Here is a 55,466-nt window from a genome sequence, read left to right on the forward strand (position 1 = left end):
GTCGAGGATCTGCTGCCCGGCGATGAACTCCTGACCCGCGACGGCGGCAGCCAGCCGCTGCTGTGGATCGGCCGCACCAGCGTGCTGCCCGGCCGCTCCGGCAGCCGCAGCTGCACCCTGACCAGCTTCATGGCCGACAGCCTGGGCCTGCAGAAACCCTCTGCCAGCCTGGTGGCAGGCCCCGCGGCGCGCCTGCTGCGCACGCCGCCGCACATGCAAGGATCAGGCGACGGCCAGCTCTTGACCCTGGCCTCGGAATTCCAGGACGGCATGAGCATCTTTGAAACCGCGCCGCCGGCGCCGGTCGACCTTTACCACCTGTGCCTGCCCCGCCATGCGGTGATCACCGTCGGCGGCCTCGCATTTGAAAGCTACCACCCGGGCCCCGACGCGCTGAAACTGGCAAGCTATGCAATCAAGACGCTGTTCTTGAACCTGTTTGCCCATGCCGACAGCATCCAGGGATTCGGCCCGCTGGCGCACCCAAGGGCTGACAGCATCAGCCAGCCGGGGCCTGCCATTCTATGAACCGGGAGCGGCGGGCGGGCTCGCCCGGCATTGCCGCCCTCACCTGAAGAACTGCCTCAGGCCTCGCGTGCCAGACGTTCTTCCAGCACCTCAAACGGCACGCCCGGCTCATCCTTGGCGCCGCGGATCACCAGCGAGGTCTTGACGCTGGCCACATTCGGGGTGGTCAACAGATCGCCGGTCAGGAAGCTTTGAAAGGTGCTGAGGTCCGGCGACACGCATTTCAGGATGAAATCCACCTCGCCGTTCAGCATGTGGCACTCGCGCACCAACGGCCAGCTGCGGCATTTCTCTTCAAAGGCGCTCAGCTCCGCCTCGGCCTGGCTCTCCAGCCCCACCATGGCAAACACCTGCACCTCGAACCCCAGCTCGCGGGAGTTCACATCTGCGTGGTAGCCGTGAATCAGCCCGGCCTCCTCCAGCGCCCGCACCCGGCGCAGACACGGCGGCGCCGAAATCCCGACCCGCTTGGCCAGTTCCACGTTGGTCATCCGCCCATCGGCCTGAAGCTCCGACAAAATCTTGCGATCAATCGGATCAAGACGGGTTGTGACCATGCTGGAAACTCCTGTGAGATTTGCGTTTCTTATAGCACCGCCGCCGCAGCGCGCAATATTGTTTCAGCGTCGCGCAATATTCTTTGCAGCTCGGGCGCGCAAGCCGCAATGCGCAACCCTGCGGCAAATTTGTATCCCGCGGCATGCAGCCCCTTGGGGGTTTAAGCCTGCCCGCCCTGCCGCTATATGCATTGCCTGACGGCGGCACACCCGCCAGGCTGCATTAGTTGGGGACACAACACATGAGCGAGACGCGCCACACCAAGGTTCTGATCATCGGCTCCGGGCCTGCCGGCTATACTGCGGGGGTCTATGCTGCCCGCGCCATGCTGGAACCGGTCCTGGTCCAGGGGATTGAACCCGGCGGCCAGCTGACCACCACTACCGAGGTCGAGAACTACCCCGGCTTCACCGAGGTGCAGGGCCCCGACCTGATGATCAAGATGCAGGAGCACGCCCAGGCGATGGGATGCGAAGTGATCGGCGACTACATCACCTCGCTCGACACCACCAAGCGCCCGTTTGTGGCCAAGGCTGACAGCGGCACCACCTTCACCGCCGACGCGGTGATCCTGGCGACCGGCGCCCGCGCCAAATGGCTCGGCCTGGAAAGCGAAGAGAAGTTCAAGGGCTTCGGCGTTTCCGCTTGCGCCACCTGCGACGGCTTCTTCTACCGCGGCCAGGAGATCGTGGTGATCGGCGGCGGCAACACCGCCGTGGAAGAGGCGCTGTTCCTCACCAACTTCGCCTCCAAGGTGACCCTGATCCACCGCCGCGACGAGCTGCGTGCCGAAAAGATCCTGCAGGACCGCCTGTTCAAGAACGAAAAGATCGAGACTCTGTGGTTCCACACCCTCGAAGAGGTTGTCGGCACCGACAATCCGCTGGGGGTTGAGGGCGTCGTGGTCAAGAACGTGCAGACCGGCGAAGTCAAGGAAATCCCCTGCAAGGGCGTCTTTGTCGCCATCGGCCACGCGCCGGCCAACGAGCTGGTTAAGGAAGTGCTGGAGCTGCACAACGGCGGCTATGTAAAGGTGAAGCCCGGCTCCACCGAGACCTCGATCCCCGGTATCTACGCCGCCGGCGACCTGACCGACCACAAGTACCGCCAGGCGGTCACTTCGGCCGGCATGGGCTGCATGGCGGCGCTCGACGCTGAGCGCTTCCTGGCCGAGCAGGAGTAACAGGGATGCCGCATGATTTCGCCGCGCAACGGGCTGAAACCGTTGCGGCATTCAACGATCTGCAGGCCGAACACGGCCTGCCGGAGGTGGCGGACGTGGATTATTTCTTCGTCCCCGCCCGCACCGGCGCCGACTGGCGCCCGCTGGCCGAGGAACTGAGCCGCGAAGGCTATGCTTGCGAGTTCTTCGAGGCTGACGGCGAGGATCCCGCCTATCTGTCCGCCACCCTGCAGGACCAGATCATCTCTGCCACCGGCATCTGGATCGGCGAGGAACTGGCCACCCGCGCGGCCCTCTCCCACGGCTTTGCACCGGACGGCTGGGGGCTGGAGGGCTGACCCCGGCAGCTGGTCTTCTCAACTTCTCCGGCACCGTCTGGCGCATTCTTTTCCGCTCTCAGGCGGATCGGCCCTTGGCTCCGGCCCGCGCTCCTGAGGGCCGTTTTCACCACAGCGGCCAGTTGGCGCTTTATACTTCGCTCAGCGCAGAGGGAGCGGGCATTGCCATCCGCCGCTATGTCTCTTCCGATGACCCGCCGCGCATCATCCTGCCCCTGCAGGTGAAAGACATCCGACTGGCGGATCTGCGCGGCCGGCCAGAGGTCTCCGCGGTCTGGCAGGACATCCGTGCCAGGGGCACTCCTTCACCGACCTGGGTCTTTTCTGATACCGCCCGGGCGGAGGGGGCGCAGGGGCTGCTCTACTCATCCCGCTCTCGCCCGGACTTAACCCATTTGGTCTTGTTCGGCAGCGGCCTGCCCGTGCTTTCCCTTGCCGGTCCGCCCGCCCCGTGGCTCTCACCGCCTGCAACCGGGCATTGACCCCGCCCCCGCGCGCCCGCAGTCTGCACCCGGAAACCGCGAACAGGAGGACCCGGGTGGCAAGCGCGCTCTGGCAAGGCAACTGGATCACCCGCACCCGGATCACTACCGGGCTGGTGCTGCTCATCTTTGCCTTTTTTCACTTCCTCAACATCGGCCTCGGCCTGATCTCACCCGAATGGATGGACGAGTTTCAGGACGCCCGCCAAGTGATCACCCGCAGCCTGATTGGCAGCCTGATCCTCGGCACCTCACTGATCCTGCACGCAGGGCTGGCGCTGTGGAACCTGGCCCGCCGCCGCACCCTGCGGATGCGCTGGGGCGAGGCGCTGCAGACTGTGCTTGGCCTCCTGATCCCGCTGCAGCTCATCGCCCACATCGTCTTTACCCGCTACTCGCACGAGGTCTACGGCACCAATGACGAGATGCCCTATCAGATCATCCTGATGTGGGCCTCGCCCGAGATCTGGCAGCAAAGCCTGCTGCTGCTGGCAGTCTGGATCCACGGCTGCATGGGATTGCACTACTGGCTGCGCCTCACCCGCTGGTGGCGCCCGCTGATCCCCTGGATGGCAGGCGTGGCCGTGTTCATCCCCGCCTTCGCCTTTGCCGGCCTGCTGACAGAGGGCCGCCGCATCTATGATCTGTTTGTTGAAGGCACTGAGCGCGCCGCGCTGATGGCGGATTTCAACTGGCCCAGCCAGCAGGCCTTTGCACAGATGTTCGAGACAGAGACGCTCTGGCTTTCGATCTTCTTTGCACTGCTTGGCGTCACCGCCGCCGCCTTTCTCCTGCGCAAGCTGCTGCGCCGCCGCCGGGCGGTCACCATTCGCTACGCCTTCGGGCCGGAAATCCGCGCCGAGCGCGGCATGACCCTGCTGGAAATGTCACGCGCGGGCGGCGTCCAGCACACATCCCTTTGCGGCGGCAAGGGGCGCTGCACCACCTGCCGCGTGGTGGTGGACGAGGGCGGCGAGCATCTGCCGCCCCCGGAACCGCCCGAGGCCCGTAGCCTCGAACGGGTCAAAGCGCCTGCCAACATGCGGCTGGCCTGCCAGATCCGCCCGCAGACGCCGCTGACGGTCACCCGCTTGTTCCGCCCTGACGGCCGCAAGGGCCGCGCCCATGCCAGCCAGGGCAGCGAGCAGCAGCTTGCGGTGCTGTTCCTCGACATGCGCGGCTTCACCGCCCGCACAGCGGGACAGCTGCCCTATGACGTGGTGTTCCTGCTGAACCGCTTCTTCGACGCCATCGTCCCCGCCATTACCAATGCCGGCGGCACGGTGGACAAATACCTCGGTGACGGGCTGCTGGCGCTGTTCGAGGAACGCTCCCCTGCCCGCTCGGCCCGCGCCGCGCTGGAGGCCGCCGCCGCCATCGGCACCGCGCTGCAGGACTTCAACGCCCAGCTGGCCGCCGACGGCGAACCGGAAGTCCGCATCGGGATCGGCATTCACTTGGGCGAGCTGGTGCTGGGTGAGATCGGCAGCGCCGCCCATGCCCCGCGCACCATCATCGGCGGCAGCGTCAACACTGCCAGCCGGCTCGAGGCCAAGACCAAGGAACTCGGTGTCGAACTGCTGATCTCCGCCCGGGTGCTGGAGGCCGCAGGCTATGATTCGGACCATCTGCCGCTGGAAACCTACCAGCTGCGCGGCGTTTCCAGGCCGCTGGACGCCCTGCCGGTCGAACATGCCGCCGCTCTGCCCCGCACCCTGGCCGGAGAACAGCGTTAGGCCCAGCGTCCAAACCGCAAAACGGGTGTTTGCCCTGCCGGTCCAGCCCGCGCCAGCTATCCATCCCAGCACGCCGGGGGAGAACAAGCAGACCTGCTACCCGCGCCCGTTGCAGCCCTGCAACGCAGCAGATTTTCGCCAGCTGCGGCCAATTCCCCCTTTGCTTCCGCAGCAAACCATGTAATGCGTTCACGCGTGAACACACTTTTAACCCGTTGACCGTACTGCTGCCGCTCGTGACCGAAACCGCATCCATATCCACACCGGAAGGCGAAGACCTGCTGTTCCGCCTCCTGCGCCAGCTCGATACGGCGCCGGACGCCTCGCAGCGCGCCACCGCCGCGGCGGTGGGGATCTCGCTGGGGCGGCTCAACACCCTGCTGCGCGCTGCGGCCGAAAGTGGCCTGATCACCATCAGCGCCCGCCCCGGTCCCGACAAGCGGCAGCGGTTTGCCTATTCGCTGACCACCCGGGGTGCTGCGGAAAAAGTGCGGCTCACCGATCAATTCCTTGCCCGCAAGCTCGCAGAATACAACGCGCTGCATGCGGAACTCACCGGCTCCGCTAGCGGCCTCCCCCCTCTCAAACACAGGACCCATCCGATGCAAAGCAATCTGGCTCCCATCCCTGAGCTTTATGTCTCCTACGAAAGCGCCCAGAAACTGAAAGTCGAAGCAGCCGACCTGGTCAGCTGGGATCTGACCCCGCGCCAGATCTGCGACCTGGAACTGCTGATGAACGGCGGCTTCAATCCGCTCAAGGGCTTCCTGTCTGAGGCTGACTACAACAGCGTCGTCGACACCATGCGCCTGACCGACGGCTCGCTGTGGCCGATGCCGATCACCCTGGATGTGTCCGAAGATTTCGCGGCCAAGCTGGAAGCGGGCCAGGACATTGCCCTGCGCGACCAGGAAGGCGTGATCCTCGCCACCATGACCGTCACCGACAACTGGGTGCCGAACAAGGCAAAAGAGGCCGAGAAGGTCTTTGGCGCCGATGACGACGCGCATCCGGCGGTGAACTACCTGCACAACCAGGCCGGCAAGGTCTACCTGGGCGGTCCGGTCACCGGCATCCAGCAGCCCGTGCACTATGACTTCCGCGGCCGCCGCGACACCCCGAACGAGCTGCGCGCCTACTTCCGCAAGCTGGGCTGGACCAAGGTTGTTGCCTTCCAGACCCGCAACCCGCTGCACCGCGCCCACCAGGAGCTGACCTTCCGCGCCGCGCGCGAAGCCCAGGCCAACCTGCTGATCCACCCGGTTGTCGGCATGACCAAACCGGGCGACGTCGACCACTTCACCCGCGTGCGCTGCTACGAAGCCGTGCTGGACAAATACCCGGCCGCCACCACCTCCATGTCGCTCTTGAACCTGGCGATGCGCATGGCCGGCCCGCGCGAAGCGGTCTGGCACGGCCTGATCCGCAAGAACCACGGCTGCACCCACTTCATCGTCGGCCGCGACCACGCAGGCCCCGGCAAGAACTCCGCCGGCGAAGATTTCTATGGCCCCTATGACGCGCAGGACCTGTTCCGCGAGTTCCAGGGCGAAATGGGCATCGAAATGGTCGATTTCAAACACATGGTCTATGTGCAGGAGCGCGCCCAGTACGAGCCGAACGACGAGATCGCCGACCGCGACAACGTCACCATCCTGAACATCTCCGGCACCGAACTGCGCCGCCGCCTGGCTGAGGGCCTGGAAATCCCCGAGTGGTTCTCCTTCCCCGAGGTGGTCAAGGAACTGCGCAAGACCAAGCCGCCGCGCTCCAAGCAGGGCTTCACCGTGTTCTTCACCGGCTTCTCCGGCTCCGGCAAATCCACCATTGCCAACGCTCTGATGGTCAAGCTGATGGAAATGGGCGGCCGCCCGGTGACCCTGCTCGATGGCGACATCGTGCGTAAGAACCTGTCGAGCGAACTGGGCTTCTCGAAAGAGCACCGCGACCTCAACATCCGCCGCATCGGCTATGTGGCGTCTGAGATCACCAAGAACGGCGGCATCGCCATCTGCGCCCCGATCGCACCCTACGCCACCACCCGCCGCGCCGTGCGCGAGGACGTGGAACAGTTCGGCGCCTTTGTCGAAGTGCACGTTGCCACCTCGATCGAGGAATGCGAGCGCCGCGACCGCAAGGGCCTCTACAAACTGGCCCGTGAAGGCAAGATCAAGGAATTCACCGGCATCTCCGACCCCTATGACGTGCCGGCCAACCCGGAACTGTCGGTTGAGACCGAAAACGTCGACGTCGACAACTGTGCCCACCAGGTTCTGCTGAAGCTGGAAAGCATGGGCCTGATCAAGGCCTGAGCCTGACGGCACAGAGAGACATGAGAGCGGCCCGCCAATTGGCGGGCCGCTTCCGTTTCCCGGCGCAGGAAACGGCCCGGAACACACGTGTTTACTGGGGCGGCGGCAGCGCCCGCAGGGAACCTTTCCGCCCGCCGGGGCGTTGTTCTTCCGTCCCCGCACCCCCGCTCCGCGCAGTCAGGAAGCCCCGCATGCCGCAACACCCCGCCCCGCCTGAGTCCCGCCGCGACGATCCGGCAGAAAATTCTGCCCGCGGTTTCGCTTGGGCGGTTCCGCTGATGCGCGCAGGCTACGCCGGGCGCGGTCTGGTCTACCTGCTGGTGGGCGGCGCTTCGCTGTGGTCGATCTGGCACGGCGGCAGCGCCGAAGGCACAGGCGAGGCGATGGGCCGCCTGCAGGGCGCGCTTGGCACCGCCATTCTGCTGCTGATTGCCCTTGGCATGGCCGCCTACGCCATCTGGCGCGCGGTGGACAGCATTTGGGATCTCGAAGACTACGGAAACAGCCCCAAGGGCTTGATCGCCCGCGCCGGGATGATCACTACCGGCCTGGTGCATCTGGGCCTCAGCGGGCTCGCCATCACGGTGCTTCTGGGACGCTCCGAAGGCCTCGGAAAGACAGAGCTGGTGAACCGCCTCCTCGCCTCCCCCGGCGGGCAGGCCGCCGCAGGCATCGCCGGGGCGCTCACCCTCGGCGCCGGCGGCTATTACCTGCACAAGGCCTGGAGCGAAGGCTACCGCGACCACATGCAGGGCAATCCGGCGACCCTGCATCTGAACCTGGTGCTTAAGGCTGGCATGGCCGCCCATGGCGTTGTCATTGCCATCATCGGGTTTCTGATGATGCAGGCAGCCGCCTATGCCTCCAGCCACGAAGCCGGCGGGATTGGCACCGCCTTCAACTGGCTGCAGGACAAGACCTACGGCCAGATCCTAGTGACCTTCCTGTGCATCGGCCTCCTGGGATTTTCCCTGGTTTGTTTCGTCAACGCCGCCTGGCGCATCGTGCCCAAGGCCGATGACCGCGGCCTCCAAACTCTGAAAGACATGCTGAACAGCTAGGGGCGGCCTGCCCGAAAGCGGCCTATCCCGCTTCCGGCAAATCCACCGTGCCGCGCATCAGCACAAAGCCCTCGCCGGCCACCCGCACGCCTTCGATCGCATCCGGCGCGCCGATCCGCGCCACCCGGGCCTGGCCGGGGCGGCCCAGCCCGTGGCCCTGCTCTGCGGTGAATTCCGCCTTTTCCATCAGTCCGTGCTTCCACAAATAAGATGCCATCGCCCCGGTGGCCGACCCGGTGAACGGGTCCTCCGGCGGGCTTGGCGGCGCCATCAGGAGGCGCGAGAAGGTGTCGCCGGCCGCGGTCGCGCCTTCCAGCGTCACCAGAAACGGCTCCATCATGTCGATGCCATCAGCGCCCAGCGATTTGCCCAAAACGGCCAGCGCCTCCAGGTTCAGCTCCGCCGCCTCCAGCGCCGCGCGGTCGCGTAAAACGGTGACACAGAACGGCAACCCGGTAGAGACCTTCTGCGGCTGCCCCACGATGGCCTCCACCGGCAGCGACACCGCCGCCGCCACCAGTTCCGGATCGGCAAAGGGGCCGAATTCCGGCGCCACCTGGGTCATCTCAATCAGATCACCGTCCAGCCGCACCGGCACGATCCCGGCGCCGGTCTCCAGGGTGATGCTGTCCCCCTGAAACAGCCCCCGGTCGCGCATCGCCGCAACTGTCGCAATGGTCGGATGACCGGCAAAAGGGATCTCGCGGCTGGCCAGGAAATAGCGCACCTTAACGTCCGCTACCTCCGACGGACCGGTAAAGGTGCACTCCACCAATGAGGTCTCCCGCACGTAAGCGGTGCAGACCTCCACCGGCAGATGCGCGCCGCCATGTACCACCGCACAACCATTGCCGCCGAACGCCCGGTCCGAGAACGCATCCACCCAGTCGAAATTCAAAAGACTCATTGTTTCTTGTCCTTTCCGGCCTCTTTGCCGCGCCCTAACCCGAGCGGTGCCTGCAAGCGGCGCTCCACCTTAGCTTCAAATGTCTCAACCGGCATTGCGAAGCTGCTGGCAAAGGCCTGCCGCCAGCCCATACCCTGCCCGAGCTTGTGCCAGTAATCAAATACCGCTGCCTTGCCGTGTTCCTCCGCCAGCAGCCGTACGGCAAAATGTGCCAGCGGGTAGTTGTCTGAATCGAAGGCCACCTCTGACAGGCGCATTTCCTGCAAACTGCGGGAGGATCCCTTTGCTTCCCGGCGCAGCTCCCCGAGAGACGCCCTGGGTTCATCCAGCATCTCGAAGGCAAACTCCTCCTGTACCATCTCTGCGGCGCCTTCGATCAGCCACAGGGGATGGGCCAGGGACCAATTCGCCTGGTTCGGTTTCAGCATGCCGAACTCGCCCGAGACTTCCGCCTGCCAAAGATGCATGTACTCATGCGCAATTACCGGGCCAAGCCAGCGGTACGATGCCTCCAGCCATTCCGCATCGTATTTTTCGACCTTCTCCCAGCAGATGATGAAAAGGCCGGGGAAGGCCCGTCCCGCATAGCCGCCATCAATGGAACAGGCCTCCTCTATAACTGCAGAAAAATCAATTGGCGGCAGCCCCAGGTCCTCCAGCATATAGCGGGTCTGCAGCATCAGGCTGCTGCGGTCTTCCCCCACAGCGATGCCAGGCCGCGACGCCATAGGCATCTTCAGGCTATTGTTGAAAAAGTTCCGCACCTTTCGGTAGTTCACCATCAATGCGGTGCGCGCCATGCCTTGCTGCGCATGAATGACCGGCCGCTGATCGTTCGGCATGTGCCGCGCCAGCTTCGGACGCAAAGTGGCCAGTTCCCGGCACCAGTGCACGGCACTGCGTTGCGAAAGCCCCGGCAAGCGGCCCAGACGCCCGGGTGGCCGGTCCCCCTGGTTGCCGGTCATCTTGTTCCAGGCCTGCCAGTGCTGGTAGGTGACCCGGTTGTTCTCCGCTCCCGGATCAAACCCCAGCTCCGCCAACTGCCCCTGAACACAGGCGACAAACGGGTCTGCCGCAGCCGGGACGGCCGCCAGGGCCAGCCCCGCCGCCAGCACAAGCCGCCGCAGCCTTCCGCCAGCTCTCAAGACTGCTTCCGCCGCATCTTGGAAATATAGGCCCGCGCGGTGCCGGGCCGCTTGCGCAGCTCCATTACCTGCGTCTCAAACTCGGCCAGAGCGACGCCAAAGGCGCCCTTGAAAGCCTGCTCCCAGTTCTGACCCGCGTTCAGGCGGCGCCAAAAGGTGAACAGCGCCTCCTCGCCGCTGATCCGGGTCAGGATATGCACCGCATAATGGGCGAAATCATAGTCGCCACTGGTGCTGACCGTCTTATGCGCCCGCATGCCGCGCAGGCTCTTTTTTGACTTCAATGACCATTCGTGCAGCTCCGCAAGCCCCGGCGCGCGCAGCCGCAGGGCTCTCTTGCCGAACCGTGCCGCAACCACTTCGGCGCTGCCTTCCACCAGCCAGGCCGGCCCCATGCGGGCGCGCAGCGAATTGCTGTGGAACCCTTCTGAGCGGGCGCCGCCCAGTTCCGCCTGCACCAGGTGCATGTATTCATGCGCCATCATCATGCCCAGCCACTTGCGCGACCGCTTGAGCCAGGCATTGTCGGCCTCATGCGGGTTGTCCCAGCAGATATACATGAACTTGAGATAGGCCGCGCCAGCAACACCAAAGGGCTTGTTGCAATGGGCGGCGATGGAGGCATCCGGGTTGAACCGCGCGCTCGACATATCGCGCAGCAGGCGGCGCACATAGGTTTGCACGTCCTTTGTATTGCCTGCCGCACCGATGCCGATATGCCCGGCCAGCACGATGCCGTATTCCCGGTCCATGAAGCGCAGCACCTTGTCATAGGCCTGCCGGATACCCTTTTCCACGTTGGGCGTATCCGCCAGGATCCGCACCGGCGCCGCCGACGGCATATGCCGCTCCAGGCCGGTCTTCAGAGCCGGCAGCTCGCGGCACCAGTGGATCGCGGTCTTTTGGCTCAGCGGCGGCAGCGCGGCCAGCAGCGCGGTGCCCGCCTTTGCCTGGCGCAGTGCCTGCCAGGCGCCCTTGGTCTGCTGCGTCAGCCGCCCGTCCGGCTGGCCCGCGGCATAGCCCAGATCCGTCAGCTGCTGCTGCACGCATTTCACAAAGGGGTCAGCACCTGCAGGCGCAGCCAGGGCGGACAGCCCGAACGCCAGCCCCAGCGCCTGCACCAGCGGACGGAAATTCCGGATCATTATTTGCCTCACTTGAAATATCAGCCGTTGAAAACAATTCAGGCCCCCAAAATGGGAGCCTGCCTCTCAGAAATGCAAGTGTTTTCCGGCGGATGCCGGGACGTCAGTGCACCGCAACCGGCGTCATGTCGTTCTGCCGGGCCAGCACAAAGGCCAGCTGCCGGTCGGCCACCAGCGCCAGCTGGCCGCCTGTCGCATCATGCACGGCGTAAAGCAGCTCGCGCCCGCCGGCATTCTCCTGCACGTCCTTGGGAAGATCTGCCACCGCAACCGCCTTCACATAGACGGTCCGGTCTCCGGCATCCTTGAAGTCAAACGGTGTATGCATTGCTCTTACCCCTTTCTGATACTGATTGTCTGGACCACGGTTTCAGGCCGCGCACGGGTCAGATCCACATGCAGCAGCCCGTTTTCCATCACCGCCTCGCCCACTTCGACGCCATCGGCCAGCACGAACATGCGCTGGAACTGGCGTGCCGCGATGCCGCGGTGCAGGAACACCCGCCCCTCGCTGTCGTCGCGCTGGCGGCCGCGGATCACCAGCTGGCGGTCCTCGACGGTGATCGCCAGATCCTCTTCGGCGAAACCGGCCACGGCCAGGGTGATGCGGTAGGAATGGTCTGATGTCTGTTCGATATTATAGGGGGGATAGCCTTCGTTGCCCGATTTTGCCGAGCGTTCCAGGAGGCGTTCCAGCTGCTCGAACCCCAGCATATGCGGGTAAGAGCCCAAGGTTAGTTTCGACACGTTGTTCGTCCTTTATGCCAAAGCGACGTATGCGCGCGGCCCCGGTCCCGGCAGCCGCTTCCCCAAGAATATGGGAAGTTCTTTATGGATTCACAAGACCATGTGCCCATAGGTCTAGCGGAAAAGCCCTTAACGAAGTATCTTCACTCTCACTTCATTCATAAGCCCGATTGAGTCCCCCATGAATGCACCCACAGATGTGTCGATGAAGACGGACGAAGTCCTGAAGGTCGAGCTCGAGGTTTTCCGCAGGCAGCACCGTGATCTGGACGAGGCCATCGCCGCGCTGGAAGAGCGCGGCACCGCCGATCAGCTGACCATCCGGCGGCTGAAAAAGCAGAAGCTGGTCCTGAAGGACAAGATTGCCCTGATCGAAGACCGGCTGACCCCGGACATCATCGCCTGACCCCGCGCCGGTTGTCCGGCGCGTCTGCCCGTGCCTGAGCTGCACGGGGAAAAGCTGCAGAACGCAGCAGTTTCACTTAGTTCAAACAGGGCCTCCCGCCCCCTCTTCCGCGCAGGCAAGCTGCGACGGGAGGTGCTGGGCATGGCAGCGCGCCTGACGGCGCGCTGCGGCTGCGCTGTGCGGCAGGTGTCACAGATCCTTGCACAGCCGCAGCGTATCATAGACCGCCGCATGGATATTGCGCCCCGCCACCGCATCGCCTGCACGGGCCAGCCAGTACGCCCCTGACGGGTTCACCTCCGCAAAGGGGCTGCGGCCCGCAATCATCTCCTGATGATCGAGCTGCCCCAGATTGCGCGAGCCCGGCTTCAGTGCGTGGTACAGATCCTCCGCCGGGGTGATCCCGTGCTCCGAGACTACATGATCCACCACCCGCTCCTGCAGCTCACCGCTCAGCACATGGCGCAGGGTGATGCGCTTGCGGTTGCCCTCAGCAGCCACAGACACAGGTTCCAGCAGGCTCTCGAACACCACCCCCTGCAGCGCCAGATCGCGCAGGACCACGGCTGAGTTGGTCGGCCCCAGGTCATGCCCCGCCATCCGGTCCGGCGTTGCCAGCGTGACCGCGCAGCCCATTCGCGCCATCACATCGGCGCAAACCAGCGCCGCGTGATCGCCGACCTCGTCCAGCAGCAGAACCTCGCCAGCCACCCGCGCCTCGCCGGACAGCACTTCCCAGCTGGACGTCACCAGATGCCCGCCCGGAATATCCAGCGGCTCCGGCCAGCCGCCGGTCGCCACAATCACTGCATCCGGGCTTTCCGCCAGCACATCCTCCGCCTCGGCATACGCATTGAGACGCACATAGGCGCCCAGCCGCTCCACCTCCGAGATCAGCCAGTCCGCTACGCCCCAGATCTGGCGCCGGGTCATGCCCTTGGCCGCCAAGCCGATTTGCCCGCCCAAGCGGCTGCCAGCCTCAAACAACACCACCTCATGGCCGCGCTCTGCCGCCACCCGCGCGGCTTCCAGCCCCGCCGGGCCGCCGCCGGCCACCACCACCTTGCGCCGCACCTCCGCGGGTGCAATCACATGCGGCATCACCATCTCGCGCCCCGTCGCGGCGTTATGGCCGCAAACCGCGGGCTTGCCCTGATTGACCCGGTCGACGCAATAGCCCAGCGCCACGCAGGGCCGGATACGTTCTTCCTCGCCCTGGCGCAGCTTCTGCACCAGATAAGGGTCGGCCATATGCGCCCGGGTCATGCCGATCATGTCCGCCTGGCCTTCGCGGATGGCATGACGCGCAGTGGCAATATCGGCCACCCCGCCCGCATGAAACACCGGCAGATCCACCGCCGCGCGGATTGCGCCCGCCACGTTCAGATCCGGCGCCGCGGGCATCCCCATCGGCGCCACCCAGCCGGCAAGGCCAAGGTCATCATAGGGCGCCCCTGCCAGCACGTTCAGGAAGTCCACAGAACCGGTGGCGGCAATCTTCTGCGCTGCCTCAATACAGTCTGCCGCGCCGAGTCCGCCCTCGGTCAGCTCATCGCCGGTGACCCGCATGCCGAGGATCAGGTCCGGCCCCACCGCCTCACGCACCGCTTCCAGGACCTGCAATGTCAGCCGCAGCCGGTTGTCCAAGGAGCCGCCGTAGTCATCCTCCCGGCAGTTCACCAAGGGCGACAGGAACTGCCCCAAGAGATGCGAATGCATCAGCAGTTCAATTCCGTCAAACCCACCCGCCCGGCAGCGTTCAGCAGCGGCGGCGAAACCCTTGATAACGCGGGAGATATCTTCCATCTCCATCACCTTGGGAAACGCGCGGTGCGCCCGCTCCCGCCGCCCGGACGGCCCCAGCACCGGCAGCCAGTGGCCGTCGTCCCAGGCGGTGCGCCGGCCCATATGGGTGATCTGGCACATCACCGCCGCGCCATGCTTGCGCACCCCGTCCGTAAGCCGCTGGAACCACGGGATGATGCTGTCATCACCCGCATACAGCTGCCCGAACACCGACGGGCTGTCCGGCGCGATATTGGTCGAGCCGCCGATCATCGTCAGCGCAATGCCGCCCTTCGCCTTTTCCTCATGGTACAGCCGGTAGCGGTCCCGCGGATAGCCGCCCTCCTGGAACGAGGGCGCATGGGCCGTGCTCATGATCCGGTTGCGCAAAGTCAGGTGGCGCAGTTGCAGGGGCTGGAGGAGCGGGTCGGTCTGCTGGGTCATCAGGGAATTTTCCGGGCAAAATCTCCCCAGCACAAGAGCGGCCCTGCCAGCCCCCTGGCTTGCAGAAAACCGGCATCCGCCCGCCTCTGTTGCGACACCCTGTCCGCAGGCCGCAAAAACACCCTCTGACCGGATGGTCAAAGCCGGATTTTCCCTTTAGGAGCACTGCAATTTTGCCCGCACCCCAGCAACACCCCGGTCCGGGCCTGCGTAAACACCTGAGATAAGAGCGAGACCATGACCGCCACCAGCGACCCCGCCGACGCGCCCTCCGCCCCCGGAACCGATTACAAATTCACCCCGAAACAAGCCCTTGTCGGCGCCCAGATGCTGTTTGTCGCCTTCGGCGCGCTGGTGCTGGTGCCGCTGCTCACGGGCCTTGACCCCAGCGTCGCGCTGTTCACCGCAGGCCTTGGCACGCTGATCTTCCAGATCGTCACCCGCGGCCAGGTGCCGGTGTTCCTAGCGTCCTCCTTCGCCTTCATCGCGCCGATCATCTATGGCGTGCAGACCTGGGGCATGGCCGCCACCACCGGCGGCCTCGCCGCTGCGGGCCTCTTGTATGTGGCGCTCTCCTTCGCCATCCGCGCCTTTGGCGCCGGCTTCCTGCACCGGCTGCTGCCGCCTGTCGTGGTCGGCCCCGTGATCATGGTGATCGGCCTGTCGCTGGCGCCGGTGGCGGTCAACATGGCCACCGGCCTCGCAGGCGACACCCAGGTGATGCCGCGCAATACCGCACTGCTGCTTGCCGCCATCTCGCTGGGCGCTACCATGCTGACGGCGATCCTCGGCCGCGGCATCATGCGGGTGGTGCCGATCCTTGCAGGCGTCGCCGCGGGCTACATCGCGGCGCTGGTGCTGGGCGCTGTCACCGGCGAAACCCTGGTCAACACCGCCCCGCTGGCGGATGCCCCCTGGTTCAAAGTACCGGGCTTTGTCGCGCCGGAATTCAACCTCGCCGCCATCCTGTTCATCCTGCCGGTCGCCATTGCCCCCGCGATTGAGCACTTCGGCGACATCATGGCGATCTCCAGCGTGACCAAGCGCGACTACATGGAGAAACCCGGCATCCAGAACACGATGCTGGGCGACGGCCTTGCCACTGCCGCCGCGGGCCTGCTGGGCGGCCCGCCCAACACCACCTATTCCGAGGTGACCGGCGCCGTCACCCTGACCCGTGCCTTCAACCCGGCAATCATGACCTGGGCCGCGGTCTTTGCCATTGCGCTGTCCTTCGCGGGCAAGCTCTCCGGTGCGCTGTCGACCATCCCGATGCCGGTGATGGGCGGCATCATGATCCTTCTGTTCGGCATGGTCACCGTGGTTGGCTTGTCGGTGCTCGCGAAACTGGGCGAGGCGCTGTCGGAGGCCCGCAACATGGTGATCATCTCCACCGTGCTGATCATCGGCCTCGGCGGGCTGACACTGCAGTTCGGCGAAGGTTTCACCCTTGCGGGCATCGGCCTGTCGGGTGTTGCCGGCCTGCTCCTCAACCTGATCCTGCCGCAGCAGCGGGATTGATTCCACCGCCTGCGCAGCCCCGGCGGCTGCGCAGGCAACACCTTGTCATGGCAGGTTGCACGACTCTCAGGACACCACTGCCTTTCGGCTCATGAAGCCCGGCAGCACCTCTGCGATGGCCACAAACTCGGGCCGGAACTTATCCAGAAGCTGCTTCATCGCAGCGCTGATTTCCTCAGCATCATGCACATCCCGGATCTCCAGCGTGTTGTTCTTCAGGAATTTTGAGTATCTCTTGCCCTCTCCGGCAGCCCCTTTCTGGAACCGGATCCGGCTCAAACCTTCAGAAGCGGCCACACCCTCAATCTCTTCGATCAAAGCCTTGCGTGCGGCATGGTCGGACAACGGCCCGACTTCCGCAAACAGCCGTAACTGACCCTTGCTTCCGTCATTGCCCGGCACCAGCGCCAGCCAGCTGGTCAACGGAAACCCCATCCACCAGTTTTCGCAGCCCGGCCAGCTGCCGCCCCGACCCAATGCGGCGACCCACTCCTGCGGCAGAAAGCTCACCCCGTCGCGGTGCAGGGCCCCAAAGCAAAAGACGCCTTTGCCGATTTTCTTTTCTTCCAGCGGCCCTGGACTGTCTCCGAACTGCTCATGCGCCGCCATTGCGAACTCCGATGCCGCACCATGCTCAATGACAAAATCCAGCACCTTCTTGTGGCTGCGGTACAATTCCCGCGCCAGTTTCACCATTTCATCGCGTTCCTTGCTCATGCCGGTCGCTTCCTGCAAAATTTCTATGTAGTGGGTCAAAAACGTGCTGATCTCGGGCCGCAAAAGATAGGCCTCCTGCTCCAGAAAACGCGATAGGAAAGTGCAGATCTCGCCATAGCCAATCGGCACATAGTCGTGGTTGTCAAAGGCCTCATCGCGCAGCGTCAGGAACACGCCCTGGATCTGCAAGTCCTCCTGCGTTTTGTAGACACCGCGGACTTTCCTCATGTAATTCGCAAGCTGGTCCCCGTGCAATTTGCTGTCGAACTTGTTTTCAATGACAAAAGCCCAGCGGTTGCGCTCGCTCAGAATGAAAATATCGATGTTCAGCCATTCACAGCGCACTTCGGCATCGCGCATATCTGCCTGCGAAATCTCCAGCGCAGTCGGCCCTGCCGGCAGGCTGCTGCCGCGGTAGGCCTCCGCGAGAAAGACCTTCAGGAACCGGTCGCCCAGACCATGCGTTTCGCTTGGATCCAACAGCCAGGCAAGTATGGCAGAATGGCGGATTTCCATCCGTTCCATCTTCATGACCCGGATCGGGTTGAACCGGTTCAGATAGGCTTCGATCCGTTCCAGGTGCTCATTGTTCACGAACAGCGCTTCCAGCGCGCCATGCGATGGCATCTGGTCTTTGGTTTGCATTGGTCAAATTACCCTCAATTAAAATCGGTCTGCCCAGAGAAATGATCAATCGGAGCCAGGCACATTTGGCTCCCCTTACCTCTCCTCCGGCTTCAAATGCCGGATGCGCGCCACATGCGCCGCAATATCCTCGCGGCTGAACTTCGAGTGCCGCCGCTTCACTGACGCCGGATGGTTCCCCAGCCCCAGCTTCAGCGCCTCCCGCCAGGCCCGTTTGGGCCGGACCGGGCGCGGCGCAAAGCCGCCGCCGCAGGTCGGGCAAACATTGTGCAGCTCCCGCTCCACGCATTCCGCACAGTAGGTGCACTCATAGCTGCAGATCCGCGCGTCCGCAGCCTCCGGCGGCAGATCCTTGTCGCACAGCTCGCAATTGGGGCGCAGTTCCAGCATTTTGCTCTCCTCATTCAGCCGCCACCGTGCCCCGCTTGCCGGTGGCCCGCAAGCCCCGCCACAGCCACACGCGCCGCGCCTGGGCGCGGCGCCACGCCCAACCGCGGGGGCGGTGCAGCTTGCCTGCATTCCCGCGCGGGCGGGAGCTGCCGCCGCCCATCCCCCTGCGGCATAGCGCCGGCCCTCGCAAAACAAGGCAAATCCCGCCGTTTACCCATCCAACCCGCATTGCGAAAACCGCAACTTTCCCTATAGTGCGCGCTCCACAAGCCGCGACAGGAGCCACCATCCATGGGTGACATCAAAGTGGGCATCATCATGGGCAGCCAATCCGACTGGCCCACCATGAAGGAAGCCGCCAATATCCTCGATGAACTGGGCGTCGAATACGAGGCCAAGATCGTCTCTGCCCACCGCACCCCGGACCGGCTGTGGAGCTACGGCAAATCCGCCGCCGACCGCGGCTTGCAGGTGATCATCGCGGGCGCCGGCGGCGCCGCCCATCTGCCCGGCATGGTCGCTTCCAAGACCCGCGTGCCGGTGGTTGGCGTGCCGGTCCAGACCCGCGCCCTCTCCGGCGTCGACTCGCTTTACTCCATCGTGCAGATGCCCAAGGGCTTCCCGGTTGCCACCATGGCGATCGGCGCCGCCGGTGCCGCCAACGCGGGCCTGATGGCCGCTGGCATCCTGGCGCTGCAGGACGCGGCCCTCGCCCAGCGCCTGGACAACTGGCGCGACGCGCTCTCCGCCTCCATCCCCGAGGAACCTTCTGATGACTGACGTTCTTGCTCCCGGCGCCACCATCGGCATCCTCGGTGGCGGCCAATTGGGCCGGATGCTCTCGGTTGCAGCCTCCCGCCTCGGCTTCAAGACCCATATCTTCGAGCCCGGCGCCAACCCGCCCGCAGGCCATGTCGCTGACCGCGTGACCACCGCAGGCTACGAGGATGCCGAGGCGCTGGCCGCCTTTGCAGCCTCTGTCGATGTGATCACCTATGAGTTCGAGAACATCCCGACCTCCGCGCTGGACCTCTTGGAATCGCACAAACCAATCCGCCCGGGCCGCGAGGCGCTGCGGATCAGCCAGGACCGGCTGACGGAGAAAACCTTCCTGCAGGACCTCGGCCTGCAAACCGCGCCTTTTGCAGACATCACCGACCAGGCCAGCCTCGACGCGGCGCTGTCCGAGATCGGCGCGCCCTCCATCCTGAAAACCCGCCGCTTCGGCTACGACGGCAAGGGCCAGGCCCGCATCAAGTCCCCGGAAGACGCCGGCGAAGCGCTCGCCGCCATGGCGGGCGCGCCCTCGATCCTCGAAGGGTTCGTGAATTTCAGCCACGAGGTCTCCGTCATCGCCGCCCGCGGCGTGACCGGCGAGATCGCCTGTTTCGACCCCGGCGAAAACGTCCACCGCGACGGCATCCTGCACACCACCACCGTGCCCGCCAAGCTGACCACCGGCCAGCGCATGGATGCGGTGCTGATGGCGGGCAAGATCCTGAACGCGCTGGAGTATGTCGGCGTCCTCGGTGTCGAACTGTTCGTGACCCCCGACGGCCTGATCGTCAACGAGATCGCCCCGCGGGTGCACAACTCCGGCCACTGGACCCAGAACGGCTGCACTGTGGATCAGTTCGAACAGCACATCCGCGCGGTGGCCGGCTGGCCGCTCGGCGACGGTCAGCGCCATTCCGACGTGGTGATGGAAAACCTGATCGGCGATGACGTGGACCGTATCCCGGAGCTGGCCAAAGAGGCGGACTGCGCCATTCACCTCTATGGCAAGGCAGAGGCCAAGCCGGGCCGCAAGATGGGCCATGTGAATCGGGTGCAGAAGCCCCAAAGCTAAGGCTGGGGGCGCTGCCCCCAGACCCCCGGAATGTTTTCAGCCAGAAGAAGCAGGCGGCCTCAGGCGAGGCCGTTTTTTACAGTCTCCCCGTTCATCCAATGCACCTCTGTCTGCACGTGATCTGCCCGGACGTACTTTGCCAGCAGCGTCTGCATATCCTTCTCGGCGAATTCTCTGGCGGTGCGGATCACGAACCCTTCCTGTGTCTCCAAATCCAGCGCAGAGATGGTCTCCTGTATCACCGGTGCCGAGGGCGGTCCTCGGTACAGCGCTGGCACGCTGACGATGCCCAGATCACCGAACCGGGCCAACGTCTCCTCCCAGGGCTGGATCACGCCATCCACAATCCATGCAAACCCCAGAAAGTAACTGGGCAGTGCGGAATATGCGATAGCATGGCGGGCGAACAGATACTCACCCACAATCCGCTCGCCCTCTGCCAGGGCTGGTGAAATACCCGCAGCAAAGGCTTTCATCCAGTCCCGCGACGGATGATATCGCGCATCCAGACTGCGCGGATGGCACCCCCCGGAATGGATCGTGGTGTTTTCACCATCCATCTTTTCGGTGATGACCACCTCAGGCTCCGCCAGCAGCGCCGAGGCATCCTGCAGGATCTTGTCATCGCTGGTTGCCCCTGGTGACTGTGGCAAATGAAAAGTGCGGCCGTATTTTCGCAGCATGTCAGTAATTACCGGTTGGTCAAAATGGTTACCCGCAACCTATCCGTGCTCAGCCTCCGCAGCAAGGCGGCCCGGTGAAAGCGGCCCCGCCGGGTTCACGCGCCGCAAAGAGGGCCATCCGGCCTGATGCGCGGCGCTCCTGCTCCAAGAACCGGGCGGTAACGTTGCGGGCTAACAATCACTGCAGCAAAGCACCGGCGCGGGGTTAGTCGAACTTTGCGCTCAGCCCCTGCGACTTCCGCCACTGACGCCAGACGCAATAGATAACCGCCCAAATCACACAACAGAGGACCACTCCAAAAAACGCCATGTCGAGTGCAGTCTCAAACCAAAAACGCAGTGCGGTCGTCTCTACCCATTCAGCAGGCCTCCTCCCCACGCGTAGCAAGAGAAAGTACTGGCCTGCATCGGTTTTGGCCTCCCGCACATGACCTTCCAAAGAAAGCGCGGCTAACAGGCTGATTGCCAGATAACCATGTACAACCCAGCCCAACATATTGCGTATTTTCTTAAGAAATGAACGCATGTTGTTCTATCGTGCCAACCGATTGCCCCTGCCTTCAGGCAAGGAAACGACCCGCCACATCCCCCGACATATAGCTGACCTGCCCGCCGGACAGTGTCGCCGCAACCCGCAGGCTCTCCTTGTCCAGCACCACGATATCCGCCCGCTTGCCTGCCTCCAGCCTGCCGCGGTCCGTAAGCCCCAGCAGTTGCGCAGGCCCTTCCGAGACCAGCCGCCACGCCCCCGCCAAATCCAGCAGGCCGGAGCGTTCCAGCATCAGCGCCGCACGCCGCGGGCTGGGGTAGTGGTAGTCGGAGGCCAGCGCATCGCACAGCCCCATGGCGATCAGCTCCACGGCAGAAGCATTACCCTTGTGCGAGCCGCCCCGCACCACATTCGGGGAGCCGAGGATCACCGGATCACCCGCGCTGCGCGCAGCCTCTGCCGCCTCCAGCGTCTCGGGGAACTCGGCAATCCGGGCGCCGCGCTCGCGCCAGACGGCGCGGTCCTCTGCGGTCTGATCGTCATGGCTGCCCAGCCGCACATCCAGCGTGGCCAGTTCAGCACAAAGCGCGTCCAAGCGGCCCGGCACCTCATCCCGGCGCGCGTGCATGTCCTTCAGCATCTGCCAGTGCACCTCCGGATTGCGCCCTGCCTTCAGCGCCTGGCCGGTCAGCCGCGGCGGTTTCTTGCCCGCTGCCAGCCGCTCATGCGGCAGGTGGTCGTTGAACACCACATAAGGCACCTGCCAGTCTGCCACTTTCGCCGCCAGTCCGGCGTAATCCTCCAGCATGTGGATCTCAAACCGCAGCTGCGGCAGCAGATCAGTCACCAGCGACCCGCGCACCGCCTTGATGCCCTCAAACACCTGTCCTGCAAACTCGGGACCGCGCAAGCCGCCCTCCCAGGAGTAGAACTGCGCCAGCACCGCAGTGGTGATGCCGTTGGCGGCCAGCTCCGCCTCTGCGGCCACCACACCCTCCGCCATCTGCTTCATCGCCCCACGCCGCGGCGCCAGGTGGCGCTCGAACCCGTCACCATGCGCATCCACGATCCCCGGCAGCACCAGGTAACCTGACAGGTCCACGGCCCGCCCGGCAGGCGCATCCGTCACCAGACCACCCGCAATGGCGATCTCACCGCCACGCTCCAGCCCGCCGGGGCGCAGCACATCGCCGCCCTGCAGCGTCAGTTCCAATGTCATTGTTCCGCCTCTTCACAGCCGCCGTTCAGCTGGCACGCCTCGCCAATGATCTCTTCCACCGCCGCCAGCCAGCCCAGGCTGGGCTCAAACCGCCCCTCCTCCAGGAAATGCAGCGCCTGCGTCATCACCTGCGGGTTGTTCATCATGTAGGTATGGGTGACCGGCAGCGTCAGATGCGCCGCCATGCCGTCCACCTTGGTGCTTTCGACCGAGACCTTGCCGTCATCCGCCCCCGGGATCAGCGCCGAAAATACCGGGTTCAGCGTCTCATCCCCCGCAATCACGCCGAGCTCAAACGCCACCGGCGGCAGCTTCTTGGGCAAGCTGTCCTCACCAGTGCCCAGCTGCAGCCCGGCGGGGCCGTTCAGGAAACCAAAGACCTCCCAGTCGCCCAGTTCGTCCACCAGCTCGCTGCCCTGGTTCGGCGGCCCCATCATCACCACCCGGCCCAGGTTTTCCGGGCTATTGTCCTGCAGCCAGTACCGCAGCAGAATACCCCCCATCGAGTGGGTCACCACATGGGCCGTCTCCCCGCCGCAGGCGGCAAAGGCGGCGGGCAGGGTCTCTTCTGCCAGAACCTGGATAGTCTCCTCAGTCGAGGCATAGCCGGGCCGCACCACAGCAAGCCCGCGCGACTGCAAGACCTCCTCCATCACCGCGAATGAGGTCTCGGAGCGCGCCAGCCCATGCAGCAGGATCACGCAATCGGCCGCCGCAGGCAGCGGCAGCAGCACTGCAGCAGCGGCAAACAGGGGTTTCAGAACATCACGCATGGGGCCCAGATAAGCGCAAGCGGCACCACAGGGAAGCCCCCGCAGTTACTTGGCTGCACGAACCCTGCGCGCAGGCGCCCGCAGCACCACCAGCGCAATGCCGCCCAGCACCGCCGCGCTGCCAAAGACCAGCCGCAAACCAATCGCCTCACCCAGCAAGGCCGCCCCGGCGAGGATCGCAATCACCGGCACGCTCAGCTGCACGGTAGCGGCCACCGCGGGCAGGATCTGCGGCAGCAAGCGGTACCACAGCGCATAGCCCATGCCGGAGGTCACCGCGCCCGACACGACCGCCAGCACCGCGCCATACAGGCTCACCGTGCTGCCGCCCAGCCACAGGGCCACCGGCAGGAACATAACTGTGGACCACAGGAAATTCACCGCCGTCGCCGCCAGCGGCTGCGCAGCACCCCGCCCCAAAATGCTGTAGATCCCCCAGCCAAGCCCCGCCGCCGCCATCAGGAGCGACGCGCCAAGGGGCGCCGTGCCGCTGCCATCCGGCCAGACCACATAAGCAAGCCCCAGAAACGCCAGCACCGCGCCTGCCACCTGGCCCGCGCTGACAGGCGTGCCCCGCAGCGCGCCCCATAGGAACATCGTGACCTGTACCACCCCGAACAGCACCAGCGCGCCAAGACCGGCGTCAAGCTGCTGATAGGCCAGCGAAAACCCGGCGATATACAGCGTCAGCGCCGTCCCGCCGCGCAGGCTCGCACCCAGGTCCTGGCGCACCGCCAGCCCCTGCATCCGGCACAGCACCACCAGCATCGCAGCCCCCGAGGCCAGGCGCAGCAGGCCAAAGCTGCCCGCATCCATATGCCCGGCCCCAATTGCCAGCCGGCTGAGGATGGAATTTGCGGCAAAGGCCGCCATGGTGAGGGAGACAAGAAGAAACAGGCGCATGTGCAAGGGGTAGCGTGCCAAGGCACGCAGGACCACTGATTTTTTCGTGTCACATCTCCGAGAAAGCCCGCGGGTAGATCAGCTCCGCCTCCGGCACGTCATCGCCATGGCGCAGGATCAAAGTGTACTTCAGCGGATAGGGGCTCCTCAGCTTCTGAGCCCGTTCCTGACTGAACCCCCAACGGCCATAGAAGGAGGGCTTTCCCAAAACAACAATGGTCTTGGGCGCACTGGCAGGCAGTCTCTCCAGAGGTATTTCAACAAGGGCTTGCAGCTCCTGCAGCATCCGGGTGCCGAACCGCCACGGACTGCGGTACAGTTCGTCCTTAGGTCCCCCAACTTCCATATTCGGGTTGTTCTCGGCCAGCTTTCCGCCCTGCCACTCAGGCCGCACTGCCATGGGCGCCAGGCAGGCCCAGCCTTCGGGCGCCTGCATCCGGCTCAGAGCGAAATAGCCACCAATCTTACCGTCCCAGGGTTTGCGACACTCATACAGCATGTCCCCGTCCGCCCGTAACTGCCGCACAAGCCGCGCCTCGGCATCGGTTGGGAAAGCCGCCTTCAGCAGCTTTTCGACTTCATCGAAGTGTTCTTCCTTAACGCTATTCGAAGTATCCGGCCCAACAACCATCCCAAACCTCCCGCGTTCACCTTTGCACAAATACTCCCGCCGGAGACAGGCCCGCAAGGCGGGCCTTCTTGACCCTGCCCAAAACGAAAAGGGGCCGCCCGAAGGCAGCCCCAAATTCGCATCTCTGAGCGGTGCGGCTTCCGGCAGATTGGCCTTGCAGCCAATCGCCTGTCGCCGCCCGGCAGGTTTTCCTGACGGAAAACCGCGCCGTTTACATCATGCCGCCCATGCCGCCCATGCCGCCCATGTCGGGCATGCCGCCGCCTGCCGCGCCTTCTTTGGCGGGCTTGTCGGCAACCATGGCTTCGGTGGTGATCAGCAGGCCGGCAACCGAGGACGCGTCTTCCAGCGCGGTGCGGGTCACCTTGGCCGGGTCGATCACGCCGAAGGAGAACATGTCGCCATATTCACCGGTCTGCGCGTTGTAGCCGAATGCGCTGTCCGAGGATTCGCGGATCTTGCCGGCAACCACGGCACCGTCGACGCCTGCGTTCTCGGCGATCTGGCGCAGCGGCGCTTCGATGGCCTTGCGGACGATGTTGATGCCTGCGTTCTGGTCGGCGTTGGCGCCTTCCAGGCCTTCCAGGCCTTTGCCGGCCTGCACCAGGGCAACACCGCCGCCGACGATCACGCCTTCCTGCACGGCTGCGCGGGTGGCGTTCAGCGCATCGTCCACACGGTCCTTGCGCTCTTTCACTTCCACTTCGGTCATGCCGCCGACGCGGATCACGGCCACGCCGCCTGCCAGTTTGGCAACGCGTTCCTGCAGCTTCTCGCGGTCGTAGTCAGAGGTGGTCTCTTCGATCTGGGTGCGGATCTGGGCAACACGTGCTTCGATCTCGGCCTTCTCGCCAGCGCCGTCGACGATGGTGGTTTCGTCTTTGGTGATGGAGACCTTCTTGGCGGTGCCCAGCATGTCCATGGTGACGGACTCGAGCTTCATGCCCAGATCCTCGGAGATCACCTGGCCGCCGGTCAGGATCGCGATGTCCTGCAGCATGGCCTTGCGGCGGTCGCCGAAGCCCGGTGCTTTGACGGCTGCGATTTTCAGGCCGCCGCGCAGCTTGTTGACAACCAGGGTTGCCAGCGCTTCGCCTTCGACGTCCTCAGCAATGATCAGCAGCGGCTTCTGCGACTGGATCACCTGCTCCAGCAGCGGCACCATCGGCTGCAGCGAAGACAGTTTCTTCTCGTGCAGCAGGATCATGCAGTCTTCCAGATCCGCGACCATTTTGTCGGGGTTGGTGACGAAGTAGGGCGACAGGTAGCCGCGGTCGAACTGCATGCCCTCGACCACGTCGGTCTCGGTTTCCATGCCTTTGTTCTCTTCGACGGTGATGACGCCTTCGTTGCCGACCTTCTGCATCGCGTCGGCGATCTGGCGGCCGATTTCAGCTTCGCCGTTGGCGGAGATGGTGCCAACCTGCGCAACCTCGTCGGAGTCTTTCACTTCGCGGGCCATGTCCTTGATGCCCTGCACGACTTTGGCGGTTGCCAGGTCGATGCCGCGCTTCAGGTCCATCGGGTTCAGGCCGGCTGCAACCTGCTTCAGGCCTTCTTTGACGATCGCCTGGGCCAGAACGGTTGCGGTGGTGGTCCCGTCGCCGGCTTCGTCGTTGGTGCGGGAAGCAACTTCCTTCACCATCTGGGCGCCCATGTTCTCGAACTTGTCTTCCAGTTCGATTTCCTTCGCCACGGACACGCCGTCCTTGGTGATGCGCGGTGCGCCGAAGGATTTGTCCAGAACCACGTTGCGGCCTTTGGGGCCCAGGGTCACTTTCACGGCGTCAGCCAGAATGTTGACGCCTTTCAGCATGCGGTTGCGGGCATCGGTGTCGAATTTGACGTCCTTAGCAGCCATTTTTCACTCTCCTAGAGAAATTCTGTGTGTATCAGCGATAGTGGGATCAGAGCAGGCCCGCGGGCTTACTCGATGATGCCCATGATGTCGCTTTCCTTCATCATCAGCAGCTCTTCACCGTCGACGGTGATCTCGGTGCCGGACCATTTGCCGAACATGATGCGGTCGCCAGCGGACACTGCCATCTCGATCAGCTCGCCGCTGTCCTTGCGGGCGCCTGCGCCGCATGCAACAACAACGCCTTCGCTCGGCTTTTCCTTGGCGGAATCGGGGATGATCAGGCCGCCCGCGGTTTTTTCTTCGCTTTCGGTGCGGCGCACCAGCACACGGTCATGCAGCGGTTTCAATGCCATCTTTGCAGCTCCTTGAAAGGCTCAAAGGTTGTTATCTGTTGGACCTCCGCCTCCCCGGCGGGGCCGTTATCACTCACGAGGGGTGAGTGCTAACGAGGGGAAGCTAGGAATGCCCCCGCATGTTGTCAACACGGAATCAGCAAAAATAATGAGGGCGCCGGAGCGCCCCCTGTCCTGCTTCGGATTTCCGCTTATGCAGCCTTGTCTTTCAGGTGCGGAAAGCTGTCCTTGAAGCGGCCGAATTTATGCGCGCCGCAGGTCACCGGCTCATAGCGCGCAGGGTTATCCGCACTGACGCAGCTGTCCAGCGGCTGGAATACGGCGTCCGCATCGGCGTCAATGAAGAACGGAATCGAATAACGCTCCCGGCCCGAGGCATTCACCACCCGGTGCAGGTTGGCAAGATACAGATCATTGGTCAGCCGCTGGATCAGGTCGCCAATATTGATGACAAATGACCCGGCAATCGGCGGCCCCTCGACCCACTGGCCGTCGCGGTTCATCACCTGCAAGCCGCCCACATCATCCTGCGCCAGGATGGTCAGGCTGCCGTAATCCGTATGGGCGCCGATCCCCATTACACTCTCGTCGATCTGCCCTTCCTGCGGCGGGTAGTGCAGTAGCCGCTGGATGGTGATCGGGTTCTGCATCTTAGACGCAAAGAAATCCGCCTCCAGATCCAGGCTGACCGCAATCGCCCGCATCAGCCGCTGCGCCAGCCCCTTCATCTCCTGATGATAGCCATAGACCGCGCGTTCAAATTCCGGCCGCGCCGCGGGCCACAGGTTGGGGCCAAAGAACGGCGCGTCCCCGGCCGGGCCTTCCGGCCCGATGTCGAAACATTCCTTCAGATCCTTGGTCTTCTTGGGGTCGGTGTTCTCGCCGAAAATCTCGATATAGCCGCGCAGGGCCAGGCCGGATTTCGAGATATGCAGGTCCATCTTGTCCTGCAGCGGCAGGTCAAAGAACGCCCGGGTTTCATCAAAGGCGCCGTTCACAACCGCCTCCGGCACCCCGTGGTTCTTCACATAGAAGAAGCCGACGTTGGTCAGCGCCCAGCGGATTTCCTTGGCGACCTCAAACAGGCTGCCGCCCGTGTTCAGCGCGCTGATGTCGATCACCGGGATCTTGTCGAAAGAGACCCGCTGCGCCCGCAGCCGGTCCTGAAGCCGGTCAATGTCCTGATCTGCCATTGCTCTCTCCCCTTGTGCAAAGCTGGGGCAGTCATCGGCTGACAGGGCCCCGCGCTCAACAGGGAAAAAATGCAACTGACATGAATCTGATTAACTCAAGTGGCGACAATTTCCCGCAAAATAGGGGCTGTACACAACTGAACGCATTAGCCCGCAACAGCACAAAGCCGCCACATCACTTCCCCTCCCAGCTCTCCGCCCAATGCACCAGCCCTTCACGGCCCGCATCGGTCAGCTGGTAGATGCCGGTCGCCACCCGTTCGAACCAGCCATAGTGGTTGCTGGCCATCAGCCGGGTGGCCCGCGCCACGCCGGTGGCCTTGGCGACCTCCGCCCCCTTGCAAGCGCCCGCCCCGGCCAGATGCGCGGCGCAGGCCAGCGCGTCCTGGCGGTAGGCGGTGACAATGCCATGCCGGGTGGCGCCGCCCGCGTTGGGGTCGCCGCGCAAGGCCTGGAATTCGCGCAACAACCGCGCCTGCTTTTTCTTCGACTTGCGGGGCGCATAAGGGCCGGGATCGCAATGCACCTCTGCCCGCCCGTCCGCCAGCACCGTGATCAGCCCCAGCCCCAGCCGCCGGCACATCGCCAGATTGTCCTTCATCATCCGCCGCGCCTGCCGCCCGCCGGGCCTTGGCACCGCGATATAGACATGGTCGGTGATGGCCAGCCGGGCGATGGCCTGGTGGAACAGCGACAGCGAAAACTTCAGCTTCAGCTCGACAATCACCGGCGGCTCAGCGCCGCGCACAGCCACCACATCGGCCGCGCCCACCTCACCCTTGACGGCATAGCCCTGGGCCTCCAGCAGCGCCTTCACCGGCGCATAAAGCTGATCCTCGCGTTCCATGCCCCATGACTGGCAGGAAGCGCGCGGCTTGGCAATCCGCCGCCCGGTTTTACGGGGCAACGCAGGGTTTTACATTGCCGCCGCCCCTGCCCCGCCCTAGGCTCTTAAGTTCAGGCCAAAAGTTCGGAAACCCCGGGGAAAGGGCGCGTGATGAAACGGATTGCACTGGCACTTGCGCTGATGCTGCAGGCCACCGCCGGTTTTGCCGCCTGCCGCGGCATCGACTACCGCGACCACCTGCCGCCCGCGACCCAGGCGCAGCTCGACCGCGAAATGGCCGCAACCCCGTTTTCCCAAGGCAACCACTGGGTCGCCACCAAGGGCCGCCGCACCATCCATGTGATCGGCACCATGCATGGCGGCGACGCCCGCATGGCCAAGGTGATGCGCACCCTGCGCCCGGCGCTGGCCTCGGCGCAGGCGATTTACCTGGAAACCTCCGATCAGGACATGGAGCGGCTGGACCGGATGCCGCCCGCGATGGCGCGCAGCTTCCTGCTGCCGCAGGGCCGCGAGCTGCGCCAGCTGCTGGCCCCCGATGCCTGGCAGCGCTTCAAGCTGACCGCCCAGGTCACCGGCGCCAATCTGGAAACCATGAACCGGATGCAGCCCTGGGCAATCTCGATGTTCCTGGTGCAAAGCGGCTGCCGCCCCTACGGCTTTGGCCTGCGCCGCGGGCTGGACGACCGGATCGCCGATTTCGCCGCCCGCAAGCGGATCCCGCTGGGTGCCCTGGAAACCCCGGAGCAGGCGCTGGCGGCCATCTCCGGAATGCCGCTGCGTGACCAGGCCCGGATGCTGGAGCTGGAGCTGCAGCTGATCCAGTCCGACAAGCCAGAGGACGCCACCCCGGTTGAGGCCTATTTCGACCAGAGTGTCTGGACCTCCTTCGTGCTCGCCCCCTGGATCAGCGCCCAGTACAGCAGTTTCACCCATGCCGAGACCACGCGGCTTTGGGACCAGTACAACCGCCGCCTGCTGGACCAGCGCAACATCCGCTGGATGAAGGTGATCGGCGCCGCCCGGCAGGAGCGCTTTGTGATTGCCGTCGGCGCCGCCCATCTGCCAGGCAAAAACGGCCTCTTGAACCTGCTCAAGGCACAGGGCTTCAGCCTGGCCCGCGCCCCGTGGTAGGCTGCGGCAAACCTGCCATTCAATTCACGTTTCAGGACATTTCTTCATGCGTTTCATTCTCGCCTTTGTCTTCCTGCTGCTGCCTGCTTCGCTCTGGGCCGCCTGCTCCGGCACTGACCAGCGGCTGGCGCTGAGCGCCAGCGACCGCGCCGCCATTGACGCCGAGGTCGCCGCCGCCCCCTTTGCCGAAGGCAACCACTGGATTGCACGGCGCGGCAGCCGCACCCTGCATGTGATCGGCACCATGCACATCAACGACCCGCGGCTGGACTCGGTGACCGCTGCCTTGAAGCCTGTGATTGCCGAGGCCGACCTGCTGCTGCTGGAGGGCACCAAGCGCGAAGAGGCGGAGCTGATGGCCGCCATCGGCCGCGACCCGTCGCTGACCCTGATCACCGAAGGCCCCAGCCTGATCGACCGGCTGCCGCCTGCCGAATGGGACAACCTGGCGGCCAAGGCCCGCGCCAATGGCGTCGCCCCCTGGATGGCCGCTAAGATGCGGCCCTGGTTCCTGGCCGTCTCGATGGCGGTGCCGCCCTGCCTGCGCACGTCACCCGAACGGACCCGCGGCCTCGACAAACGGCTGGAGCAGGCCGCCGATGAAGCCGGCACCGAAACCCGCGCGCTGGAAAGCCCGATGACCCTGTTTGAGGTCTTCAACAGCGAGCCGCTGGAGGAGCAGGTCCGCCAATTGCGGGCTTATCTAACCCTGCTGGGCGGTGAACAGGACGCCATTTTCACCATGATCGAAAGCTATTTCGACGAGCAGGCGCTGACCTATTTCACCATCTATGAGCGCGACTTCCTGCAATCCGACGCGCTGCCGCCTGAGGAAACCCGCCGGATCTGGCAGGAGTCGATGGAGGCGATGCTGGACAACCGCAACCGCGCCTGGATCCCGGTGATCGAGGCGGCGGAGGGCGACCTGATCGTGGTCGCCGCCGGCGCGCTGCACCTGCCTGGTGAGACCGGCGTTCTGAACCTCTTGCAGCAGGCAGGCTACACGCTGGAGCGCGCGCCATTCTGAGGCCGCGCCTCAAGACACTGTTTTACAAAGACATCTGCACATGGCCAAAATCCCCTTCTCCGATCCGATCTGGGCCCGGCTGTACGGGCCCTACGGCAACCAGTCCGGGCCGCAGCAGTTGCAGGCGCTGGCAGCCGGCTGGGACCAGGACGCCGCAAATGCGCTCTATTGGGATCAGCTGCACCATCAGGAAACCCTCTATCCGCTGACCTACGCCGCCCTGCCGTGGCTGTGGGATCTGGCCCCTAGAACCCTCGATAACCTCTACTTTTTCTCGCATACTGTCAGCTGCGCGCTGTCAAACAGCGATGACTGGGAGGACGCGCCGAACCCGCAGCGGCGGCTGACCGGCCTGTCTCTGGATGCCAGCCGGCACGCGCAAGACTGGCTGACTGCTGCGGAGCATCTGAGCCCTGAAGACATGGGCCTGCTCGCCAGTCTGGAACGCTGGTTCCTGGCAGCCGCGCCAAACATCGCAGAGGCTGCCCTGGCGGGCCTTGATGCCGCGAACACCCTTTCGGAAATTGCGGTTCTATGCAGCGCCCATTGCAGCCTCAGCGGCTGCTATCCGGCCTTTACGGCGCTGGAAATGATGGCAGAAAAGGAACCGGATGAGTTCCTTCTGGAGGAGCTTGGCGCGCTGGATCAGCGCAACCGCCAGATGCTGCTGACGCTGGCCGGGCGGATGCAGGACCGCCACCCGGACCACGCCCGGAACGTCAGGGCGTTTGCCCGGCATCCCGGCCACGGGGAAGCCCTGGCGGAGCGGGATCCAGGAACGGCGGACATGTTCGCCTGAGCCTTCCTTCAGGCACAACGCCGCATTGCAGCAGCTGCGGGGTGACAAGCTTGCGCGCCAGCCCTATAAGGCGCGCAAATCCCGCCTTTGCGACTCTTTCGACGAACAGGACAGCCCCATGACCATCCAAGTTTTCGGCCACAAATCCCCCGACACCGATTCCACCGGCTCCCCCATTGTCTGGGCCTGGTACCTGAACGAGGTGAAAGGCGTGGCCGCCGCGCCCAAGCTGCTGGGCGTGCCGAACACCGAAGCCGCCTTCATGCTGCAGCGCTGGGGCCTGGAAAAGCCGGAAATCATCGCCGATGTGGCTGACGACGCGGCGGTTGTCATCGTCGACACCAACAACCCGGCAGAGCTGCCCGCCAACATCAACGGCGCCGACGTGCAGGCGATCATCGACCACCACAAGCTGGTCGGCGGCCTGGAAACCAAAGGCCCGATCGACATCACCATCCGCCCGCTGGCCTGCACCGCCACCATCATGCACGACCTGATGGGCGACGATGCCGCCAAGATGCCGGAAGCCGTCAAGGGCGCAGCGCTGACCTGCATCCTGTCCGACACGCTGGAGTTCCGCTCCCCCACCACCACCGCGCATGACAAGGCCGTGGCCGAGAAGCTGGCGGGTGAGCTGGGCATCAACATCTCCGAATATGCCGCCGAGATGTTTGCCGCAAAATCCGACGTCTCCTCCTTCTCCGATGCGGAGCTGATCCGCATGGACTCGAAGGAATACGAGGTCGACGGCACCAAGTTCCGCGTCTCCGTTCTGGAAACCACCGCGCCGGGCGTGGTGCTGGACCGCAAGGCCTCGCTGATGAACACGATGACCTCTGTCGCGGCCGAGGACGGCGTTGATCAGGTGCTGCTGTTCGTGGTCGACATCCTGAACGAAGAAGCCACCCTGCTGGTGCCGAACGACCTGGTGAAAACCGTTGCCGCCAAGTCCTTTGGCGCCGATGCGGCCGGTGACACCGTGGTGCTGCCGGGCATCATGTCCCGCAAGAAGCAGATCATTCCGAACCTCAAGGTCTGATCCGCCTTCTGGCCAAGCTTAAAAAAGGGCGCCCGCGGGGCGCCTTTTTCGTTTGTGCCGGCGTTTTAGGCGTGCCGTCAGTCCAGCCCGAACACCGTCATCCATTCGCTGCCCGCCGGGCGGAAGCCGGCGTAATCCGCCAGCATCCGCGTCACCGCAGGCATATGCGCGGCGCCATAGACGATAGCGATGGAAAGCGGCTGATCCCGGTCCAGCACATCCGCCAGCTTTTCGCAAAGGCGCGTGTCGCGCTGATGCAGCAACACGCCGCGCAGCAGGGCTTCTTCGGTATCCCAGGACAGGCTGCTTTCGCGCGTGCTGAGGTCATCCACATTGCGCCCGCGCGACAGGCTGTCCCGGGTGGCGAAACAGCGCCGGCGCAGCCCGATCCAAGGCGCATAGACGAAGCAGAGTGCACGCATGGCAAGCGGCAGCGTCTTCCAGGCTGCCTCGAACTCCGCCTGGGTGACGTCGGCGTGAATGCGTTCTGCCCGGCCCGCTCCGGCCGGCAGTTTGGGCTGCGTCACCAGCCCCAGGCGGTTGCCGTGCAGCCAGCGGTAAGACCGGGTCAAATTCTGTCCGACCGGCGATTTCACACCCTCGAACAGCAGAACATCGTGGTCCAGCGCGTCGCGGTAGACCGCGTCATAGAACCCGGCCTCGCCGATATGCAGCATCGGGAACAGGGTCACCTCTGCCGGGTGTGCGGCGCTTTTGAAAACATGGCGGGCGGACCTCAGCCCCATGAAAGACCGTTCAATAAATTGCATCAAGCGCCTGAAAAAATTGAAGTTCAGGGCGCAGGCTACACCAGAGGCTGTGAATGCGGAAGGCCCGGCCTCCTTACGGAGGCCGGGCTCTTACTCACGCCAGGTTATTCCAGCGGCTTGCCTCAGGCGGAGCGGGCAGCCGGTTCGCTTTCTTTGCCGGACCAGGTTGCGCCTTCATCGCCGAAGTCCTCCCAGCGGTCTTCTTCCAGGCTTGCCGCCATGGCCTCTTCATAGACCGTCTCCGTGTCCAGCTGCTGCTTGCCCATGTCTGCCGGCCCGGGCTTCACCTGCGTGTCCAGCGCATCCGGCCGGGCGCGGTCGAGCAGCACGAACTGGCCGACCATGCGGTTCAGCTCCACGGTTTCGCCGCTCATGGCGCGGATGGCTGAGCCGGTGTCCTCCACCATCGAGGCGTTCTGCTGGGTCACCGTGTCCAGCTGGGCGACACCGATATTGATCTCGTTCAACCCCTGCGCCTGTTCTGCCGACTGGCGCGATATGCCGGCCACAAGTTCGGTGATGCGGCTGACCTGGGTGACCACGGTCTCCAGCGCCTTGCCGGCGCCATCCACCTTATGGACGCCGTCCTGCACATGGCCGGAGCTGGCGCTGATAAGCGTCTTGATCTCCATCGCCGCGTCAGAGGAGCGCTGCGCCAGCGCCCTGACCTCGGACGCAACCACTGCAAAGCCGCGCCCGACCTCGCCCGCGCGGGCGGCCTCGACGCCGGCATTCAGCGCCAACAGGTTGGTCTGAAAGGCGATATCGTCGATGACGCCGATGATCTGGCTGATCTGGTTGGAGGAATTCTCGATCTCGTTCATCGCCGCAATCGCGCCCTCGACCACTTCGCCGCTGCGCTCCACATCGGCGCGGGCGGCCTCAACCGCGCCCTGCACCTCTTGCGCGTTCTGGGCCGAGGAATTGACGCTGGCCGTCATCTGCTCCAGCGCCGCGGCGGTCTGCTCCAGTGTCGCCGCCTGGCTTTCGGTGCGCTGCGACAGATCCTCTGCCGCGGTGCGGATGCCATCCGCCTGGCTGTTCAGCCGCCCGCCGGCCTGCACCACCTTGGACAGCAGCTCATTCAGCTTGTCGACGGTCTCATTGTAATTCACCCGCAGCGGATCGTAATCGGCCCCGAATTGTTCAGCAATCTGGTCGCTGAAGTCACCCTCTGCCAGATGCTGCAGCGCCTGGCGCAAGCGCTCGATCACTGCCTCGCCTTCCTGGCGCAGCTTGTTCTGCTCCTCCAGCGCCTTGACCACCCGGCCAGAGACCGCATCAATGTCCTTGGCAATCTCGCCGAAATCATCCGCTCGCATCCGGTCCGCAACCTTGAGGCTGAAGTCGCCCTCTGCCACCTCGCGCAGGGCGGCGCGCATCCGTTCGATCGGCCGGGTGATGGTCAGCGTCACCTTGCGGGAATTGCGGGCCATGATGACCGTTGCAACCGCCGAAATACCCAGCACCAGATAGAGCAGGTTATAATTATACTGGCGTGCTTCAATCGCGGTTGCGGACGCCGATGTTTTGATCGCCTTACCCAACTTGGACAGTTTTTCGGAGATATTGGCGGAATAGGACTGGAAGGCCGGCAGCGCGTCGGCACCGTCCTGCGTATTGGTGAAGGCCAGCGCCGCAACCTCCGCGCCGGTGTTGTTGAAACCGTCGACCAGAGGCAGCAGCGAGGCCACCATGCCGCGGATATGCTCCGGCAGTTCCAGCGCGTGCAGGGCGTCCATCTCGGACCGGAACTTCTGCGCTTCTTCCCCGATCGCGGCCTGAAGCTGTGCCTTGCGGTCCTCAGCCCCGTCCTGTCCCAGCACCACCGCCGAGACCACTGCCGCGTTGATATGGCTGTGGGCGATGTCCGCCGTCAGCTCATGCCGGACCGCCTGGGTCACGTTGATCTGCCGTTCAAGGTTCAGCTCGCTCTGCCACAGGCTGAAGAGCGACACCGCGGCCAGGATCAGAACCGAGGACATTGCAATGACACCAGACAGCAGCAGGCGGCGTTTAAGGGACATCGTGCGAAAAATGGACGGACTGCGAAACATGACAAGATCACCACAAGGTTGTTTTGCGTCAGAGAAAATCACCCGAGTTAATTTTTTGAAAAATCTGCAGGGCTGATGCAGCTTTTTAACGGTAGCTGAACGGAACGGCGGCAACTCCGGGGCGCGCGGGCCACTGGCCTTCTGCGGCCGTCTCTGCCATAGCTGGCGGCAAAGACCCCACGCGCGAAGGCCCGGACATGACCCAGATCATCAATTCCCTTTCCGAAGTTTCCAGCCGCTACAAGGCGCTGTTCGTGGACCTTTGGGGCTGTGTGCACAACGGCATCACCGCCTTTCCCGATGCGGTGGCGGCGCTGCAGGCCTACCGCGCGGCGGGCGGCATCGTGGTGCTGGTGACAAACTCGCCGAAACCGCGCGCAGGCGTGGCGGCGCAGCTGGGCCAGTTCAACGTGCCGGATGATGCCTATGACACGATCTCCACCTCCGGCGACAGCGCACGGGCGGCGATGTTCACCGGTGCCGTGGGCAACAAGGTCTACTTCATGGGTGAGTGGGAGCGCGATGCGGGCTTTTTCGAGCCGCTGCACGTGATCCATGACCCGGTGGAGATCACCCGGGTGCCGCTGAAGGAGGCCGAGGGCATCGTCTGCTGCGGGCCTTTCGACACCATGGCGGATCCGGAGGTGAACCGGGCCGATTTCCTCTATGCCAAGCAGATGGGGATGAAACTCTTGTGCGCCAACCCTGACATCATCGTCGACCGCGGCGAGAAACGGGAATGGTGCGCGGGGGCGCTGGCCAAGCTGTATACCGAGATGGGCGGCGAGAGCCTGTATTTCGGCAAACCGCACCCGCCGATCTATGACCTGGCCCGGCTGCGGCTGCAGGAGGTGGCGCCTGGGATTGCCGATTCCGAGGTCCTGGCGATCGGCGACGGGCCGCATACGGATATTGCCGGCGCCATGGGCGAAGGCATCGATTCCCTGTTCATCACCGGCGGGCTTGCAGCCAGAGAGACAAAGACATCAGTCCAGCCGGACCCGGAGGCACTGGAAGCCTATCTGGCGCAGGAGCAGTCCGCACCCAGCTATGCCATTGGTTTCCTGCGGTAAATACAGCGGCCGGCACCCCTTCCAGCTTACTATGCCTTGCAACCCCGCCCGCTTTGGGCGGGGTTTTCTTTTGTCAGAAACTTCTTGATTTTCTGCAGTTGCAAAGTAATAAAGTTGCGCAAGGCGTCACGCTGGCGCGCAAAAGTTACAACGCCAAACGGTCAAGCAGCACGATCAGGACCGGGCGAACGGAGGATGAAATGTTGGACAACATGCCGCGCGGAACCATCTGCATCGAGGACATCGAGATGGGCATGGTGCGTTACCTGCGCAAAGTCATCACCGATGAGGACATCGAGAAGTTCGCCCAGGTGTCAACCGACCGCAATCCGGTGCATCTGGATGACGATTACGCCCAGGACACCATTTTCGAGGGCCGGATCGCGCACGGGATGCTCACCGCCGGGCTGATTTCAGCCGTCATTGGCGAGCAGCTGCCGGGCCACGGCACCATCTACATGAGCCAGTCGCTGAAGTTCCTGGCGCCGGTGCGCCCGGGCGACCTGGTGCTGGCGGAGGTCGAGGTCACCGACATCGTGATCGACAAGCGCCGGGTCAAGCTGGACTGCCGCTGCATCGTGGATGGCAAGAAGGTGCTGGTGGGCGAGGCCATGGTGATGGCGCCATCGCGCAAGTTCGACTGAGGCAGAGGCCGAGCCCGGACAGGGGGCGTTGCCCCCTCGCGCCTTTGGCGCTCACCCCCTGGGTATTTCGGACCAGAAAGAAGCGCAGGCGCGGTGTGCGCGGTGCGCGCAGCAGTTTCAGCCGCCGGGGGCCTCTGCCCTTGGCGGTTTTCTCTTGCCGTGCCTGTTGTTTCTTTCGTTCCGTTCGGGTGTTGCGCTGTGTCCCAGTTAAGGGGGCGGCGCCGCCGGGTGGAGGTGGACAGACCCCGCCGGGGGCCTGCTCGGACAGGATATCCTGGACGACCCCCTTTTTATCAGGGCCGGTCTCCGGGGTGTCGCGCAGGCAGCCCAAAGATGCCTGCGCCTCGTATCATGGCCCATGCGCGGAGCCATGGCGGGGGATCGCGATCTTTTGGGAGTGTGGCAGAAGGGCGTGAGGATTGCGTGAAGGGAGCGTACGGTGGGGGCGCAACGCCTGCCACTTTGCAGTCCCTATCGCCTTGCACCTGTTTCGCCACCAGTTACTGTGCACCGCATTCAGCCAATTCAATGGAAAGAAGTATGTTTAAAGTTCTGGTAGCCGCCACGGCCATGGTTGTTCTTGCAACGGCCAGCCAAGCGAAACCCAAGCAGGTTGCGAAGCACAGCAATTGGAGCGTGCTCTGTGATAGGAAAACCGGAGAATGCTCTGCTACTCAGAAACTGCGTGCAGCTGGTAAGGATACCATCGAGATCAGCGGCTTTCCCGTTCAGGCAGGCGAAGCCGCGGCGGGGCTCGAAATCACGGTGCCGGGAAACGCTCTTTTGAAACCTGGGATTACAATATCAATAGATGGCGGCACTCTGCTGGGCTATGATTATACCGTGTGCCAGAAATCGCGGTGCCTCATTCAGCTGGGGCTGACAAAGAAGACCCTTAAGAAGTACTTGAGCGGCAAAACAGGCGAAATTCATTACTACTTGTTCGATGACCCCTATGTGCACCGGACGGCACGGTTTTCCTTGTCCGGTTTTTCAGCCGCGTTTGCAGACGTCGAACACCGGGCCGGACCGCGCAGGGTTCACAGTCATTGACGGCTCGGGATTACCCGCAGAGCCAGGCATTGAGCTACGGTTTCCCAACAAACAGACTATGCCCGGAGCAAGGCACGCGCTGCTGCCCTTCGGGCAGGTCATGCCCTGTTGCCCTCCCGCTCTGCCACTGGCCGCTTGAACCGCCGCGCGGGTGCAGATAGGCATGCGCCATGCGTATCGTCAGAGATTATGAATTCGTCGAAGACCAGGACCGGGGCGCCACTGTTGCCATCGGCAATTTCGACGGCGTGCACCTGGGCCATCAGTCGGTGATCGAGCTGGCCCGCAAGGCCGCCCCCGGGGCGCCCTTGGGGGTGATGACGTTTGAACCGCACCCGCGCGAGTACTTTGCGCCGGATGCGCCGCCCTTCCGGCTGATGCGGGCCGAGACCCGTGCCCACCGGCTGGAGAAGCTGGGGGTGGAGCGGCTGTATGAGCTGAACTTCAACACCGCCCTGTCGAGCCTGACACCGGAGGAGTTTGCCCGCGACGTGATCTTTGAAGGGCTGGGGCTGGCGCATGTGGTCGTCGGCGCCGATTTCTGTTTCGGCAAGGGCCGCGCGGGCGATGCCGGGGACCTGCAGCACTTTGGCGCACAGTACGGTTTTGGCGTCACCATTGCGCCCCTGATGGAATATTCCGAGCACGCGGTGTCCTCCACCGCGATCCGCAATGCATTGAGCGAGGGCCGCCCGGCGGATGCCAAGGAGATGCTGGGCCACTGGCACCGCATCGAAGGCACCGTGATCGGCGGCGAGCAGCGCGGGCGGGAGCTGGGGTTTCCCACCGCCAACATGTCGATCGACGGGCTGCATCAGCCGTGCTTTGGCGTCTATGCGGTGCTGGTCGATGTTTTGGACGGGCCGCATAAGGGCAGCTACCACGGCGCTGCCTCTGTCGGGGTGCGGCCGATGTTCGGCGGCGTGGTCCCGAATATCGAGACCTTCGTGTTCGACTTCTCCGGCGACCTGTACGGCGCGACGCTGTCGGTGGGGCTGGTGGCTTTCCTGCGGCCGGAGATGAAGTTTGACGGGCTGGACGCGCTGATCGCGCAGATGGACGCGGATTGCGCCGAGGCGCGTGACATACTGGCGGCGCTATGAAACCTGCAAAAGACGTGATCGACCGCTCCGGCCTTGGCCAGCGCTTCTGGGAGAAGAAGCCGCTGGATAAGATGACCCAGAAGGAATGGGAAGCGCTGTGCGACGGCTGCGGCAAATGCTGCCTGAACAAGCTGGAGGATGAGGAGACCGGCGAGGTTGCCCTCACGCGGGTCGCTTGCCGTCTGCTGGATGACAGCACTTGCCGCTGCGCCCAGTATCCGATCCGGCACCAGTTCATCCCCGAGTGCATCGTGCTGAAGCCGGACAATCTGGACACCCACGCCTATTGGATGCCGCAGACCTGCGCCTACCGCCTCTTATGGCAGGGCAAGCCGCTGCCGGAATGGCACCCGCTGCTGACCGGCACCCCCGAGAGCGTGCATCAGGCGGGTGTTTCGGTGCGCGGCTGGACGGTGTCGGAGTTTGAGATTGCCGAGGATGAGTGGGAAGACCACATCATCGACGAGCCGACCGGCTGAGCCTGCGGCGCTGCGGGACTGTTAAACAGAAATACAATTTCAGGTTGCAATACGCGCCGCCCCGCCGCCATGATGGGGGAATCCAAGCGGGTTTCCCACAAGGAGGGCAGCAAATGCCATTCGAGCACGGCACCTATTTCAGCGAGAAAGAAGCCTATAAGGCCAAGGCGTTCCTTTCGACCCTGGGGCTGAGCGGCAAGCAGGCCGCGGAGATCCAGGCCTGGCATCAGTATCACCTGGGCAAGCAGCTGACGGTCTGGGCCACGGTCGGGACTTTTGCCGGCATCGGGCTGGGGCTGCTGTTTGCGCGGATGTTCTGAACCCGCCGGGCCGGGGCGGCTTGGCATCGGCGCCGGAACTGCCTACTGCTAGGCAATACCTCTAGCAGATCAAGGGACTTCGCTGATGCATTTCGCCTCCGACAACTCCGGCCCGGTGCCGCAGCAGATCCTCGACGCGCTGGCGCGGGCCAACCAGGGCTATGCCATGGGCTATGGCTCTGACGCTGAGATGGCAGAGGTGACGGAGCGGATCCGGGAGATTTTCGAGGCACCTGAGGCGGCGGTCTATCTGGTGGCCACCGGCACCGCGGCCAATGTGCTGGCGCTGTCCACCCTGGCGCAGCCCTGGCAGACGGTGTTCTGCACCAAGCCCGCCCATATCAACATGGATGAATGCAACGCGCCGGAGTTTTACAGCGGAGGCGCCAAGCTGACGCTGGTGACGGAGGCGGACAAGATGACCTCCGAAGGGCTGCGCGCCGCCATCGAGGGTGAGGAGACCCGCGGCGTGCACGGGCCGCAGCGGGGGCCGGTGTCGCTGACGCAGGTCACTGAGTTCGGCACCGTCTACAGCCTGCAGGAGCTGCAGGCGGTCTGCGGTGCAGCCAAGGAATACGGGCTGCCGGTGCATATGGATGGCGCCCGGTTTACCAATGCGCTGGTGTCGCTGGGCTGCACGCCTGCGGAGATGACCTGGAAGGCGGGCGTGGATGCGGTGTCCTTCGGCGGCACCAAGAACGGCTGCATGGGGGTAGAGGCGGTGATCTTCTTTGATCCCCGCCACGCGCAGGAGTTCGAGTACCGGCGCAAGCGCGGTGCGCATCTGTTTTCCAAGCACCGTTACCTGTCGGCGCAGATGCTGGCCTATCTGAGCGACGATCTGTGGCTGGAGAACGCCCGCGCCGCCAATGCCAAGACCGCGCTGCTGGCCGAGGGACTGAAGGCAGCGGGCGCGCATTTCACCCACCCGGCGCAGGCCAATATGATCTTTGCCGCCCTGCCCCGCCGCAAGCATCAGGAGCTGTTCGCCGCCGGCGCCATTTATCACCTTTGGGACGGGCTGCTGCAGGGGCCGGAGAACGAGATGGTCACCGCCCGGTTTGTCTGCGACTGGTCGGTGCCGGAGGAGGACATCCGGGCGTTCCTGTCGCTGCTCTGACCGCAAGCAGGGCTGCGGTCAGCGCTTGCCCTGCGCCCAGAGGAGCGCGTCCTCCAGCCGGTCGTCACCCCAGAACACCTCCCCCGCCACGACAAAGCTGGGGGCGCCGAAGATACCCAGCGCCATCGCCTCCTCCGTTGCATCCGCCAGCATCTTGACGGTCTTTTCCGACACCGCCTCAGCCAGCACCCTGCCCGGGTCCTGGCCCGCGGCCTGGAGGCTAGCGGAGAGGTTCGGGTCCTCGCCCGCGGGCTGGCCGGCTTCGAACCAGCAGCGGTAAGCGGCCTGAGTATAGGCCTCGCCCCAGCCCTCTGCCGCGCCCAGCGCCGCGACCTGATTGGCCAGCACCAGTTCCGGCAGCGGATACGGCGCGGGCAGGCGAACATGGAGGCCGTAGCGCCCGGCGCGGCGTTCGATGTCGCGCCACATATAGGCGGTCTTTTCCGGCTTATCCTTGAACGGGATGTTGTTCTGCACCGTCATCACATGGCGCACGTTGAAGGGGCGCCAGCGGACCGGAATGCCCGCCTGCGCCGCGGCGTCACCGATCCGCATCACTGTTAGGTAGCTGTAGGTGCTGCCGATCGAATACCAGAAATCCAGTCCGGGCATGGGGGCCTCCTGTCAGTCAGTGCTGCGGTAGAGATTAGCAGCGGGGCGCGGTTTATCCACTCTCCCCCTGCCGCCGCCCCTGCTGCCGCGGGCTGTTTTATGGTAGAGTAACGAAAGCAGCGGGTGGCAAGACCCGCGTCCTGGGGCCCTGAGCGAGCAGAATTTGCCAGCAAGGGAGGGGACATTCAAATGACACGATCCACCATTGACGGCGCGGCGCTGGACTATGCCGCGGGCGGCGGGCTGCTGAGCCGCCGGACGCTGCTGGCCTCAGCCGCTGCGGGGACGGCTGCGGGGCTGCTGCAGCCGCGCATGGCGCAGGCAGAGGCGGAAATCCCGGAATGGACCAAGGCCGCAGGCGCAAGGGCGCGCGGTTATGGCGCGCCGGCGGCGGCGGAATCTGCGGTGCAGCGCGCCATCATCGAACCCTGGCAGGACGTGGCGCCGGCCTTCAGCCTGTCGGGCACGCCGCACCACAAGTTGCGCGGCACCATCACCCCCAGCGGGCTGCATTACGAGGTGCATCACGGCGGCCGGCCCGACATCGACCCGGCCCGCCACCATCTGATGATCCACGGGCTGGTGGAACGCCCGCTGCAGTTCGATCTGGACGCGCTGGAGCGCTATCCAATGGTGACGGCGACCCATTTCCTGGAATGCGCCGGCAACAGCCTATTCAACGCGGTGATGCCGGAGCCGATGCAGGCTGGCTGCGACATGCTGCATGGGCTGGTGTCGAACACCGAATGGACGGGCATCCCGATGGCCGTGCTCATGGAGGAAGCCGGGGTGAAGCCCGAGGGCAAATGGGTGGTGGCCGCGGGCGCCGACGGGCCGAGCCTGGCGCGCTCGATCCCGATGGAGAAGGTGATGAGCGACGGGATGCTGGCGCTCTACCAGAACGGCGAGCGGATCCGGCCCGAGCAGGGCTATCCGATGCGGCTGCTGCTGCCCGGGTTCGAGGGCAATATGAACATCAAGTGGCTGACGAGCCTGTGGGTGACGGAGGAGCCAGTGCATACCAAGGATGAATCGGGCGAATATACCGAGATCCTGGCCGATGGCTCCTCGGTCCAGTTCACCTTTGCGATGGGGGTGAAGTCGTTCATCACCCATCCGTCCTCCACCATGACGATGAGCGGGCCGGGATTTTACGAGATTTCCGGGCTGGCCTGGACCGGCGCGGGCAAGGTCGCCAAGGTCGAGGTGTCAGCCGATGGCGGCACCAGCTGGGCCGAGGCGGCGCTGGCCGGGCCGGTGCTGCCGCAGGCGCTGACCCGCTTCAGCCTGCCCTGGCACTGGGACGGATCGCCCCTGGTGCTGATGAGCCGCGCCACCGACGAGACCGGCGCGGTGCAGCCTGCGCGCGCTGACTGGAAGGCGCGCTATCACGCCTCGAATTTCCTGCATTACAACGCCATCCAGCCCTGGCAGGTCACGGCAGAAGGAGCGGTTCAGAATGTCTATCTTTAAACCCGCCACCGCCGCCCTGCTGCTGACTGCTGCCGCCGCCCGTGCCGAAGGGCCGGGGCTGGGGCAGCCGCTGGAGGCCGCGGATATCCCGTTTTATGCCACCTATGTGAAGCCCGATGGCACCGGCCTGCCTGCAGGCAGCGGCACCGCGGCGCAGGGGGCGGAGATCTATGCCGCGAAATGCACCACCTGCCACGGGGAGACCGGCAGCGAAGGCCCGGTGATGCCGCCGGTTGGCCCCAATGATGTCTGGGCCAAGCCCGCAGGCAGCTACTGGCCCTATGCCACCACGCTGTTTGATTACATCCGCCGGGCGATGCCGCTGGAGGCGCCGAAGTCGCTGAGCGATGACGAGACCTATGCGCTGGCGGCCTTCATCCTGGAGCGCAACGGGGTGATTGATGCGGACACCGCGATGACGGCAGAGACCCTGCCCGCAGTGAAGATGCCGAACCACGGCAACTTCACCGACGTCTGGGCCAAGCAGGGCGCGAAACCCTGGTGAGGACGGGCCGGGCTTAGAACTTGCCGTTGTCGTTCTTCCACTCGCTGCGCGGGGGGATGGCCTCGATCGTGTCCCAGTGCTCGGCGATCCGACCGTCCTCGATGCGGTAGAGATCGTAGAAGCTGGTGTGGATGCCGCCCCGCTGCCCCTCGCAGGCGCAGAGGACGAAATTGCCCTCTGCCAGCACCCGGTGGAGGTACTCGTACTGGATTGCGAGCGTGCTGTTTTCTGTGGCTGACAGCGCTTCGCGCAGGGCGGGCAGGCCGTCGGTCAGATCCGGGTTGTGCTGGATGAGGTCTGCACGAACGTAATCCGGCAGCAAGTCCAGCTGCCGCTGGATCAGCACCTGTTCGGTATAGCTGCGGGCCAGGGCGCGGTTCTTTTCGGTCTTGTCCAGGTCCGTGATCTCCGTGGCGCCGTCCTGCATCCCGCGTCCGGAGGGGTTGGGGCCGCGCAGGGTTTGGATGTTGTCCCAGTGCTCCACCGCCTGCCCGTCCTCGAAGCGGAACACTTCGAACGCCGCGCGCAGGGAGGAGAAATCGTATTCGATATGGGCAAAGGCGAAATCGCCATCCTCGAACACCCGTTTGAAGGTGACGCGGGGCGAGGTCTTGGCGAGGCGGGCAAAGAGCACCGCCAGCCCCTCGCTGCCCTCGTGGGTCTGCGGGTTGTGCTGGATGTATTTCGCCTCGTTCACGACGGCGGCAGAGGCCGGGTCGCCGGTCTCCAAGCCTTTGAGGAGGGTTTTCAGCTGGTCTTTCTTCGATGCCATCTGTGCCGTCTCCTCGCTGCGGGCGGTGGTGCCTATCCTGCCCCGTCCATCGCAGTGGTGCAAAGGGTCAGTGCAGGTCCCAGAAGCTGCGCAGCAACGCTGCGGTCTGTGCCGCGTGGGTGATTGGCAGCATGTGGCCCGCGCCCGGCACCGCGGTGTGCGCGGCATCCAGGCGGCGACAGAGACTGCGGGCGATGGCGGGGATCACGGGCGGGCTGGCGGCGCCGGTCAGGATCTGCACCGGCATCGTCACGGGAGCCAGCGCGCCGGGGGCCAGGGTGCCGTTTGCGTCCTCATGCAGCACCGCGCGGCTAGCCATCACCACTGGCATGGCGCGCAGCATTGCCGCACGGGCGGGGGCTGGCAGATCGGGCCATTTCACCTCTCCGGTGCCCCACATGCGGTTGAACAGACGGGTGGTCAGTTCCCGGTCGCCTGCCTCCCATGCGGCCTCAGCCGGCTGGCTGGCCTCCTCCAAAGCGGCAAAGGCGGCGGGGTCCTCGTCGCGCGCGGCGGCAAAAAGCACCGGCTCGATCAGGGTGAGGCTGCGCACCAGATCCGGGCGGGCCATCGCCATCCTGAGCGCCACGGTGGCGCCGAAGGAGTGGCCGACGAGGTCCACGGGAACCGTCAGCAGCGAAAGCCCTGCCTGCATGTTCAGAAGCTGGTAGTTGCCCTGCCCGTCCCAGTCCGGGCTGCGGCCATGGCTGAGCATGTCGAAACCGGTGAGGGTGATTTCCTCTGCCATCTGCTCTGCCACGCCGCGCCAGGCGCCGGAATGGGCCAGAGAGCAATGCACCGCCAGAACAGACCGAGGCCCCTGGCCGAAGCTGCTATGGAACACCTGCGGGGCGCGGCTCATGCAGCTGGCCCTGCACGATGCGGGTTTTGACGAGGGGTTGTAGGGCTGCGCCTGCGTGCCACCAAAAGCTGTTTCTCCCGCTTAGAACTTTGCGCGAGGGTAAGTGCATGATAAGCGGGGTTCAATATCACGAATCTGACACATTGCCATTGCTGCCTGGGGATCACAGCCAATGCCGACCTTGAACGAACCCAAGCTGATTGCTGGGAACGCCAACCTTCCTCTTGCCCAAGCCATTACCCGCCGCATGAGCCTGCACCGCGGTGTCGACCAGGGGCTGGTGGATGCCCGCGTCGAGCGGTTCAACGACGGCGAGATCTTCGTCGAAGTTTATGAGAACGTCCGCGGCGAGGACATGTTCATCATCCAGCCGACCTCTAACCCGGCCAATGACAACCTGATGGAGCTGTTGATCATCGCCGACGCGCTGCGCCGCTCCTCAGCCCAGCGCATCACCGCGGTGATCCCCTACTTCGGCTATGCCCGCCAGGACCGCCGCACCAAGGCGCGCACGCCGATCTCGGCCAAGCTGGTCGCCAACATGCTGACCGGTGCCGGCATCGAGCGGGTCCTGACCATGGACCTGCACGCGGCCCAGATCCAGGGCTTCTTTGATATTCCGGTGGACAACCTTTATGCCTCGCCGATCTTTGCGCTGGACGTGAAGGACCAGTTCAAAGGCCAGATGGATGAGCTGATGGTGGTGTCGCCGGATGTGGGCGGCGTGGCCCGCGCCCGCGAGCTGGCCAAGCGCATCAGCGCGCCGCTGTCGATCGTCGACAAGCGCCGCGAGAAGGCCGGTGAAGTGGCGGAGATGACCGTGATCGGCGACGTGAAGGACAAGATCTGCCTAATCGTCGATGACATGTGCGATACTGCCGGCACCTTGTGCAAGGCGGCGCAAGTGCTGCTGGACAACGGCGCCAAGGAAGTGCACGCCTATATCACCCACGGCGTGATGAGCGGCCCGGCGGTGGAGCGCGTCAGCAATTCGGTGATGAAGTCGCTGGTGCTGACCGACACGATCCAGCCGACCGAGGCGGTGAAGAACGCGCCCAACATCCGCATCGTGCCGACCGCGCCGCTGTTTACTCAGGCGATCCTGAACATCTGGCATGGCACCTCCGTGTCGTCGCTGTTCGAGGACAAGACGCTGGTGCCGATCTACGAGAGCCTTTATTCCAACGGCGGCTGAGGCGGCTGTTAAATCGAATTGGAAAGCCCCGCGGTTGCGGGGCTTTTTGCTTTTCAGGCGCTGGCGCGGCGGCGGCCTGCGTGCAGGGCGGCGGCGGCTGTTGCCGCCACCAGCGCCAGCAGGGCTGCGGCAGCACCGAAAGCGCCGACATATCCCCACTGTGTGATGGCCGGCGTGCTGGCAAAGGGCGACAGGAACTGGCCGCAGAACACCGAAGCCGTGAGGATTGCGCCTGCCGTGCCGCGCCGTCCCGAGGGGGCAAGCGCCAGCGTAATGGCAACAAAACCGGGGGAGACCGTGGCGTAACCGATGCCGACAACCATGGCGCCTGCCAGGGACAGCGCCGCGCTTCCTTGCTGGGCCAGCACCGCAAAGCCCAGCGCCAGCGCGCCGTAGCCGAGCGCAAAGATTGCAGCATGCGGCAAACGGGCTTTGAGCCGGCCGTAGAACAGCGCGGCGATACCGCCGCAAAGCGACAGGAGGCCCAGCCCGGCCCCGGTCATCAGCGCGCTATCGAGGCCTTGGGCGGCAAAGAAGAACGGCAGCTGGGTCGGCATCATGAAAAAGAGGCCATTGGTCAGCATCTGCAGGGCAGAGATGGCAATGACCAGCAGCAGCCAGGCCGGGTGGCCCGGTGCCTCTGCCTGCACTGCCCCGCCGGTGCTGCGCCGGGATTCCGGGGCGTGGCGCCAGACGGTGTAAAGGCACAAGACGGCCAGCCCGTAGATCAGGAACGGCAGCCGCGGTGACAGGGTGGCGGCCAGCCCTGCGGTGCCGATGAAAACCAGCCCGCCGAAGTTGCGGGCCGAAATCTGCAGGCCGGTCAGGGCCTGGCGGCTGGCACCGGTGAAATAGTCGCCGATCAGCGCGGTCTGCGCGGTCATGATCAGCCCGACGGCAATGCCAAGGCCAAAGCGGCTGATGAGCATCAGGTGCAGGTCCGGCAGGTAATACCCCGCGGTGCCGCACAGGAGGAACAGCCAGACCCCCGCCAGCAGCACGGGCCGCCGCCCCTTGCAGTCGGTGAGCCAGCCCGCCAGCGGCGCGGTCAGCATCACCCCGAACGAGGGCACGGTGACCAGAAGGCGTACCAGGAAGCCTGCATCGGGCACCTCCGCAAATTCCTGCTCCAGCCCTGCCAGCGCCGGGCTGATGGTGGCGTTGGCCATCACTGTAAGGCTGGCGGCCATCAGCAGCGCAATGGCCTGGGGATGCCGCCAGAGGCTTTGATTGTTGCTCGTCATCAGGGATTTTCCTTGTTCAATCCGTGCAAGGCTGGCAGCCTGCAAATTAAAGTCAACTTGAGGTCAAGGATGAAACTTCTGGATATCGGCGAGGTCGCGGAACGCTCTGGCGTGGCGCCCTCTGCCCTGCGGTATTACGAGGAGATCGGGCTGATCACCTCCGCGGGGCGCAAGGGACTCAGGCGGCAGTTCGGACCGGAGGTCCTGTTGCAACTGTCGCTGATTACCTTGGGCAAGGCGGCAGGGTTTTCGCTGCAGGAGATTGCAGGCATGTTCGGCAAGGACGGCCAGCCCGATCTGCCGCGGGACCAGCTGCACGCCCGCGCCGATGCGCTGGAGGCGCAGATCCGCGAGCTGACGGTGCTGAAGGACGCGCTGCGCCATGTGGCGGACTGCCCGGCGCCAAGCCATCTGGAGTGCCCGAAATTTCGAAAGCTGCTGCGGGCCGGGTCCATCACGGCGGAGGTTTAGTCGACGTCCCAGTCATCAGCGTGGGGCAGTTCGCCGATCGCCAGCCAGGCGGCGCGCAGGCGGGCGGCGCGGCTGTCGGCCCAGGTGCGGAAGACGATATCAAAGCCCTGGCAAGTGATGTTTTCCGCCACCAGTTCCGCGCGGATCGCGGCGGAGGTGTCCATATCCCAGAGCGACACAGACACATGCACTGCGGGCGGGCTGGCAAAGGCAGCGGTGAACTCCACCGCCCGGCGCCGCACCCGCGGGCCGGCTCCGGTCCACATCTCGCCGCCATCCTCGAAATCCGAGAACACGGTAACATCGCCCTGTTCGACGCCGGTGCGGGGATTGCGAAGTCGTTTCATTCCGGTTCCCAAGCCGTTAGCCCGTTTCTCAGAGTAAGTCATACAGCGGTATAATCCAGAAACCAGCCGAAAAGCCGCGGTGCCTATGGCCTTTCTTGCAGTGCTGAGGCCAGGGCTGCCCCCTTCCTGGCGCATTGGCCCGGTGTGCCATGAGGGGAATATTCCCTCCTATCATCCGAAAATCCCCGAAAGAGGCCATTCTTCCCGAATGTCGCAATATCTGTGGATTCCGGCGCGCTGGCATCGAGTCCCCGGCGGCGTTCTCTGGTGTGTATCCGCATCCGCCAAAGTCAGGCGTTTTGACCAAAGGGAGGAGAAACCCCGTGTCACCATCTGATCCGAATATTGCCAAACCCGGTCTCGGACTGGCGCTGCTGCCGATCCTGCTGACCTTGCTGGTACTGGGCATCCAGCTGTTCTACTTCGGGGATTTCACCCCGCATATCCCGCTGGCGATCGGCATCGCCATCACCGCGCTGGTCGGCCTGAAGCTGGGCCACAAGTGGGACAATATCGAAGAGGGCGTGTTCCACGTCATCAACATCTCGCTGCCGTCGGTGTCTATCCTGATCACCGTCGGCATGATCGTCGGCATCTGGATTGCCAGCGGCACGGTGCCGACGCTGATCTATTACGGCCTGAAAATCCTGTCGCCGGAACTGTTCCTGGCTGCGGGCATGGTGCTGTGCTCCATCGTGTCGGTGTCGCTGGGCACCTCCTGGGGCACCGTCGGCACCGTCGGCCTGGCGCTGATGGGGATTGGCGCAGGCTTTGGCATTCCGATGTACTGGACCGCGGGCGCGGTGGTTTCCGGCGCGTTCTTCGGCGACAAGATCTCGCCGCTGTCGGACACCACCAACCTTGCACCCGCCGTCACCGGCACCAACCTGTTCGACCACATCCGCAACATGCTGCCGACCACCGTGCCGTCGATGCTGATTGCGCTGGCGATCTACCTGGTGGTGGGATTCACGCTGATCGACACCTCGCAAGTGTCGTTTGAGCGGATCGACGCGATCACCGCGGCGCTGGACAATGCCTTCTGGATTTCGCCGCTGATGCTGCTGCCGGCGCTTCTGGTCATCGTGCTGGCGGTGAAGAAACAGCCGCCGATCCCGTCGCTGTTTGCCGGTGCGGTCGTGGGCGGCATCATGGCGATGGCGTGCCAGGGCGCGGGTCTGCATGAGACCTTCACATTCGCCAACAGCGGGTATTCCATCGACACCGGCGTGGCCGAGATCGACCCGCTGCTGAACCGCGGCGGCATCCAGTCGATGATGTGGACGATCTCGCTGGTGCTGCTGGCGCTGGGGTTCGGCGGCGCGCTGGAGCGGACCGGCTGCCTGCAGGCGATCATCGGGGTGATCATTGCGCGGGTGAAGAGCTTTGCCGGCATCCAGACCTCGGCCATTCTGACCTCGGTTGCGACCAACACCGTGGCGGGTGATCCGTATCTGTCGATTGCCCTGCCGGGCCGGATGTATGCGCCGGTTTACCGCGGCATGAAGTACTCGCCGCTGAACCTGTCGCGCGCCATCGAGGAAGGCGGCACGCTGGTGTCGCCGCTGATCCCCTGGAACGCGGGCGGCGCCTTTGTGATCTCGGCTCTGGCGCTGGGGATTGCCGACGGCAACTTCGAGAACCTGCTGTACATCCCGCTGGCCTTTGCCTGCTGGCTGTCACCGCTCATCGGCATCTTCTATGCGATGACCGGGCTGTTCTCGCCCAAGGCAAGCGACGAAGAGATCGCGGCCTGGGAGGACAGCGGCGAGCCGGTGCAGGAACTGACCGCCTGATCCCCCCTGCGCGCCGGAGCCTCCCCTCCGGCGCGCGTTTCACTGTGAACGTCCCATCTGTTAGGTTAGTGATATGACACTCCGCAGCTTTGTCCCGAAGGGTGCGGCCAGTTTCCGGGTCGATTACGACGGGCCGCCCAAGGATATCTACTTTGTGCTTCTGCCGAAGCTGACCATGCTGGCCTTCAGCGCTGCGGTGGAGCCGCTGCGGATTGCCAATCAGGTCACCGGCAAGGAGCTGTACCGCTGGTTCCTGCTGAGCGAGGACGGCGCACCGGTGCCCTGCTCCAACGGGATCGGCATCAACACCGACATGACGCTGGAAGACCTGCCGCGGGGCAGCTTCGGGTTTGTCTGCGCGGGCATTGAACCCTCAGAAAGCGCCAGCCCCAAGGTGCTGTCCTGGATGCGGCGGCAGAATGCCCATGGCAGCCGCTTTGGCGGCATTTGCACCGGGGCTTTTGCTTTGGCCCAGGCCGGGCTTTTGCAGGAGCAGCGCTTTACCCTGCATTGGGAGAACCAGCCGTCGTTCTCCGAGTACTTCCCGGGGCTGGAGCCGACGTCGAACCTGTATGAAATCGACAAGGGGCTGATGACCTGCGGCGGCGGCAATGCGGCCACCGACATGATGCTGGAGATGATCGAGACAGATCACGGCAAGGACCTGGCGGTGATTGTCTCTGACATGTGCATCCACTTCCGGTCCAACAACCGCGAGGCGCTGCAGAAGTCGGCCTATTCGGTAGCGCTGAGCAGCCGCAACCAGCATCTGATCAACGCCATGCAGTTCATGCACGACACCATCGAGGAGCCGGTGGAGGTCGGAGTGGTGGCGGAGCACGCGCAGATTTCGCGGCGCCAGCTGGAGCGGCTGTTCCAGCGTTATGTCGGCACCTCACCGGTGCAGTTCTATATCGACCTGCGCGTGGGCCGGGCACTGGCGCTGCTGAATGAGACCAACATGACGGTGGCAGAAATATCCGCCGCCACCGGCTTCAGCAGCGCGACCCAGCTGTCGATCCGCTTCAAGAAGCGGTACGGGCAGTCGCCTGCGTCCTTCCGCAAGAGCTGGGCAGAGAAGGCAGCCAAGGAGTAGGCTCAGCCCTCGTCACTGGCCAGCGCGGTGCTGAGTTCGCTGATCTTTTCCAGCCGGGCCGAGATCCGGTCCTGAAAGCGCCCCAGCTCGTCGATGATGGTGTTCAGGGTCTCGCCGACATTGCCGAGCCGGGCGCATTCGATTTTGCACAGCACCCGGGTTGTGGTCAGCGCCATGAAATGGCGGTGCAGGGTCTGGCACGCCTTCTGGATGCGGTCGGCCTCGAAGCGGACGTCCTGCAGGCTGCTCCGCGCCTTGCTGAACTGGATACCGGTAAGGTCGCTCAGAATGCCCTGCTCGCGGGTGATGTCGGTCGCCGCGCTGCCGTCTTCCTGCTCCAACTGATGGCCGCATTCGGTCAGGATGCGGGCCAGCCCCTCGACAAAGATGGCCGCCGTTACCGTACCCTTGATGGCGCGGAAGTTGCTGTCCTTGCCCCAGACGTGCGCCTCAAACCAGTCCGACATGTCGCGCGACATGGCGCTGTAATTCTGGGACAGCACTGTCACCGGGCCGCCGGCCGGTTCGATGCGCGAGGCAATGACCCGCAGGTTATGAGGGATGGTGCGCATCGATTCAAACTCCTGCACCAGCGCCTCGGTCTCCGCCACCAGCTGCCCGGCGGTGGAATGCATTGCGCGGCGTTCGGCGAGACGTGCGCATGGCGGGCGTTTCAGGCCCGCATCACGCGCCAGCAGTTCCTCAGCCAAAGCGTGGCCGGCAAAGTCGCTGTAAGTGGCAAAGCCCAGCTCGCGCAGGCGGGCCAGCAGCCGGGCAGCGCTGTCCTCGGGGCTCAGCTCCTCTGCCAGTTCGGCCTGGCGCAGGGCGGCGTATTCCTGCTGCACTGTCTTGAGCAGCGGACTGGTCGGTTTGATGCGGGCGGAGAGATAGCCGCCGTCGCAAGGGGTGACCACTGCAAAAACCCAGTAATAGCTGCCGTCGCTGGCGCGGTTCTTGACATAGGCGCCAACGGTTTCGCCGCCCTTGATCGTATCCCACAACAGCTGGAACACCGCGCGCGGCATGTCCGGGTGGCGGATCACCTTGTGCGGCGCCCCCAGCAGCTTTTCCAGCGGGTATTTGGCGACCCGGCTGAACACGGCATTGCCGGCCTGGATCACACCGCGGGGATCGGTGCGGGAAAAGAACACTTCATCAAGGGCAAAGGCCGATTCCCGGCCCGTGGATTGAGCAGCCAGCGCGCGGTCTTCAAAGGACACGTTTCGGTTCCTGTAAGTGGTTGTCTTGTACCGGTCCTGTTTACCGGCCAGTGCTTGCCGAAATGCTAATGAGGGGCGGATGGCGCATGTTTTCCCGCCCCTGCATTCCCGCGATTCAGGCCGCGGCGTTCTGCGCCTGCGCCGGGGCCTGGCGGCTGTCTTCCAGCGTCACCCCGAGGCTTTCGCAGAGCGGCAGGCGGCGGGCTGCGAAATTACCCGCACGGGCACGCAGGAGGGCGAGGTTTTCCTCCTCCGTCTCCAGCACCCGTCCGTCGTGCTGCAGGCGCTGGCCCTGCGGCGCCAGAATGCGCCAGGCCAGGGCGGCCCAGTCCGCGGGCGTCTCCAGCCCCTCGCTGCGGGCAAGAAGAAACAGCTGCTCGAACCGGTCCAGTTCCACCCCGCCGCCGGTGACGGGTGAAGCGAGATAGCGCAGGGCATCGCTTTCCTCGGCCCGCTTGCAGACCGCGAGGTTGAAGGCGCGGCAAGCGGCGGTGCGGTGCTCCAGCCCCACCTGCGGCAAGGCCGGGGCGATCTGGCCGGTGCCGGCCAGCACCGTCAGCATCCGGGTTATGGCGCCCCACTCCATGGTGCCGAAGGCGCCCTGATCCAGCAGGCTGCGCACCGTCGCCGGGCCTTGGGAGAGCGCCTGCAGCACGGGCGCGTATTCTGCCTGCGCCAGCGGCACATCCTGACTGCGGTGGTGGAATTTGAGCGCGCCGCCATTGTAGGGGCGGGTCAGGGCCAATGTTGTGGCAAACCAGGCGCCGATTTCACCGCGCGGGGTATGCGCCAGCCGCCCTTTGACAAAAACATCGGTGCGGAAGTGCTCGTTCAGCAGCACATCGCGCAGGCCTTCGCGGCGGACCGGGTCGCTTTCGCTGTCCAGCAGGGCGCGTTGTTCTGGCGTGAAGCGGACACAGTCGAGATTGTCCATCAGGCTGACGGAGCCTGCAAAGCTGAGCTTGGCAGTGCCCAGTTCGGCAGCAAGGTCCTCGAAGAAGAAAGGGGTCCAATCCTTGTTGAAATACTCATGCGCCACATAGTTTTCAGGCATCGACGCCATATGCTCAAGGCGGGCAGCAACCGCCGGGTTCCGTTCGAAATAACCGCCACCGGCACCGGCCAGCTGGCGGCCAAACGCCATCGCTTCCCTGATCCGGTCTTGCAGGGTGCCCCGGCCCTGCTCTGCCCGGCTGGCCAGGATCCGGCGCAGCGGCATCGCGGCGGCCCAGCCGGGCTGGGTGTTGCTGCTGACATAGACCAAGCCGCCCGGTTTCAGCCGGTCGGCAATGAAGCGCAGGATATGCTGGCGATTCTCCTCTGACACCCAGCTGTAGACCCCGTGCAGCGCGATGATGTCGAAGGACGCAGGCAGGCCGGAGGTATCGCCGAAATCCTCGAAGCTGCGCTCGTGGAAGAACATGTTGTCCAGCGCCGCCTCCTGCGCCAGCTCGACGGCGCCTGCGATATGGGAGGGGCTGAAGTCCATCGCGTGAAATTCGATATGCGGGTTGGCGGCAGCCAGCAGGTTGGCGGAGAACCCCTGGCCGCAGCCCAGCTCGCAATAGGTGAGGCCTGCGCCGTCCAGCCCGTGCCGGTGGCCCTGGGCGGTTGCGGTGAAGCCCAGCAAGGCTGGGGTCAGCTGGCGGTGGAAGTCGAAGGTGTAGTCGATGCCGGCGACATAGCCGGAGGTCCAATCAGTCACGGGGAATCCTGCTGGTTAGGTAAACGTCATACAGGGCAATTTCGGAAAATTTGGTGAGAATTGGGTTAAGGCTTGGGTGATTTGAACAGCAGCCGGGGACGGTGGCGAAATGCGGAAAAGGATCCCTGCTGGCGGGATACGCTGCCCGTCTCAAGGGCAGATCCGGGGCCGGTTCGGACAGGCCGGGTGCCCTGTGGTACACTCGGCCGGAGCCTGCTGGGAGGAGTTGATGAGGAAAATGCTTTTGGCAATCGCTGCCGCAATGGTCATGGCCACTTCGGTAAGCGCCGCCGCTCAGGCCGGTTCAGGCACTGATCCGGCCGAACAACTGATCACCGACTATGAATCCATCGTTGCGGTCGAGCATGATTCCCGTCACCTCTACCACCTTCAAACCAAGGCACTTGTTGCGCATCTCGGTGGCTGGGCCCGCCCGGCCAATGAAGACGGCTCTGAGATCGACGTGTTCTCCGGCGTTTCCAAACAGGTCATCCCGCTCAACCTCAACCGGATCAAGGCGCAGCTGCGCAGAGGCCGCACGGATGAGCAAACCGCGTCGGAAATGTCCGAAATAATCGCGCTGTTCGAGACCGCGATTGCAACCGGGCAGGAAATCTCAACCCTTCTGGAAGCGGGGAAATTCGAGCAGGCCAGTGAACTCTACCGGACCCGGTCGGTCCCGGAGTATGAAAAACTCT

The 55,466-nt window shown here is 64.4% G+C and carries 57 protein-coding genes (2 of these 57 only partly in view); 29 read left to right on the forward strand and 28 right to left on the reverse strand.

The window, feature by feature from the left end; all coding sequences use genetic code 11:
* On the forward strand, positions 1-528 hold the 3' portion of the coding sequence (locus GC1_RS09010) for a Hint domain-containing protein (RefSeq protein ID WP_019296032.1). It extends 249 nt beyond the left edge of the window; 528 of the gene's 777 nt are visible here — the last part of the coding sequence; its start codon lies off the left edge, out of view; its stop codon occupies positions 526-528.
* A 56-nt stretch (positions 529-584) separates the two neighbouring features.
* Here the strand turns inward: GC1_RS09010 and GC1_RS09015 are convergent, their stop codons facing one another.
* A complete protein-coding gene (locus tag GC1_RS09015; RefSeq protein WP_019296031.1) occupies positions 585-1,085 on the reverse strand; it encodes an Lrp/AsnC family transcriptional regulator in 501 nt (166 codons plus the stop codon).
* A 242-nt stretch (positions 1,086-1,327) separates the two neighbouring features.
* Between GC1_RS09015 and trxB the strand changes: the two genes are divergently transcribed.
* From trxB to GC1_RS09045, 6 genes are all read left to right on the forward strand, one after another.
* Complete coding sequence (gene trxB, locus GC1_RS09020; RefSeq protein ID WP_019296030.1) at positions 1,328-2,269, forward strand: thioredoxin-disulfide reductase; 942 nt, start codon at positions 1,328-1,330, stop codon at positions 2,267-2,269.
* 5 nt (positions 2,270-2,274) lie between these two features.
* Complete coding sequence (locus GC1_RS09025) at positions 2,275-2,607, forward strand: ribonuclease E inhibitor RraB (protein WP_019296029.1); 333 nt, start codon at positions 2,275-2,277, stop codon at positions 2,605-2,607.
* A 44-nt stretch (positions 2,608-2,651) separates the two neighbouring features.
* Positions 2,652-3,089 carry an RES family NAD+ phosphorylase gene (locus tag GC1_RS09030; protein WP_029204801.1) on the forward strand — a complete coding sequence of 146 codons (438 nt, stop codon included), beginning with the start codon at positions 2,652-2,654 and terminating at the stop codon, positions 3,087-3,089.
* Between the two features lie 56 nt (positions 3,090-3,145).
* A complete protein-coding gene (locus GC1_RS09035) occupies positions 3,146-4,825 on the forward strand; it encodes an adenylate/guanylate cyclase domain-containing protein (protein WP_019296027.1) in 1,680 nt (559 codons plus the stop codon).
* 236 nt (positions 4,826-5,061) lie between these two features.
* On the forward strand, positions 5,062-7,137 hold the full coding sequence (locus GC1_RS09040) for a bifunctional sulfate adenylyltransferase/adenylylsulfate kinase (RefSeq protein WP_029204800.1): 2,076 nt from the start codon (positions 5,062-5,064) through the stop codon (positions 7,135-7,137).
* 191 nt (positions 7,138-7,328) lie between these two features.
* Positions 7,329-8,198, forward strand: coding sequence for a DUF1206 domain-containing protein (locus GC1_RS09045; RefSeq protein ID WP_019298571.1), 870 nt, complete (start codon positions 7,329-7,331; stop codon positions 8,196-8,198).
* A gap of 22 nt (positions 8,199-8,220) precedes the next feature.
* On the opposite strand, the gene GC1_RS09050 is transcribed toward GC1_RS09045, so the two are convergent.
* The 5 genes from GC1_RS09050 to GC1_RS09070 all read right to left on the reverse strand — a co-directional run bounded on the left by GC1_RS09050 (position 8,221) and on the right by GC1_RS09070 (position 12,142).
* The gene (locus GC1_RS09050) at positions 8,221-9,105 is read right to left on the reverse strand and encodes a PhzF family phenazine biosynthesis protein (RefSeq protein WP_019298572.1); all 885 of its coding nucleotides are present in this window, start codon (positions 9,103-9,105) and stop codon (positions 8,221-8,223) included.
* Complete coding sequence (locus tag GC1_RS09055) at positions 9,102-10,250, reverse strand: hypothetical protein (protein ID WP_152612469.1); 1,149 nt, start codon at positions 10,248-10,250, stop codon at positions 9,102-9,104. The genes GC1_RS09050 and GC1_RS09055 overlap by 4 nt, the downstream gene beginning before the upstream one ends.
* Positions 10,247-11,395 carry a peptidoglycan-binding domain-containing protein gene (locus GC1_RS09060; RefSeq protein WP_019298574.1) on the reverse strand — a complete coding sequence of 383 codons (1,149 nt, stop codon included), beginning with the start codon at positions 11,393-11,395 and terminating at the stop codon, positions 10,247-10,249. The genes GC1_RS09055 and GC1_RS09060 overlap by 4 nt, the downstream gene beginning before the upstream one ends.
* 103 nt (positions 11,396-11,498) lie before the next feature.
* A complete protein-coding gene (locus GC1_RS09065; protein ID WP_019298575.1) occupies positions 11,499-11,723 on the reverse strand; it encodes a DUF1150 family protein in 225 nt (74 codons plus the stop codon).
* A gap of 5 nt (positions 11,724-11,728) precedes the next feature.
* Positions 11,729-12,142: an Hsp20 family protein gene (locus tag GC1_RS09070; RefSeq protein WP_019298576.1), complete on the reverse strand. Its 414-nt coding sequence runs from the start codon at positions 12,140-12,142 to the stop codon at positions 11,729-11,731.
* A gap of 181 nt (positions 12,143-12,323) precedes the next feature.
* Between GC1_RS09070 and GC1_RS09075 the strand changes: the two genes are divergently transcribed.
* Positions 12,324-12,548 carry a YdcH family protein gene (locus tag GC1_RS09075; protein ID WP_019298577.1) on the forward strand — a complete coding sequence of 75 codons (225 nt, stop codon included), beginning with the start codon at positions 12,324-12,326 and terminating at the stop codon, positions 12,546-12,548.
* Positions 12,549-12,737: 189 nt separating this feature from the next.
* Here GC1_RS09075 and GC1_RS09080 read toward each other — a convergent pair whose 3' ends face one another.
* Complete coding sequence (locus tag GC1_RS09080; protein WP_019298578.1) at positions 12,738-14,777, reverse strand: NADH:flavin oxidoreductase; 2,040 nt, start codon at positions 14,775-14,777, stop codon at positions 12,738-12,740.
* 237 nt (positions 14,778-15,014) lie between these two features.
* Between GC1_RS09080 and GC1_RS09085 the strand changes: the two genes are divergently transcribed.
* On the forward strand, positions 15,015-16,298 hold the full coding sequence (locus GC1_RS09085) for a uracil-xanthine permease family protein (RefSeq protein WP_019298579.1): 1,284 nt from the start codon (positions 15,015-15,017) through the stop codon (positions 16,296-16,298).
* Between the two features lie 66 nt (positions 16,299-16,364).
* Here the strand turns inward: GC1_RS09085 and GC1_RS21905 are convergent, their stop codons facing one another.
* Both GC1_RS21905 and GC1_RS09095 read right to left on the reverse strand, forming a co-directional pair.
* Complete coding sequence (locus GC1_RS21905) at positions 16,365-17,660, reverse strand: PDDEXK-like family protein (protein ID WP_019298580.1); 1,296 nt, start codon at positions 17,658-17,660, stop codon at positions 16,365-16,367.
* 75 nt (positions 17,661-17,735) lie between these two features.
* Positions 17,736-18,050, reverse strand: a complete 315-nt coding sequence (locus GC1_RS09095; RefSeq protein WP_019298581.1) for a DUF1272 domain-containing protein — start codon at positions 18,048-18,050, stop codon at positions 17,736-17,738.
* Between the two features lie 291 nt (positions 18,051-18,341).
* On the opposite strand from GC1_RS09095, the gene purE reads away from it, so the two are divergent.
* Together purE and GC1_RS09105 are read left to right on the forward strand one after the other, a co-directional pair.
* On the forward strand, positions 18,342-18,830 hold the full coding sequence (gene purE / locus GC1_RS09100; RefSeq protein WP_019298583.1) for a 5-(carboxyamino)imidazole ribonucleotide mutase: 489 nt from the start codon (positions 18,342-18,344) through the stop codon (positions 18,828-18,830).
* Positions 18,823-19,899, forward strand: coding sequence for a 5-(carboxyamino)imidazole ribonucleotide synthase (locus GC1_RS09105; protein WP_019298584.1), 1,077 nt, complete (start codon positions 18,823-18,825; stop codon positions 19,897-19,899). Before purE ends, GC1_RS09105 begins: the two co-directional genes overlap by 8 nt.
* A gap of 59 nt (positions 19,900-19,958) precedes the next feature.
* Here GC1_RS09105 and GC1_RS09110 read toward each other — a convergent pair whose 3' ends face one another.
* The 10 genes from GC1_RS09110 to GC1_RS09155 all read right to left on the reverse strand — a co-directional run bounded on the left by GC1_RS09110 (position 19,959) and on the right by GC1_RS09155 (position 28,852).
* The gene (locus tag GC1_RS09110) at positions 19,959-20,582 is read right to left on the reverse strand and encodes an RNA ligase family protein (protein ID WP_019298585.1); all 624 of its coding nucleotides are present in this window, start codon (positions 20,580-20,582) and stop codon (positions 19,959-19,961) included.
* Positions 20,583-20,787: 205 nt separating this feature from the next.
* Positions 20,788-21,108 carry a hypothetical protein gene (locus tag GC1_RS09115; protein WP_019298586.1) on the reverse strand — a complete coding sequence of 107 codons (321 nt, stop codon included), beginning with the start codon at positions 21,106-21,108 and terminating at the stop codon, positions 20,788-20,790.
* Positions 21,109-21,142: 34 nt separating this feature from the next.
* Positions 21,143-22,291 carry an alpha-D-ribose 1-methylphosphonate 5-triphosphate diphosphatase gene (locus GC1_RS09120; protein WP_019298587.1) on the reverse strand — a complete coding sequence of 383 codons (1,149 nt, stop codon included), beginning with the start codon at positions 22,289-22,291 and terminating at the stop codon, positions 21,143-21,145.
* Positions 22,288-23,064 carry an esterase/lipase family protein gene (locus GC1_RS09125; protein WP_019298588.1) on the reverse strand — a complete coding sequence of 259 codons (777 nt, stop codon included), beginning with the start codon at positions 23,062-23,064 and terminating at the stop codon, positions 22,288-22,290. The genes GC1_RS09120 and GC1_RS09125 overlap by 4 nt, the downstream gene beginning before the upstream one ends.
* Positions 23,065-23,109: 45 nt before the next feature.
* Positions 23,110-23,967, reverse strand: a complete 858-nt coding sequence (locus tag GC1_RS09130) for a DMT family transporter (RefSeq protein WP_019298589.1) — start codon at positions 23,965-23,967, stop codon at positions 23,110-23,112.
* Positions 23,968-24,016: 49 nt separating this feature from the next.
* Positions 24,017-24,598: a GNAT family N-acetyltransferase gene (locus GC1_RS09135; RefSeq protein WP_052260511.1), complete on the reverse strand. Its 582-nt coding sequence runs from the start codon at positions 24,596-24,598 to the stop codon at positions 24,017-24,019.
* Positions 24,599-24,809: 211 nt separating this feature from the next.
* Entirely contained in the window at positions 24,810-26,459 is a 1,650-nt protein-coding gene (gene groL / locus GC1_RS09140) for a chaperonin GroEL (protein WP_019298591.1), read from the reverse strand.
* A 65-nt stretch (positions 26,460-26,524) separates the two neighbouring features.
* Positions 26,525-26,812, reverse strand: a complete 288-nt coding sequence (locus GC1_RS09145; protein ID WP_019298592.1) for a co-chaperone GroES — start codon at positions 26,810-26,812, stop codon at positions 26,525-26,527.
* Between the two features lie 191 nt (positions 26,813-27,003).
* On the reverse strand, positions 27,004-28,005 hold the full coding sequence (locus GC1_RS09150; protein WP_019298593.1) for an isopenicillin N synthase family dioxygenase: 1,002 nt from the start codon (positions 28,003-28,005) through the stop codon (positions 27,004-27,006).
* 175 nt (positions 28,006-28,180) lie between these two features.
* The gene (locus GC1_RS09155) at positions 28,181-28,852 is read right to left on the reverse strand and encodes a DUF2161 domain-containing phosphodiesterase (RefSeq protein ID WP_019298594.1); all 672 of its coding nucleotides are present in this window, start codon (positions 28,850-28,852) and stop codon (positions 28,181-28,183) included.
* Between the two features lie 150 nt (positions 28,853-29,002).
* Between GC1_RS09155 and GC1_RS09160 the strand changes: the two genes are divergently transcribed.
* The 4 genes from GC1_RS09160 (at position 29,003) to GC1_RS09175 (ending at position 32,851) form a co-directional block, all read left to right on the forward strand.
* Positions 29,003-29,986 carry a TraB/GumN family protein gene (locus GC1_RS09160; protein ID WP_019298595.1) on the forward strand — a complete coding sequence of 328 codons (984 nt, stop codon included), beginning with the start codon at positions 29,003-29,005 and terminating at the stop codon, positions 29,984-29,986.
* A 46-nt stretch (positions 29,987-30,032) separates the two neighbouring features.
* On the forward strand, positions 30,033-31,013 hold the full coding sequence (locus GC1_RS09165; protein WP_019298596.1) for a TraB/GumN family protein: 981 nt from the start codon (positions 30,033-30,035) through the stop codon (positions 31,011-31,013).
* A 40-nt stretch (positions 31,014-31,053) separates the two neighbouring features.
* Complete coding sequence (locus GC1_RS21910) at positions 31,054-31,812, forward strand: hypothetical protein (protein ID WP_019298597.1); 759 nt, start codon at positions 31,054-31,056, stop codon at positions 31,810-31,812.
* 118 nt (positions 31,813-31,930) lie between these two features.
* Positions 31,931-32,851 (forward strand): manganese-dependent inorganic pyrophosphatase, encoded by a 921-nt coding sequence (locus GC1_RS09175; RefSeq protein WP_029205088.1) that lies wholly within the window; start codon positions 31,931-31,933, stop codon positions 32,849-32,851.
* Positions 32,852-32,928: 77 nt separating this feature from the next.
* Here GC1_RS09175 and GC1_RS09180 read toward each other — a convergent pair whose 3' ends face one another.
* Together GC1_RS09180 and GC1_RS09185 are read right to left on the reverse strand one after the other, a co-directional pair.
* Positions 32,929-33,621 carry a hypothetical protein gene (locus GC1_RS09180; RefSeq protein ID WP_019298599.1) on the reverse strand — a complete coding sequence of 231 codons (693 nt, stop codon included), beginning with the start codon at positions 33,619-33,621 and terminating at the stop codon, positions 32,929-32,931.
* Positions 33,622-33,743: 122 nt separating this feature from the next.
* Positions 33,744-35,678, reverse strand: a complete 1,935-nt coding sequence (locus GC1_RS09185; RefSeq protein ID WP_019298600.1) for a methyl-accepting chemotaxis protein — start codon at positions 35,676-35,678, stop codon at positions 33,744-33,746.
* A gap of 197 nt (positions 35,679-35,875) precedes the next feature.
* On the opposite strand from GC1_RS09185, the gene GC1_RS09190 reads away from it, so the two are divergent.
* The 7 genes from GC1_RS09190 to GC1_RS09220 all read left to right on the forward strand — a co-directional run bounded on the left by GC1_RS09190 (position 35,876) and on the right by GC1_RS09220 (position 41,470).
* Entirely contained in the window at positions 35,876-36,751 is an 876-nt protein-coding gene (locus GC1_RS09190; RefSeq protein WP_019298601.1) for a TIGR01459 family HAD-type hydrolase, read from the forward strand.
* A gap of 200 nt (positions 36,752-36,951) precedes the next feature.
* Positions 36,952-37,395 carry a MaoC family dehydratase gene (locus tag GC1_RS09195; RefSeq protein WP_019298602.1) on the forward strand — a complete coding sequence of 148 codons (444 nt, stop codon included), beginning with the start codon at positions 36,952-36,954 and terminating at the stop codon, positions 37,393-37,395.
* A 540-nt stretch (positions 37,396-37,935) separates the two neighbouring features.
* Entirely contained in the window at positions 37,936-38,448 is a 513-nt protein-coding gene (locus GC1_RS09200; protein ID WP_019298649.1) for an invasion associated locus B family protein, read from the forward strand.
* Between the two features lie 170 nt (positions 38,449-38,618).
* Positions 38,619-39,551: a bifunctional riboflavin kinase/FAD synthetase gene (locus tag GC1_RS09205; protein WP_019298648.1), complete on the forward strand. Its 933-nt coding sequence runs from the start codon at positions 38,619-38,621 to the stop codon at positions 39,549-39,551.
* A complete protein-coding gene (locus tag GC1_RS09210; RefSeq protein ID WP_019298647.1) occupies positions 39,548-40,030 on the forward strand; it encodes a YcgN family cysteine cluster protein in 483 nt (160 codons plus the stop codon). The genes GC1_RS09205 and GC1_RS09210 overlap by 4 nt, the downstream gene beginning before the upstream one ends.
* 113 nt (positions 40,031-40,143) lie before the next feature.
* On the forward strand, positions 40,144-40,350 hold the full coding sequence (locus tag GC1_RS09215) for a hypothetical protein (protein WP_019298646.1): 207 nt from the start codon (positions 40,144-40,146) through the stop codon (positions 40,348-40,350).
* Between the two features lie 85 nt (positions 40,351-40,435).
* Entirely contained in the window at positions 40,436-41,470 is a 1,035-nt protein-coding gene (locus GC1_RS09220) for a threonine aldolase family protein (RefSeq protein WP_019298645.1), read from the forward strand.
* A gap of 18 nt (positions 41,471-41,488) precedes the next feature.
* Here GC1_RS09220 and GC1_RS09225 read toward each other — a convergent pair whose 3' ends face one another.
* Positions 41,489-42,082: a 2-hydroxychromene-2-carboxylate isomerase gene (locus tag GC1_RS09225; protein ID WP_019298644.1), complete on the reverse strand. Its 594-nt coding sequence runs from the start codon at positions 42,080-42,082 to the stop codon at positions 41,489-41,491.
* 189 nt (positions 42,083-42,271) lie between these two features.
* On the opposite strand from GC1_RS09225, the gene soxC reads away from it, so the two are divergent.
* Both soxC and GC1_RS09235 read left to right on the forward strand, forming a co-directional pair.
* Positions 42,272-43,555: a sulfite dehydrogenase gene (soxC, locus tag GC1_RS09230; protein ID WP_019298643.1), complete on the forward strand. Its 1,284-nt coding sequence runs from the start codon at positions 42,272-42,274 to the stop codon at positions 43,553-43,555.
* Positions 43,542-44,060, forward strand: a complete 519-nt coding sequence (locus tag GC1_RS09235) for a c-type cytochrome (RefSeq protein ID WP_019298642.1) — start codon at positions 43,542-43,544, stop codon at positions 44,058-44,060. The genes soxC and GC1_RS09235 overlap by 14 nt, the downstream gene beginning before the upstream one ends.
* 13 nt (positions 44,061-44,073) lie before the next feature.
* Here the strand turns inward: GC1_RS09235 and GC1_RS09240 are convergent, their stop codons facing one another.
* Together GC1_RS09240 and GC1_RS09245 are read right to left on the reverse strand one after the other, a co-directional pair.
* Complete coding sequence (locus GC1_RS09240; RefSeq protein WP_019298641.1) at positions 44,074-44,832, reverse strand: nuclear transport factor 2 family protein; 759 nt, start codon at positions 44,830-44,832, stop codon at positions 44,074-44,076.
* 67 nt (positions 44,833-44,899) lie between these two features.
* Positions 44,900-45,694, reverse strand: a complete 795-nt coding sequence (locus GC1_RS09245; protein ID WP_019298640.1) for an alpha/beta fold hydrolase — start codon at positions 45,692-45,694, stop codon at positions 44,900-44,902.
* Between the two features lie 172 nt (positions 45,695-45,866).
* On the opposite strand from GC1_RS09245, the gene GC1_RS09250 reads away from it, so the two are divergent.
* Entirely contained in the window at positions 45,867-46,889 is a 1,023-nt protein-coding gene (locus GC1_RS09250; protein ID WP_019298639.1) for a ribose-phosphate pyrophosphokinase, read from the forward strand.
* A gap of 53 nt (positions 46,890-46,942) precedes the next feature.
* Here GC1_RS09250 and GC1_RS09255 read toward each other — a convergent pair whose 3' ends face one another.
* Positions 46,943-48,133: an MFS transporter gene (locus tag GC1_RS09255; protein ID WP_019298638.1), complete on the reverse strand. Its 1,191-nt coding sequence runs from the start codon at positions 48,131-48,133 to the stop codon at positions 46,943-46,945.
* A 69-nt stretch (positions 48,134-48,202) separates the two neighbouring features.
* On the opposite strand from GC1_RS09255, the gene GC1_RS09260 reads away from it, so the two are divergent.
* Positions 48,203-48,604, forward strand: a complete 402-nt coding sequence (locus tag GC1_RS09260) for a helix-turn-helix domain-containing protein (RefSeq protein WP_019298637.1) — start codon at positions 48,203-48,205, stop codon at positions 48,602-48,604.
* Here GC1_RS09260 and GC1_RS09265 read toward each other — a convergent pair.
* On the reverse strand, positions 48,601-48,951 hold the full coding sequence (locus tag GC1_RS09265) for an H-type lectin domain-containing protein (RefSeq protein WP_019298636.1): 351 nt from the start codon (positions 48,949-48,951) through the stop codon (positions 48,601-48,603). The genes GC1_RS09260 and GC1_RS09265 overlap by 4 nt on opposite strands.
* 323 nt (positions 48,952-49,274) lie before the next feature.
* Here GC1_RS09265 and nhaC point away from each other — a divergent pair, with 323 nt between their 5' ends.
* Both nhaC and GC1_RS09275 read left to right on the forward strand, forming a co-directional pair.
* Positions 49,275-50,747 (forward strand): Na+/H+ antiporter NhaC, encoded by a 1,473-nt coding sequence (gene nhaC / locus GC1_RS09270; RefSeq protein WP_019298635.1) that lies wholly within the window; start codon positions 49,275-49,277, stop codon positions 50,745-50,747.
* 73 nt (positions 50,748-50,820) lie between these two features.
* The gene (locus tag GC1_RS09275) at positions 50,821-51,843 is read left to right on the forward strand and encodes a GlxA family transcriptional regulator (protein ID WP_019298634.1); all 1,023 of its coding nucleotides are present in this window, start codon (positions 50,821-50,823) and stop codon (positions 51,841-51,843) included.
* A 2-nt stretch (positions 51,844-51,845) separates the two neighbouring features.
* Here the strand turns inward: GC1_RS09275 and GC1_RS09280 are convergent, their stop codons facing one another.
* Positions 51,846-53,063 (reverse strand): PAS domain-containing protein, encoded by a 1,218-nt coding sequence (locus GC1_RS09280; RefSeq protein ID WP_019298633.1) that lies wholly within the window; start codon positions 53,061-53,063, stop codon positions 51,846-51,848.
* 115 nt (positions 53,064-53,178) lie between these two features.
* The gene (locus tag GC1_RS09285) at positions 53,179-54,768 is read right to left on the reverse strand and encodes a class I SAM-dependent methyltransferase (protein WP_019298632.1); all 1,590 of its coding nucleotides are present in this window, start codon (positions 54,766-54,768) and stop codon (positions 53,179-53,181) included.
* 229 nt (positions 54,769-54,997) lie between these two features.
* Between GC1_RS09285 and GC1_RS09290 the strand changes: the two genes are divergently transcribed.
* A protein-coding gene (locus GC1_RS09290; protein WP_152610568.1) for a hypothetical protein crosses the window boundary here: on the forward strand, positions 54,998-55,466 show its 5' portion. The gene runs 47 nt beyond the window's last position; only the first 469 of its 516 coding nucleotides appear in the window; the start codon lies at positions 54,998-55,000; its stop codon lies off the right edge, out of view.

Origin of the sequence: Leisingera sp. ANG1, from assembly GCF_000203975.2 — a bacterium.
In the GTDB taxonomy this organism is placed as follows: Bacteria; Pseudomonadota; Alphaproteobacteria; order Rhodobacterales; family Rhodobacteraceae; genus Leisingera.

Bases quoted from the DNA above. Each gene is read 5' to 3' on its own strand.
- GC1_RS09015 (WP_019296031.1), bottom strand. From the start codon at position 1,085: ATGGTCACAACCCGTCTTGATCCGATTGATCGCAAGATTTTGTCGGAG.
- trxB (WP_019296030.1), top strand. From the start codon at position 1,328: ATGAGCGAGACGCGCCACACCAAGGTTCTGATCATCGGCTCCGGGCCT.
- GC1_RS09025 (WP_019296029.1), top strand. From the start codon at position 2,275: ATGCCGCATGATTTCGCCGCGCAACGGGCTGAAACCGTTGCGGCATTC.
- GC1_RS09045 (WP_019298571.1), top strand. From the start codon at position 7,329: ATGCCGCAACACCCCGCCCCGCCTGAGTCCCGCCGCGACGATCCGGCA.
- GC1_RS09050 (WP_019298572.1), bottom strand. From the start codon at position 9,105: ATGAGTCTTTTGAATTTCGACTGGGTGGATGCGTTCTCGGACCGGGCG.
- GC1_RS09060 (WP_019298574.1), bottom strand. From the start codon at position 11,395: ATGATCCGGAATTTCCGTCCGCTGGTGCAGGCGCTGGGGCTGGCGTTC.
- GC1_RS09065 (WP_019298575.1), bottom strand. From the start codon at position 11,723: ATGCATACACCGTTTGACTTCAAGGATGCCGGAGACCGGACCGTCTAT.
- GC1_RS09075 (WP_019298577.1), top strand. From the start codon at position 12,324: ATGAATGCACCCACAGATGTGTCGATGAAGACGGACGAAGTCCTGAAG.
- GC1_RS09080 (WP_019298578.1), bottom strand. From the start codon at position 14,777: ATGACCCAGCAGACCGACCCGCTCCTCCAGCCCCTGCAACTGCGCCAC.
- GC1_RS09085 (WP_019298579.1), top strand. From the start codon at position 15,015: ATGACCGCCACCAGCGACCCCGCCGACGCGCCCTCCGCCCCCGGAACC.
- GC1_RS21905 (WP_019298580.1), bottom strand. From the start codon at position 17,660: ATGCAAACCAAAGACCAGATGCCATCGCATGGCGCGCTGGAAGCGCTG.
- GC1_RS09095 (WP_019298581.1), bottom strand. From the start codon at position 18,050: ATGCTGGAACTGCGCCCCAATTGCGAGCTGTGCGACAAGGATCTGCCG.
- purE (WP_019298583.1), top strand. From the start codon at position 18,342: ATGGGTGACATCAAAGTGGGCATCATCATGGGCAGCCAATCCGACTGG.
- GC1_RS09105 (WP_019298584.1), top strand. From the start codon at position 18,823: ATGACTGACGTTCTTGCTCCCGGCGCCACCATCGGCATCCTCGGTGGC.
- GC1_RS09110 (WP_019298585.1), bottom strand. From the start codon at position 20,582: ATGCTGCGAAAATACGGCCGCACTTTTCATTTGCCACAGTCACCAGGG.
- GC1_RS09115 (WP_019298586.1), bottom strand. From the start codon at position 21,108: ATGCGTTCATTTCTTAAGAAAATACGCAATATGTTGGGCTGGGTTGTA.
- GC1_RS09120 (WP_019298587.1), bottom strand. From the start codon at position 22,291: ATGACATTGGAACTGACGCTGCAGGGCGGCGATGTGCTGCGCCCCGGC.
- GC1_RS09125 (WP_019298588.1), bottom strand. From the start codon at position 23,064: ATGCGTGATGTTCTGAAACCCCTGTTTGCCGCTGCTGCAGTGCTGCTG.
- GC1_RS09130 (WP_019298589.1), bottom strand. From the start codon at position 23,967: ATGCGCCTGTTTCTTCTTGTCTCCCTCACCATGGCGGCCTTTGCCGCA.
- GC1_RS09135 (WP_052260511.1), bottom strand. From the start codon at position 24,598: ATGGTTGTTGGGCCGGATACTTCGAATAGCGTTAAGGAAGAACACTTC.
- groL (WP_019298591.1), bottom strand. From the start codon at position 26,459: ATGGCTGCTAAGGACGTCAAATTCGACACCGATGCCCGCAACCGCATG.
- GC1_RS09145 (WP_019298592.1), bottom strand. From the start codon at position 26,812: ATGGCATTGAAACCGCTGCATGACCGTGTGCTGGTGCGCCGCACCGAA.
- GC1_RS09150 (WP_019298593.1), bottom strand. From the start codon at position 28,005: ATGGCAGATCAGGACATTGACCGGCTTCAGGACCGGCTGCGGGCGCAG.
- GC1_RS09155 (WP_019298594.1), bottom strand. From the start codon at position 28,852: ATGGAACGCGAGGATCAGCTTTATGCGCCGGTGAAGGCGCTGCTGGAG.
- GC1_RS09160 (WP_019298595.1), top strand. From the start codon at position 29,003: ATGAAACGGATTGCACTGGCACTTGCGCTGATGCTGCAGGCCACCGCC.
- GC1_RS09165 (WP_019298596.1), top strand. From the start codon at position 30,033: ATGCGTTTCATTCTCGCCTTTGTCTTCCTGCTGCTGCCTGCTTCGCTC.
- GC1_RS21910 (WP_019298597.1), top strand. From the start codon at position 31,054: ATGGCCAAAATCCCCTTCTCCGATCCGATCTGGGCCCGGCTGTACGGG.
- GC1_RS09175 (WP_029205088.1), top strand. From the start codon at position 31,931: ATGACCATCCAAGTTTTCGGCCACAAATCCCCCGACACCGATTCCACC.
- GC1_RS09180 (WP_019298599.1), bottom strand. From the start codon at position 33,621: ATGCAATTTATTGAACGGTCTTTCATGGGGCTGAGGTCCGCCCGCCAT.
- GC1_RS09185 (WP_019298600.1), bottom strand. From the start codon at position 35,678: ATGTTTCGCAGTCCGTCCATTTTTCGCACGATGTCCCTTAAACGCCGC.
- GC1_RS09190 (WP_019298601.1), top strand. From the start codon at position 35,876: ATGACCCAGATCATCAATTCCCTTTCCGAAGTTTCCAGCCGCTACAAG.
- GC1_RS09195 (WP_019298602.1), top strand. From the start codon at position 36,952: ATGTTGGACAACATGCCGCGCGGAACCATCTGCATCGAGGACATCGAG.
- GC1_RS09200 (WP_019298649.1), top strand. From the start codon at position 37,936: ATGTTTAAAGTTCTGGTAGCCGCCACGGCCATGGTTGTTCTTGCAACG.
- GC1_RS09205 (WP_019298648.1), top strand. From the start codon at position 38,619: ATGCGTATCGTCAGAGATTATGAATTCGTCGAAGACCAGGACCGGGGC.
- GC1_RS09210 (WP_019298647.1), top strand. From the start codon at position 39,548: ATGAAACCTGCAAAAGACGTGATCGACCGCTCCGGCCTTGGCCAGCGC.
- GC1_RS09215 (WP_019298646.1), top strand. From the start codon at position 40,144: ATGCCATTCGAGCACGGCACCTATTTCAGCGAGAAAGAAGCCTATAAG.
- GC1_RS09220 (WP_019298645.1), top strand. From the start codon at position 40,436: ATGCATTTCGCCTCCGACAACTCCGGCCCGGTGCCGCAGCAGATCCTC.
- GC1_RS09225 (WP_019298644.1), bottom strand. From the start codon at position 42,082: ATGCCCGGACTGGATTTCTGGTATTCGATCGGCAGCACCTACAGCTAC.
- soxC (WP_019298643.1), top strand. From the start codon at position 42,272: ATGACACGATCCACCATTGACGGCGCGGCGCTGGACTATGCCGCGGGC.
- GC1_RS09235 (WP_019298642.1), top strand. From the start codon at position 43,542: ATGTCTATCTTTAAACCCGCCACCGCCGCCCTGCTGCTGACTGCTGCC.
- GC1_RS09240 (WP_019298641.1), bottom strand. From the start codon at position 44,832: ATGGCATCGAAGAAAGACCAGCTGAAAACCCTCCTCAAAGGCTTGGAG.
- GC1_RS09245 (WP_019298640.1), bottom strand. From the start codon at position 45,694: ATGAGCCGCGCCCCGCAGGTGTTCCATAGCAGCTTCGGCCAGGGGCCT.
- GC1_RS09250 (WP_019298639.1), top strand. From the start codon at position 45,867: ATGCCGACCTTGAACGAACCCAAGCTGATTGCTGGGAACGCCAACCTT.
- GC1_RS09255 (WP_019298638.1), bottom strand. From the start codon at position 48,133: ATGACGAGCAACAATCAAAGCCTCTGGCGGCATCCCCAGGCCATTGCG.
- GC1_RS09260 (WP_019298637.1), top strand. From the start codon at position 48,203: ATGAAACTTCTGGATATCGGCGAGGTCGCGGAACGCTCTGGCGTGGCG.
- GC1_RS09265 (WP_019298636.1), bottom strand. From the start codon at position 48,951: ATGAAACGACTTCGCAATCCCCGCACCGGCGTCGAACAGGGCGATGTT.
- GC1_RS09275 (WP_019298634.1), top strand. From the start codon at position 50,821: ATGACACTCCGCAGCTTTGTCCCGAAGGGTGCGGCCAGTTTCCGGGTC.